The following is a 41,802-nucleotide window of genomic DNA, read 5'->3' on the forward strand; positions in this document are numbered from 1 at the left end:
CGCGCTCTTGGAAGAGATGGCCCATGCGGACCCGCGCGCCCATCGCGACCTGCTGCGCGAGCGATATGAGCGGCTGGACCAACTCAACCGCCGGCTCGACATGAGCCTGGAGGGAGAACAGGTCTACGCCTGAGGCCCGCTACAGGGCCCGGCCCGACTTCGCGTCGAAGCGCCGCGGCTTCGCCGCGTCATACCGCAGCCACACCGGAGCGCCCGTGGGCACACGGAAGTCTCCGGCGGCGCGCGCCACCATGCGCTCCCCGGCCACGTCCACTGTCACCCAGCTCTCCGCGCCCATGAGCTCCACCAGGTACACGCGGCCCTCCAGCGCGCCTGGGGGCGGCGTGCCCTGCCCCACTTCCAGGTGCTCGGGACGCAGCCCCAACACCACGTCCGCGTCCGGCAGGCCCAGCGTCCGGGGCTTCACCAGGTTGATGCGCGGCGCGCCGAAGAAGCCCGCCACGAACAGGTTCGCTGGCGCGTCGTACAGCTCGCGCGGCGGAGCCACCTGCTGCACCTCCCCCTGGTTCATCACCACCACGCGGTCCGACAGCGTCATCGCCTCCGACTGGTCGTGGGTGACGTAGACGAAGGTGGCCTTGAGCTGCTCATGCAGCTTCTTGATTTCCCCCCGCATCTGCGTGCGCAGCGCCGCGTCCAGGTTGGACAGCGGTTCGTCGAAGAGGAACACCTTGGGTCGCCGCACCAGCGCGCGCCCCAATGCCACGCGCTGCCGCTGGCCTCCCGACAGCTCCTTCGGCTTGCGCGACAGCAGGCCCTCCAGCCCCAGCAGCGAGGCCACCTCGCGCACGCGCGCGTCGATGTCCGCCTTCGCCATCCCCGCCACCTTCAGCGGAAATGCGAGGTTCCGCACCACGTCCAGGTGCGGATAGAGCGCGTAGCTCTGGAACACCATGGCGATGTCCCGCTCCCGCGGTGACATGTCATTCACCACCGCGCCATCGATGCGCAGCGTGCCGCCCGACATCTCCTCCAGCCCGGCGATGAGGTTCAGCGTCGTGGACTTGCCGCAGCCTGACGGGCCCACCAGCGAGATGAACTCGCCGTCCGCGATGTCCAGGCTCACGCCCTTCACCGCGACCACGCCGCCCCGGTACACCTTGCGCACGTCCTCCAGGGACACTGTCGCCAAACGCCTTGCCTCCCGGGCGCCCGGCCTCTGGACGCCCCATGTGTCATTCCGCCTCACCCACGGGCCTCGCAGCATCGCGCCCTCCGCGCCCAGGGCAAGCCTCATGGCGAGGGGCCGCCCCGCCTCTGACCGCCATTCCACACCGGGATGGAAGCCGGGCGGCCGGGCGCCCCTTCCCCGCGCCAGGCAGCCGCTTCCTGGAGGCGGAAGGCGGCGGACGCGCACTATGTTCGCGCGGCCATGAGTCCCTCGAGCCCACCGTCCTCCCGCAAGCTGGCCATCGAAGTGCGGGACCTCCACAAGTCCTTCGGAGACCAGCACGCGCTGCGGGGGGTGAACCTGGAAGTGCCAGAGGGCACCACCTGCGTGCTGATGGGCGTGTCCGGGTCGGGCAAGACGGTGCTGATGAAGCACATCATGGGCCTCTTGCAACCGGACCGGGGCACCGTCCTGGTGGATGGCGAGGACATCGCGCGGATGAACGAGGCCGCGCTCGACCAGATGCGCCGCAAGCAGGGCATCCTCTTCCAGGCGAACGCCCTCTTCGACTCGCTCACCGTGTTCGACAACGTGGCCTTCCCCCTGCGCGAGCGCACCCGCATGCCCGAGGCGGAAATCGCCGAGACGGTGAACAAGACGCTGGAGCGCGTGGGCCTGTCGCACGCGACGCAGCGCTTCCCTGGCGAGCTGTCCGGCGGCATGCAGAAGCGCGTGGGCTTCGCGCGCGCCACCATCCTCCAGCCGAAGATTCTCCTCTACGACGACCCCACCGCCGGGTTGGATCCGCTCACCACCGCGGCGGTGAATGAAATCATCACCACCGGCAAGCAGCAGCTCGGCGCCACCTCGCTGGTGATTACGCCGGACGTGGCCTCCGCCTTTGGCATGGCGGACCACCTGGCCCTGATGCACGAAGGCCGCATCGTGGAGTACGGCCCGCCAGACGCCTTCCGTGAGTCACAGCACCCCGCGGTGATGGCCTTCCTCCGCAACTGGCTCCGGCGCCGCGCCCAGAACAAGCGCGCGGCCCAGGCCTGAGGCGGCGCGCACCCGGAACGCGCGTTGCAAACAGTCCGGTCCACCGCGCGAGTGCGGCCCGACGACCACGATGCTTCCCCCATCCCCTTCGCCCCTCGTGGCACCCCGGACACGGCGCGGCCTGCTGGCCACCCTCGCCGTGCTCCTGTCGTGCAGCACGCCCACGCCGCCGCCGGAGCCTCCACGGGTGGTGCTCTGGGCCTGGGAGCGGCCGGAGGACCTCCGCTTCCTCGCGCGGACGGGGCGCCCGGTCAGCGTGGCCTTCCTGCGCGCCACGCTCGCGCTCACGGAGACGGAGGTGCGCGAACACCCGCGCCGGCAGCCGCTCCACGTTCCGCCCGGGACACCCCTGAGGGCCACGGTGCGGATGGAAGCCCATCCGGGCGCGTCGCTCGCGAAGTACCCGCCCGAGCGACTGCACGCGCTGGCGGACCGACTCGCCACGCTGGCGCGCCTTCCGGAGCTGACGGCGCTCCAGATTGACTTCGATGCCCGCGCGTCCGAATACGACGCCTACGTCGCGCTGCTCCAGGCGCTCCGTCAGAAGCTGCCCCCATCGATGGCGCTGTCCATCACCGGTCTCGCCTCATGGTGCACGCCCGGAAGCTGGCTGACGCACGCGCCCGTGGACGAAGTGGTGCCCCAGCTCTTCCGCATGGGCCCGGAGGCTCCCACGTGGCGCGCCCGCTTCGCGCGCGGACTGCCCGCCCCTTGCCGGGGCAGCGTGGGGCTGGCGCTCGATGAGTGGCAGTCCGTGCCCCCTGGCGTCTCCACCCTCTATGTCTTCAACCCCCGCCCCTGGACGCCCGAGGCGTTCACGCGCGCGGTCGCGGAGCTCCATCCATGAAGAAGCTGCTCATCACCGTCACCAGCGGCCTCGCGTTCCTGCTCACCCCCACCGAAGCGCGGGCGTGTGCCTACGACTCCGCCGGGGCCGTGTTCGTCACCAGCAGCCATCCCGACTGGCCGCTCTCCACCTTCGCGGCCGGGCGGCTGGGCGTGGTGCATGGCTCGATGCGCACCGCCTACCTCGCGTTCGCCTACCGGACGATGATGGGCATTCCCACCACGCCCGAGGAGCAACAGCCCCTGGTGACGCGCTGGGAGCTCATGCACCAGGCGTTGCCGGAGCACCTCTCCCTGACACCAGGCTTCCAGCGCTGGCTGGCGGTACGGAAGCAGGTGGCGCCTCAGCTCCCAGAAGCCTCGCCCGAGCATTCCCGGCAGGTGAGATACGCACAGGTCCCCCGCATCCAGGGTGACGCGTTCCAGCGCGCCGCGAACACCGCCACCGACCTGGCCCAGGCGTGGAAGAAGCACCCCGCGCTGGTGGAGGAGTGGGTGCGCAACCAGGACACCGTCTTCGGCCCGTGCGCCATCCTGCCGGAGCCCGACCCGCGGCTGGATGACGGCGTGAGCGCGCAGCACCAGGCCCGCCGGCGAGACGAGCGCGCCTACCAGGAGGCCGCCTCGCGCTTCTACTGCGACGACTATCCCGGCGCCCTGTCCTCGTTCCAGAAGCTCGCTGCGTCGCAGGAATCACCCTACCGGGCGCTCGCCGCCTACCTCGTGGCGCGCACCCATGTCCGGCAGGCGCTGATGGAGAAGAAAGGTGAGTATCACTTCGAGTCGCGGGAAGACGCCGTCTTCCTCTCGCGGCTGGGCGAGGCGGACCGGGTGCTCGATGGCGTGCTCGCCTCCCCGGAGCTGCGGAGCGTCCATGCGCCCGCGCGCGGCTTGCGGAGCCTGGTGCGCTACCGGCTGCGACCCAAGACCTGGCACTGTGAGCTGCTGTCGCACGTGCTCGAACCCGGGACGGGCACCGCCCTCGCCTCGGAGCTGGGCGACCTCGACCTGATGTTGCGAGAAGCGAGCACCTGCGAGGGCCTCCCCGCGCCCGCCGAGGCGCTCCAGGCGTGGCTCCACGCCATGAAGGACACGCCCTACAGCGCGGCGCCCGATGCGGAGCGCCGCGCGCAATACGACGGAGCCCTGGCCCGCTGGAAGAAGACGGCGCACATGCCGTGGCTCGTCGCCGCGCTGGCCAAGGCGACGCCGGACGCTCCGGGCGTGCCGGAGCTGCTCGCCGCCTCCGCGAAGGTCGCGCCCACGTCTCCCGCCGGCCTGACGGTGGCGTACCATGCCGCGCGGCTGCTGCATGGCCGAGGCGAGGTGGAGGCGGCGCGGGCGCGGCTCGCGACGGTGCCCGCCGAGCTGACCCGGGACCTGCCCTCCACGGACAACCTGCTGCGCGAGGAGCGGCTCGCGGTGGCCAGAGACCCGGACGAGGCCATGCGGGAAGCGGTCAACATCATCGCCGACTATGAAATGAGCAGCAGCTACTCCGAGCCCTACACCACGCCGCTGGCCGAACGGCCCCGGCTCTTCAGCCCGCGCGCCGTGGCCATGCTGGAGCCCCGGCTGACGGCGAAGCGCATGGGTGAGCTGGCGGCGGGGGACATCCTGCCTCCCGCCCTTCGACGGCAGCTCATGTGGACCGCCTTCGCGCGCGCCACCGTCGCGGGTGACGACGCGACGATTCAGGCCGTGGCGAAGCGCCTGGCGGCGACGGAGCCCAAGGCGAAGGCGGAGCTGCTGGCGCTCGCCGGCAAGCCCACGCCCGAGGAGCGTCAGTTCGAGGCCCAGCTGCTCCTCATGGGACTGCCCGCCGTCTCCGCTCGGCTCAACGCGGGCGAGGACCGGCTGGCGAACACCCATCCCAACCTCAGCCTCACCATGGATATGTCCTACCAGCGCAACTGGTGGTGCGGTCCGAAGCCGGACGCGAGCGTGCCCCCCGTGCACTTCGAGGACACGCCCGACGCACCGGACGCGGCGCGGGAGTGGAAGGCCCTCCAGGACGCGGGCAACTCGGTGCCCTACTTCGCCCGCGTCGCCATGGCCTGGGCCCAGGCCCACCCGGATGACCCGCGCTCGCCCATCGCCCTGTTCCGCGCGGTCCGCGCCAGCAAGCGCGGCTGCGGACAGGCCACGCGCGAGGCACGCGAGGCCTTCCGCTATCTCCACAAGCACTACGGCAAGACGAGCTGGGCGAAGCGCACGCCCTACGTGTACTGACGTCCCGCCTACAGCACGCGCTGGGTGGCGTGGCGGATGCGGTCGGGCTGAGAGGCTGTGCGTTTGCGCTCGAATGGCACGCGTGGTGTAGCCTCCCGGACAACGGGAGTACACGTGTCCATGCAATCACAAGGCAACAAGGTTCTTCGTACGGTGACGGTGGTCCTCGCGGTCGTCCTGCTGGGTTTCGTGGTGCTGACGGCGGCTGGAACCTTCTTCGGTGGGACCAAGATCCGCCCGCTGTTCGGCATGCCGGAGGGCGGCCTGCACGCCCTCGACGCCGGTGACGCGGCGCCCCCGGCCACGCCGTGATGAGCCTGGAGGTCCTAGGCGGGGGGGCCGCGATTTCCTTCGGGGTGCTCGCGTGTGTCTTCTGGCCGTTGGAGAAGGCCTGGGCCGCGCGGCCAGGACAGCCGCTGCTGCGCCCTGCCTTCCGCACCGACCTCGCCTACTTCGTGGCGCAATACCTGGTGCTCGCGCCGCTGGCGCTGCTGATGCTGAGCCACGTGCAGGCGCTCTTGCACCTGGACCTGCTGTCGGGGCTCCAGGCCGCCGTGGCACGCCAGCCCTGGTGGCTTCAGGCACTCGAAGCGGTGGTGCTCTGCGACCTGCTCGTCTACGGCTTCCACCGACTGTCACACCAGGTGGACTTCCTCTGGCGCTTCCACGCCGTCCACCACTCGGCCGAGCACCTCGACTGGCTCGCCGCGCACCGCGAGCACCCCGTGGACGGACTGCTCACGCAGTTGGTGGTGAACCTCCCCGCGATGCTGATGGGCTTTCCGCTCGAGACGCTGGCGATGCTCATCGCCTTCCGCGGGCTGTGGGCCATCTTCATCCACTCCAACGTCCGGCTGCCGCTGGGGCCGCTGGGCTTCCTCTTCGGCGCGCCCGAACTGCACCACTGGCACCACGCGCGCGAACGGCACACGCGGCACAACTTCGGCAACCTCGCGCCGTGGACGGATTGGCTCTTCGGCACCTACCACCGGCCCACCGGGCCCGAGCAGTATCCGCTCGGGCTCGTGGAGCCGTTTCCCCGGCGCTTCTGGGCCCAGCTCCTCTCGCCCGTGACGCGGGCGACTGACAGCAGGAATACGCCACGCTGAGCTGGGATTCGCGTTCCCGCTGGCGGCAATCCGTCACACCGCCCTGGAGGTCCGCGTCTCTGATTGCGCGTCCAGGAATGTCCCCAAGGTGGCATTGACGAGCGCGGGCTCCTCCACGGTGGAGGAGTGCCCTCCGCGCGGCAGGGTCACCAGGCGTGAGCCGGGGATGAGCCGGTGCAGGCGCTGCGCCTTGGCGGGGACGGTGGCCGTGTCCTCGGCGCCGACGACGACGAGCGTGGGCACGCGGATGTGTGGGATTTCGTGGGCCACGCCGCGCCGCTCGATGACGCCGTTGACGGCGCGCCAGATGTCGCGGCGGTTCTCCATGAGGCGCGTGCGCCAGCGGCTGCGCTCCTCGGCCCGGTTGGGGTCCGTCATGAAGCTGCGGCCGAACATGATGCGCATCACCGGGTCCGCCACCGGGCGCAGGCCCGCCAGGCGCGCGGTGAGGTTGAGCAGCGTGTAGCGCGGCACGTTGTGAAGGGGCTCCGGGTCGGCGGACGTCTCCATCAGCACCAGCGAGCGCAGCAGGTCCGGCCGCCGCGCGGCGATGCGCATGCCAACGAAGCCGCCCATGGACAGGCCCACGAAGTGACAGGGCCCCACGCCCAGCCGCTCGATGAGCGCCACCGCGTCCAGGTACACCGTCTCCATGTCGATGACGCGCGCCGGAGGCACGGCGCTCTGGCCCTGGCCCCGGTGGTCATAGGCGATGCAGCGGTAACGTCCGCACAGCGCTTCCACTTGCGGATCGAAGAGGCGACAGCTCCACAGCAAGCCGTGGCTGAAGACGATGGGCACGCCCGTGCCACCCGAGTCCTCGTAGTACAGCTCCGTTCTGTTGACGGTCAGCATCGGCATGCGCGGCACCCTCCCCGGCTGGCGAGGATAGGCGAGCGACACGCGCGGACGGGTACTCCTCTTCGTGGAGCCGTTGGCCGGCTGACGTCCCGCTGCCCTCGGGGCCCACGCGACTGGCTACCAGAGACCCTTGGCTTGAAGCAGCTCGCCCACGCGGCGGGGCTCGGCGCGCCAGGCGGTGAAGAAGTCCTCAGCGGCGTCGGGGGACAGGTTCTCCCAGACGAGGCGGCCGGTGTCCTCCTCGCGGCGGCAGCGCACGAAGGTGGAGCGCACCTGTTCGGGCGAGTCGAAGGAGAGGCTGTCGAGCAGCTCCGGGCTCTGGCTGGTGAGCAGGGCCTGCCGGGGTTCGAGCTGTTCGAGGATGGCGCGGACCTGCCGGGGGTGGAAGGCGTGCGCGATCTCATCCGCGATGACGACGGCGCGGGCGTGGGCCAGGTAGTGGAGGAAGGCCACCAGGCGCTTCTGGCCGTAGCCGAGCTGCCGGGCGGAGAGGCGCTGGCCGGCGGCGGTGACGAAGCAGAGGTCCAGGTTTCCCAGGGACAGCGTTTCGTATTTGCCCTGGGGTTGGGTCTCCAGCGGGGACAGGAGCGCCTCCGCGGACGCGAAGCCGAGGAGCCGGGCGGCGTCACGGAGGAAGGGGACGTTCTCCGAGGACAGCACGTAGCGGGAGGCGCCCCACTGCGCGGCGGCGACCTTGCGCAGGCCGTCGAGCAGGTCTTCCGAGGCCACGCCCGTGCCCGTCGCGAGCACGCCCTCCGTGCGGCGGGAGAGCCGCAGCTCGGCATGCCAGAGCTGGTCGAAGTGGGCGAGCCCCTCGTCGAAGCGGCGGAGGTCGGCCTGGGCGGAGACCTCGCGCGCCATGGCGAGCATCGGCTCCACGGCGGCGGTGCCCTCGCCCGTCTTCTCCACCCAGGCGATGCCGCCCGTCATCAAGACGAGCCAGAGCCGGCCACCGACTTCGGGAGCGATGCGCTCATGCACGACGTCGGTGGTGTCGTCCTCGCGGGAGACGCGGAGCTGCTGGCCTTCGCGGTGGATGACCAGCGGCCAGGCCATGTCGCGCGGGGCCACGGTGATGTCCATGGACAGGCCGCTCGTGCCTTCCGCGCCCGAGGGCACGTTGCGCACGCGCACGGTGATGCGTCCGGTGTCCGCGGCCAGCGCATATTCGAGGTCGAACGCCTCATGCCGCAGCGGCGTGAAGTCCGAGCTGACCACGGCGGCGGCGAGGTCCAACAGCGTGGACTTCCCGGTGCCGTTCTCCCCGAGCAGCACGTTGAGGGACGGGCTGAAGAGCAACCGCGTCCCGGGCTTCACGGAGCGGAACTGGTGGACCTGGAGCCACTGGAGCTTGAGCATCAACCGGAAGACTGGCTCCCTGGACGCTTCAGCGTCAACTCGCGCCGCACGGCGGCACGGCCCCCCGGGACTCCCAGATGGGCCGGCGCTTGTCCACCCACGCGAAGACCTTGTTGGACCAGAAGCTGGCCATCGTCAGCGTCACGCAGTCGCCCGTATCGACATGGACGATGTCCCACTGGTCCGCGTTATTCCGACTCCGGGTGTCGAAGCCCAGCCGGTGCTGGCCGTCGAACGTGGCGAAATGCACGAAGCCACCCACCGGAACCCACTGCGAACAGGGCAGGACGCTCAGCGCGGGCTCCCGCACGACGAGTCCATCATGCGCGCGCCAGAAGAGCTCGACCTGGAATGGAAGCGGTCCGCCGAGCCGCTCCGAGAGCGCCTGGAGTGCCTCGGTTGAAGCGGGTGGGTGGAAGACCACCTCCAGCCCACGAGAGGCGCTCCGCTTGTCGAGGGCACGGCGAAACTCTTCCACTCTCATTCCGACTCCATGGCAGCGGTGGAAGGGCGCAGGGATGCGCCATCCATGAGGGTGCTGTGATGCAGCGACACGGGGCGCCCAGTCTAGCGCCTTGGCATCTACACCGGCCCCGGTGGAGCCTGCATCTTCCCCTGCGACTGAGATGACTGCGGAGAACGGGCCGGACACCGACCTGTACAACCACGCGGGCGGGCGGCGGGCCTATCCTGGGCCCCTCGTTCGACATGACCGCCAACCTCGACTGCGAGCGCGTCAACGCGCGAGGCTTCGCGGGCGTGCTGACCCCAGCGCCACTTTCGGCCGGTGGCAGGACCACCCTCGCGCCCAGCCTCCCGGGAACGGACGCACGCCCCCTCACGGGGATGCTGCGCTTCGACGACGACTGGGACGCGGAGCGCTGAGCTGTTGTCCAAGCCCGCGCAGTCGCATCGCCCCCGGAGGCCGTGCATGACAGCAGCCCCGCCCCACGGGCTGCCTGTCCTGCCCTGCTTCATGCACTGACACGCAGCCCCGTCCCTTTTTCTGTCCACCAGACGCAAGGCAGCCCCACCAGCCGTGGTGGCTGGGCAACGCGCTTCCTACCTGTGCGCGCGCTCCCATGAATGCCCTGCTGCTCGCAGCCCTGCTGTCCCACGCCTCCAGCCTCCTGCTGGCCCAGGCGGGCCCCGGCACCGACGCGGGCGTGGAGCCCCCCGCGGCCCGCGCTCCCGCCCTCTCCCCGGAGACACCCGAACCACCGCGGTTCCCAGTGTCAGACCCACTGCTGAAGCCCATTCCCCCAGCCGACATGCAGGTGGCGACCTGGGAAGAGGCGCTGCAACTGCTGCGTCAACGCTCCACCCGCCTGTACACCGCGCTCGCCCAGGTGGAGGCCGCGGCGGGCGTGCAGCGAATCGCCCTGGCCGCGTTGCTGCCCACGCTCATCGGCACCGTCTCCGTCCAGTCCAACGTGCTCAATCCCGACGCGACGCCGCTCCTGGGTGGTGGCGGTGGTGGCGGCGGAGCGGGAGGCGGAATCGGCGGGGGCATTGGCGGCGACGTCGGAGGCGCCCAGTCCCCGGGCCTCACCCGCCCGCCTTTCCTGGGACTGCTGAACGCCACCCAGCCCCTGTTCAACCTCTCGTCCATCATCGCGCTGGGCACCGCCCGCGAGGCCCGACGCACCGCCAACCTATCGCTGGCGGAGACGCGGCGCCAGCTCACCAGCGCACTGGCCCAGTCACTGGTGCTCGTCGCCGCGCAGGAGCGGATGGCCGAGGTCAACCGCGTCAACCTGCGCACCGCCCTGGAGCGGCTGGCCCTCACGGAGCGCCGCTTCGAACTGGGCGCGGGCACGCGGCTGGACGTCGTGCGCGTGCAGCAGGACACGGAGACGGCGCGCAACCTCGTCGTCCTGGGTGACGAGACCCTGCGCAAGGCCCGTGAAACGCTGGGACTGGTGCTGGGCATTCCTCGAGGCGTGGGCCTGGCCCGGGGCGTCCAGTTGGAGACCCTGCTCCAGCAATCGCGGCGTGACTGCCAGCAACTGGAGTCGCTCGACCGGCGCGCGGACATCGCGGTGGCGCGCTCGCGGCGCACGCTGGCCGAGCGGCAGGTGTCGGAAGTGAAGGCGCGTTATGCCCCGACGCTCGCGCTGACCAGCACCACCCTGGCCCTCACCGTGGAAGAGGGCTTCGTGACGGTGCCGGTGTGGAACATCGGCGCCAGCCTGGTGCTGCCCTTCTGGGATGGCGGCGCACGAGAGGGCCAACTGCGGCAGACGCGCGCGGGCGTGGAGGTGGCGAAGCAGGGGCTGGTGGAGCTGGAGCGCACCGCTTCGGTGGAGGTGCTGCAGGCACGGCGCGCCGTACAGGTGGCGGAGGCGGCCACGCGCATCGCGGGCCGGGGACGCGCCCTGGCCGAGGAGAACGACCGGCTCACCCGGCGCAGCTTCGAGGTGGGAACGGGGACCAGCCTGGAGCTCATCCAGACAGCGTCGGACCTCCGCCAAGCGGAGCTGCTGCTGGTGGTGCGCGAGTTCGAGCTGGAGCAGGCGAGGGTCGCGGCGTTTCTCACGGAGGCGGCATGCGATTGGTGAGGACGTGGAGCACGGGACTCGCCGTTCTGCTCCTCGTGGGCTGCCGCTCGCAGGGCGACGCAGGGCCGCAAGGAGGCCAGGCGGCCACGAACCAGCCCATGCCGGTGGAGGTGGAGCGCCTGGTCCCCGCCGAGGTGCGCGAGTCCAACGAGTACCTGGGTGCGCTCATCTCCCGCAGCAGCATCACCGTCTATCCGCAGGTCGCTGGCTACGTGAAGTCGATTCCACTCAAGCCGGGAGCACGCGTCGAACAGGGTGAAGTGCTGCTCGTGGTGGATCCCCGACGAGAAAGCGCGGGCCTGCGCGCCACCCAGGCGCAGCAAGCCGCCGCCATGGCGCAGCGAGCGTACGCCCAACAGACGCGCAAGCGCAGTGAGCAGTTGCTGAAGGAGGGACTCCAGAGCCGCCAGGATTATGACCAGGCGGTGGCGCAGGCACTGCAAGCCGAGGCCAGCGCGCGCGCCATCGAAGCCCAGGTGCAGGCCCAGGAGGTCCAGCTCGGCTTCTACGAGGTGAGCGCGCCCTTCGCCGGCATCGTGGGCGACTACCCGGTGAACGTGGGCGACTTCGTGACGCAGCAGACGGCCCTCACCACGTTGGACCAGAGCAACACGTTGGAGCTGTCCGTCCAGATTCCCGTCGAGCGGGCAGGCACCGTCCGGGTGGGCACCACGCCAGTGGAGGTGTTGGACCCGGAGGGCCGGCTCGTGGTGTCCGCGCCGGTGTTCTTCGTAGCGCCCACGCCCAACGCCACCACGCAACTGGTGGAGATACGCAGCGTCTTCGAGAACACCGTGGGCCTGCGCGCGGGACAGTTCGTGCGCGCCCGGGTCGTCTATGCCACGCGGGAGGCCTTGCGCGTCCCGACCGCCGCCGTCACCCGCATCAGCAGTCAGTCCTTCGTCTTCGTGATGCGGGACTCCGACGCGGGCACCGTGGCGCAGCGGGCGCCGGTGAGCCTGGGACTCGTCTCTGGCAATGACTACGAGGTGACGGGCGGACTGGACGCGGGCACGCCCGTGGTGCTCAGCGGCATCCAGATGCTCCGCGATGGCCAGCCCATCCAACCCAAGGCCCCCTCGCGCAAGCCACCTCAGGGCGTAGGCGGCAGCGGGACCGACGGCGGCACCCCGCCGGAACAGTGAGGGGCCGCCATGTTCACCGACTTCTTCATCCGCCGTCCCGTCTTCGCCAGCGTGGTGTCCATCATCATCACCCTGGTGGGGGCCATCTCCATCCCCAACCTGCCCATCGAGCAGTACCCAGACCTGTCGTTGCCCGTGGTGCAGGTGACGGCGACGTACATCGGCGCCTCCGCGGAGACGGTGGAGAGCGCCGTCACCACCGTGCTGGAGCGGCAGCTCAACGGCGTGGAGGGCATGCGTTACATCTCCTCCACCAGCAGCAACACGGGCGTGAGCACCATCACCGTCACCTTCGACCCGGGACGGGACCTGGACATCGCCGCGGTGGACGTCCAGAACCGCGTGGCCACCGCGTCCGCGCAGCTTCCGGCCGCCGTCAACGCGCTGGGCGTCACCATCACCAAGGCCCAGACGCAGCTGCTCATGGCCTTCGGCTTGTTCGACGAGGAGAACCGTTACGAGACGGGCTTCCTCAGCAACTACGCGGACGTCTTCATCCGGGACGCGCTGCTGCGTGTGACGGGCGTGGGCGACGTGCGGATTTTCGGCGAGCGGCGCTTCGCCATGCGGCTGTGGCTGGACCCCTCGGAGCTGGCGCGGCGTGGGCTCGCCGCCACGGACGTGGTGAACGCCCTGCGTGCGCAGAACGTTCAAATCGGCGCGGGACAGGTGGGTCAGCAGCCAGCGCCGCCGGGACAGACGTACCAGTTCACGGTGCGCGTGCTGGGGCAGCTCACGTCCGCGGAGGAGTTCGGCAACATCGTGGTGCAGCAGGGGCCGGACGGCTCGCTGGTGCGGCTGAAGGACGTGGGCAGCGCGGAGCTGGGCGCGGAGAACTACGGGCAGCTTCTGCGCTTCAACGGCCGCGAGGCCGTGGGCCTGGGCATCTTCCAGCTCCCCGGCTCCAACGCGCTGGAGGTGCGCGACGGCGTCATCGCCGAGCTGGAGCGGCTGAAGGGCAACTTCCCGCCGGGCATGCGCTACCAGCGCGCCTTCGACACCACGGCGGCGGTGCAGGCCTCCATCGAGGAGGTGCTGGTGACGCTGGGCGAGGCCATCTTCCTGGTGGTGCTGGTCATCTTCATCTTCCTGCACGGCTGGCGCAGCGTGCTGGTGGTGGCCACCACGTTGCCCGTGTCGCTGGTAGGCACCTTCCTCTTCGTCAACGCGTTCGGCTTCTCCATCAACACGCTGACGCTCTTCGGCCTCACGCTGGCCACGGGCCTGGTGGTGGATGACGCCATCATCGTCATCGAGAACGTCGAGCGCACCATGGAGCAGGACAACGTGGGCCCTCGCGAAGCCACCCACCGGAGCATGAAGCAGGTGGCCGGCGCGCTGGTGGCCATTGCCCTGGTGCTGTCCGCGGTGTTCGTACCGGTGTCCTTCTTCCCCGGCACCACCGGCATCATCTACCGGCAGTTCGCCCTCACCCTGGCCTTCTCCATCAGCCTGTCCGCGCTGGTGGCGCTCACCCTGTCCCCCGCGCTGTGCGCCATCCTGCTGCGGCCCCACGAAGGCCAGAAGTGGAAGGTCTTCCGCATGTTCGACCGGGGGCTCGACGCGTTCCGCGACGCCTACGGCCGGATGTTGGCGAAGCTCATCGGACCGCTGCGCTGGCCGGTGGTCATCGCCTTCGTCGTGTGTCTGGCCGGCACCATCCTGGTGTACCGACTCACGCCCACGGGCTTCATCCCGGGCGAGGACCAGGGCTACCTCATCATCGCCGTGCAGGGACCGGAGGGCACGTCGCTGGACTACACGCGCAATGTGCTGCTCCAGGCGGAGGACGTGATGCGCCAGCAGCCGGAGGTCGCGGACATCTTCACCGTGGGCGGCTTCTCCCTGCTGGGCACGGGCGTCAACTACGGCACCCTCTTCGTCAACCTGCACCCGTGGGACGAGCGCAAGCGCACGGAGCAGAGCGTGGCGGGACTGGTGGAGCGCCTGCGACGCCCGCTGATGGCCCTTGGCGGCGCGCGCGTGTTGCCCTTCGAGCCCCCCGCCATCCGCGGCGTGGGCAGCGTGGGCGGCTTCGAGTTCGTGCTGGAGGACCAGCAAGGCGGCCGAACGCTCGCTCAGCTCGCGCAGACGACGGACATGTTGGTGGGCGCGGCCAGCCAGGCCCCAGGCCTGCGCGGCGTCTTCTCCTCCTACACCGCGAACACGCCGCTCCTGGACGTGCAGGTGGACCGGGAGAAGGCCCTGGCGATGGGCGTCCCGCTGGATGGCGTCTTCTCCACGCTGCAAGTCTACCTGGGCAGCCAGTACGTGAATGACTTCACCTTCGCCAGCCGCGTGTACCGCGTGTACGTGCAGGCCGCCGTGCCGTTCCGCAACGAGCCGCGCGACATCGACGCGCTCTACGTCCGCTCCGCGAAGGGTGAGATGGTGCCGCTGGAGTCGCTGGTGCAGGTGCGGCCCATCACCAGCGCGCAGAACATCCAGCACTACAACCTGTACCGCTCGGCGACCATCAACGGGCAGGCCGCGCCGGGCTCCAGCTCCGGGCAGGCCCTGGACACGATGGAGGCGGTGGCGCGCAAGACGTTGCCCGTGGGCTACACCTTCGAATGGACGGGCCTGTCCCAAGAGCAGAAGGAGGCGGGCCGCAGCGTGCTGGTCATCTTCGGGCTGGGCGTCGTCTTCGTCTTCCTGGTGCTGTCCGCGCAGTATGAGAGCTTCGCCCTGCCCCTCATCATCCTCCTGGGCGTCCCCGTGGCCATGCTGGGCGCGCTGGGGCTGCAGAACTTGCGCGGCCTCCAGAACGACGTGTTCTGCCAGGTCGGGCTCGTCATGCTGGTGGGGCTGGCCAGCAAGAACGCCATCCTCATCGTCGAGTTCGCCGAGCAGCTCCGCCACGAAGGCCGGAGCGTCGTGGACGCCGCTATTCACTCCGCCCAGACGCGCCTGCGGCCCATCCTGATGACGTCCTTCGCGTTCCTCATGGGCGTGGTGCCGCTGATGCTCGCCTCGGGGGCGGGGGCCTCCGCGCGCAAGTCCCTGGGCACCACCGTGTTCGGCGGCATGCTGCTGTCCACCTTCGTGAACCTCATCTTCATCCCCGTGCTGTACGTGGTGATGGAGGCCGCCAGGCTCCGCGTCCGCCGGCAGGGTGATGTCAACACGCCGCCGCCCACCATCCGCCCACCGGAGCCCCACGCACCCTGAGTGCTGGCCTGGGGCCTGGGGGCCCCCCGGATGCCCCGCCGGAGGGGCTTCGTTATTCTGCGGGGTGCCATGTCTCACTTCCCGTCACTCGATGACCGGCGGCGCCAGCGGCTGTATGCGCTCAAACGTGCGCCCGGGCTCCGGCACCATGGCAACACCGCGCTGCTCCAACTGCTGGGCAAGGGGCAGGACGTGTCCTGGGCTCGCGGCGAGGTGCTGTGCCGGGAAGGCGAGCCTCCCGAGGGCTTCGCCCTCCTCCTGGAGGGCGAGTTGGAGGTCATGCGTGGTGACGCGCTCCTGATGACGCTCCAGCCCGGCACGCCCCTGGGACTGGAGGCGCTGTCGAGCGGCAGCAATGCCTTCACCATCCGCGCGACGACGGACTCCGAGGGTCTCTTCTTTCCAAAGGACGCTGTCGCGAGCCTGCTGCACGCGCCCACCGGCGTGCAGGAGCGGCCCCATCCGCCAGCGGAGGTCATCGCCTTCGAGAGCGACGTGCGCGGCGCGCCCCTGTCCACCCTCATCGAGTTGGTGGCGAAGGTCATCCACCGTGACTTCGGCGACCGCGTGCTGCTGCTCCGGAGCGCACCGGGCGGGAATGACGCGCCCGTCACGAAGGGGGCGGATGGCGTCCTGCGCGCCACGCTGCCTCCCGCCGAAGCGGGCGGTCCCGGCCTGCTGACCCTAGCGGTGCTCCAGCGGCTCACGGCCGAGCACGGCCTCCACTACGTCCTGCTCGACGGCTGCGGCGTGGTGGACGTCGGGATGCTGGGCAAGACAGCGCGGCTGGTGACGACGCTGGACGCGCGGCAGACGTCGGCCCCTCGCGTGCTCCCCACCGTGGTGGTGGGTCCTCGCCGTGCGTCACGCGCATCAGCGCTGAGTGGCCAGTCCCTGCATCCCCAGTGGCTGCCGCCCTGCCCCTTACGGTTGAGCCTGGACAGGATGGCGCGGGTGCTCGTGGATGACCGTCCGCTGGACGCCACGGTGCTGAGCCCCGCCGAGCGGGACGCACTCTCCCGCTGGGCCCGGGCCCTCACCCACCGGCGCGTGGGCCTGGCGCTCAGTGGCGGTGGGGTGTGGGGCTTCTACCACGTCCACATCCTGCGCTGGCTGGTGAGCCAGGGCGTGCCCATCGACATCGTCAGCGGCGCCAGCATGGGCTCGCTGGTGGGCGCGTACTTCTGCGGCAGCGCGCTGGATGGGCACGACGGACTGGATGGACTGCGACGGCTGGAGGAGCGGGCCATGAACCGGCAGCTCACCCTGGCCGCCACGGCCGCCATCGTGACCACGTATTCGCTGGAGCGCTTCGTGGAGCAGGACCTGGGCCGGCTCTGTCTGGAGGAGCTGGCCATCCGCTTCCTGCCTGTCACGACGGACCTGACGAGCGGAGACTGCGTGGCGCTGGAGCAGGGGCCGGTGGCCCTGGGAGTGCGCGCCAGCGGCTCGGCGCCGGGTATCTGGGGCCCCACGGTGGTGCCTCCCGCGCGGTACGTGGACGGCGCCTTCACCAGCATGGTGCCCGCGCACGTGCTGTTGAACGCGGGCGCGGACGTCATCTTCTCCAGCAACATCTTCCCCTTCGGCGTCCGGCACGCGTCCCCCCGGCGGCAGTCCGGCCTGGGGCGCTTCCTGGCGGGGCTCAATCCGGTGGCCCGCGCGCTGGACCTGGCGGCCAGCGGCGTGCTGCTATTGCACCGCAGTGGTGACGTGGAGAGCCTGCTCGCGGACGTCCGCTACGACATCCAATCCGCGGAGGCACCGCTGCTGACCGCCATGGAGTTCACCAAGGCCCGGGACATCCTCGGACGGGCGGCGGCGGATGCATCGCTCGCGAAGCGGCTGGAGGAGATGAAGCAGCACTGGCTCCAGGTCAAAGCCCGGGGTGTCCGTGCCCACGCGCATCCAGGAGGACAGCAAGCCGCATGATTCCCGTTCGCATCCTGGGCACCGCCAGTGTCCTTCCCGGCCCCGCCGTGACGACCGCGGAGCTGTGCGCGCGCGTGGGACGTGACGCGGCGGAGGTGACACGGAAGACAGGCATCCTCACCCGCCACTTCGCGCCACCGGGGACGAAGGCGGCGGACGTGGCGGCGCAGGCGCTGCGGGGCGCGCTGGACGCGGCGGGACTGGAGGCCCGGGCCCTGCGCCGAATCCTCTGCGTCACCTCCATGGGCGGCGACGTCACCACGCCCGCCACCGCCAACCGCGTGGCAGCGGCGCTGGGCCTGTCGGGGAGCTGCGACGCGATGGACCTGAGCAACGCCTGCATGGGATTCCTGAGCGCCTTCGACCTGGCGGCGCGCTCGGTGGCCACCGGGCTGGGACCGGTGGGCATCGTGTCGGTGGAGCTGCTGTCGCGCACCACCACGCCCGAGGAGCCCCGCCCCTACCTGGTGCTGGGCGACGCCGCCGCGGCCGCAGTGATGGGCACGGGCCGTTCGGGAGAAGGCGTCCTGGGCGTGGCCCTGGGCAATGACGGCACGCTGCCCACGGACGTGGTGCTGGAGAACCCGACGGCCACCGGCAAGCTGGAGCAGATGCGCTTCCTGACGCCCAGCCAGGAGATGACCCGCGTCGCGTTGGACGCGCTGGTGCGGGCGGCGCGCGCGGCGTTGGACGAGGCGGGCGTGGCCCTGCGGGACGTCGAGTGGGTACTCACGCACCAGCCGAATGGAAGCATGCTGGAGGCCATCCTCCAGGCGCTGGAGGTGTCACCGGAACGGAGCGTGCGCGTGGTGGACACGGTGGGCAGCGTGGGCTCGGCCTCGCTGGGCACCAGTCTGGACCGGCTGCTGCGCACGCGTCCGGTGAAGCCAGGGCACCGCATCCTCCTGGTGGGCGTGGGCGCGGGCGTGGCTCACGGCGCGGTGCTGTACCAGGTGGGCGGATGAAACAGGCGGGCGGTTGGCCCCTGAGGGCCTGGCTGACCACGTTCCGGCTGCTGCGCCGGTATCACCGCTACGAGGTGGTGAACCTGGAGCCGCTGCTCCGTCCCGGCGCGAAGCTCATCGTCGGTTACCACGGGCGCCCCCTGGCCGTGGACCTGTGCATGCTGACGGTGACGCTCCACGAACGCCTGGGCTATCTGCCGCACGGCGTGGCGCACGGCGCGTTCGATTCGATTCCGGGCATGCGCGCGGTGGCGGACGGGCTGGGCTTCGTCACGGGGGATGACCCGCGGCTGGCGGAGGCGGTGGCACGCGGCGAGCATGTGTTGTTGCAGCCAGGAGGCACGCGCGAGGGCTGCCGTGGCTTCCGCCACCGCTACCGCGTCGACTGGGGTGAGCGCATGGGCTACCTGCGCCTGGCGGTGCGCTACCGGCTGCCGATTGTCCCCGTGGGCGGCAGCGGCATGGACGACGCGTACGTGGGCCTCAACGACGGGTACGCGCTGGGCCGGCGCGTGGGCATGCCCGCGCGGCTGCCGCTGTGGCTGGGCGTGGGTGCCACGGGCCTGTGGCCCTTGTCGCTTCCCTTCCCCGTGAAGATGACGCAGTGGGTGGGCGAGCCGCTGACGCGCCACCTGGAGCCAGGCTTCGACGCGGGCGACCGGGACGCGATGCGCGCGGTGCACCAGGACGTGGCGGATGCGGTGCAGGGGCTGCTCGACAGGGCTCGCGGCGTGGACAAGGGCAGCACCCGGAAGGCGGTGCAATGAGCGAAGGTGAAGGTTCCGAGGCGCGGGAGTGGGCGCTCATCCTGGGAGCTTCGTCTGGCACGGGCGCGGCCATCGCGGAGGCGGTGACTCGGAAGCCCGGGCTGAATGTCTTCGGTGTCCACCGGGGCCGGTACGCGGACGGCGCCACGCAGTTGGAGCAGCGGATTCGGGACGCCGGTGGACGCAGTGTGCTGTGGCAGGCGGATGCGTCTTCACCGGAGGCCGCGGAGGCGGGCGTGGCGGCGCTGCGGGAGGTCGCCGGGCCTCGGAGCGTGAAGCTCTTCGTGCATTCGATTGCGGGGGCCTCGGTGGGGCGGTTCCTGTCCGAGGGCGAGGACCGGCTGCACGCGCGGCGCATCCGCAGGACCTTCGACACGATGGCGCACTCGTTCGTCTTCTGGGTGCAGGCCCTGGTGAATGAAGACATGTTGGCGCCGGAGGCACGGCTCCTCGGTCTGCAGAACCCGCTGGATGAAACGCACCTGGGGAACACAGGGCTCATCAGCGCGTCGAAGGCGGCGCTGGAGATGTACGTGCGCTACCTGGCCATGGAGCTGGGACCGCGAGGACACCGCGTCAACCTGCTGAAGTTCGGCACGGTGATGACGCCCGCGCTGAAGCACGTGTACTCACCCGAAGCCCTGGCGCGCCTGGAGGCGGCCCACGCGAAGATGAATCCCGCGGGACGCATGGGCACCGTGGAGGACGTGGCCCGCTTCGTCACGGTGCTCGCCGGCGAGGAGGCGGGCTGGTTCAACGGAGCCACCATCGACTTCACTGGCGGGATGACACTGCGGCTGTTGGACCTGGTGCTGAATCCGTGAGGTCAGCCCTGTCCCATGGAGTCGCGGAGCAGCACCGCCGCTCGCTCCGCCCTGTCCGAAGAGCTCCACACCAGAATCGGGCCCTCGCAGTACTGCTTGTGCAGGCCACGCGCCGCGAGGCCCACCATGAGAGGGCCCTGCGCGGCGCCGACGTCGCCCATGTTCTCCGCGGGATGCACCATCCGAACCTCCTCCGCGAAGTATTGCCGGGTTCGCAGGGACGCCGTCCCCCACTCCATGGCGAAGTACCGCTCGCCCGTGAATCCCGCGTACACACACCGCACAGGTGGCGCGTCACGAGGCAGACCTTCGAAGAGCGTGCGGAACGCCTGGGTGAGCCCTTCGCCTCGGTGTGGTTCCCGACTGGAGAGGTGCCCAGGCTCATGCCCCATGCCCATGCTGGCAACGCACGCCAATGCCGGAGCGCTGCGCCGAGCGGCATGCCGCCGAACGGCAAGGGTCACGAATGCAGCTGCTTCTCCCGGATGAAGCGCATCTGAGGGCCCATGGCGCCGAGGCAAGCGCCTCTCGTCCTCCAGCCGCAGGAGCGTGACGGGGTCGGTCAAGCAATCGACCCCTCCCACCACCAACTCCGCGCAGTCGCCGGAGGACAACATCCGCGCGCCGTGCCGCATCGCAAGGAGTCCAGCGGAACGGCCTCCCGCGAAACACTGGCTCTTGCTCAAGTCCAGAGGGACCTCGGATGCCTGCGCAAGCGCCGAGAAGAATGATGCCCTGAAGCGCGGATCCGCATCATCGGGTAGCCCCAACAGCAGCGTCACGGGACGGCCACACCCTCCGGCGGCTTCCCGCAATGCAGGGATAGACAAGCGCAGGAGCCTGAGGAGTCGTCCGGGCAGCCCCGTGCCGTCGGGGGCGGGCGGCAGCACCTCCTCCGGCACGGCGGCCCCGCGATAAGGTCTGAAGTGCGTGTCTCGAATAGGAAGGTCCCGAATCCGGGAGATGCCTGCACGCACCGCGGCAGCGGTCGCACCAGCAGACGCGCCTACGGGCGTCATCATTCCCAACCGCACAACCTCAATAACTATCCCCATGACCCGAACCACATTAGCATGCCATTCCCACCCCCCCCGAGCACACAGACAAACACCACACACACGCCTCAAGAAGGCAACCAGCCATGACCGAAGGAAACGAGCAGTTCATTTCGGCGGACGCGCGGCAGCTTGCGGAATACAAAGAGCCCATTGGTGGCGGGAAACGCGACCGAAAGGCCTGCCGTGACGGCCTGCACGACTGGGAATGCAACACGACGGGCTGTGCGGATTGCTGGGTGCCTCCTTGCGAGCCCAATCGCAAGAAGGAGCAAGACGCTTACGATGTCCAACACCAGGCAACCAGCCGCTCTCCAGATGAACGCAAGCGCGCGTACCAGGAGGGTATTCAGCAACGACTCGACCGGGGTGAGGATCCCGTCGGGCTGCAATTCGAACGTGATGTACTCAACAGCCTCGATGCCAACGACGTGCTGTTCTACAGCTACAGCGCACATTGCAAGAAGTGCCACGTCCAGGCGGAACTCGACTTCGTCACACGGACTCACATCCTGGAGTGCAAGAACTCACCCAGTGGCTTCAAGCTGGACCAGATGAATGACCGCATCCTCCAGATTGCCGCCAAGTGCTTTCCCGGAAAGACCGTTGTCTGTGCCACCCGAGCTTCAAACCTGGAGAAATTGAACAACAAGATGAAGCAGTGGCGGAAGCAAACGAACTACGACTTCGGCAGACTTGGTGTCTGACCTGGATGCCCCATGAAACGCCCAGAAATGGTGGCCACCTTCGGACCCGTCGACCTCGGCATCGAAGCGCTCGCTCGTCGATGGCTCGACATCCTGCTCCAACAGGAAGGCTGCGCCCTGACGGCATATTTCGCGCGCCTGGAGCGCGATGAGGACGCTGGAGAGTACGACTTCGCCGACGAAACCCTGGACCTCTCAGGACGGGAAGATCTCGAAAGGAGAATCTCCAGACATGGCGGTGGGCTCTGGTCCTGTCGCGTTCCCCTGGGGTTCGCCAACGCGGATGTTTACTCCGCCATGTTCAGCCCTCCTGAACAGCCTCGACAGACGACGCTCCACCTGCAAATCGAGTCGAGCATCACCCGCTTCACCGAGGAACAACCAGAGACCCGAGAGCCCTTCACCGCGTTTCTCGTGAGGGTGGCGCACCAAATCGGCGCACCATGGTTCATTGCAGGGCTACACCTCCCCATGCGCCCGGTGACACGCGAGACCTTCCTCCAAGGAGGAGGACCGCACACGCAGCCCTATGTCGTGGGATGGAAGCCAGACATCCTGGACGCCCGCCCACTCCTGCAACAATGGGGAGTTCGCCCCGAGGAGGTCCAACATTCTGTTCTGGGCTACTCCGTCGTGACCCGCTTTCCTTCTCGATAGGAGCAACGCTCATGACCCACGTCATGATGGACGTCATCGAGGAACACCTCGGCGAGGCGGGCTGGCTGTGGGGCATGAGGGAACGGGCCGTCGTGGCTCCAGACTATGACCTGTCGGACACCTCGGAACTCGAGGAACGGCTCCTGGCCCATGTGGACGGACTCGTCGAAGGAGGCCCCTGCATCGCCGGCGGGATGCTACGCCCCGCCCTGGGGGAAGAAAACCTGGAGTTGGTGTGCGTCGCGGCCCTCGCGCTGCTCCAGACCGATATCGCTCCCGAAAACGTGCGTTCGCTTCTATGCGAAGTGGGCCCGGCGCAGCGCCCCTCGGTGCTGCGAGCGCTGGAGTTGTCGACTCGCACCGGACTGGACGACATCCTCCTTCCCCTGCTTCACCACGGAGCGGCAGACATCCAGGCCCTGGTGCTGGAGGCCTTGGTCTTCCGAGAGGAAGCCCCGTTCGAGGACCTGACTCGATACCTCACACACGAGAGCGCTCAGCTACGGCGAATCGCGCTGCGTGGGCTTTCCCACCCCACCTCCCCCACGAAGCACCACATGGGGCGCCAGACGCTCGCGGCGGCCTTGCCTGCAGACCCGCATGAAGCAGACATCGATGTGGGTCTGACGCTCGGCGACCGTCGTGCGTGGGCGAACTGCCAGAAGCGTCTACACGACAAGCTGGCGCCGCCCGGACGCGAAACGATGGTCCTTGCCGCAATAGGGGGAGGCGATGTGGAGACAGCAGCCATCGTGGACCTCCTTCATCCCCCGGAGACGCGCGCGGGCGCCCTCTGGGCCCTGGGCTTCAGTGGCAGGCCCTTGGCCGCGGATGCCTGCCTCCCCTGGCTGGGCGACAGCGCGGTGGCGAAGCTTGCGGGCGAAGCCTTCAGCAACATCACGGGCTTGAAGTTGGAGGGTCCCTACGTACTCCCTTCCACACAGCCTCGGCAGGAGCCCGTGCCACTGGAAGAGGAGGACCTGGATGCGGATATCGCGCCCAGGCCCGAAGACGACCTCCCCCTGCCTCATCCAGAGGCCATCGCATCCTGGTGGCACTCGGAGCGCCATCGGTTCACGGATGGGGTTCGTTACCTTCTGGGCCACCCATTCCAGGGAGAGGTGCTTTGGACTGCACTGGAGAGAGGGCCCATGCGCCGACGACACGAGTGGGCGCGAGAACTCGTCATCCGAAGCGGTGGAACCCTGAACATTCCGACTCGCGCACTGGCTCACCGGCAGCGAGCCGCACTACAGCAGACCCGAAGCCGAGTGGCGAACCTCCCAACCGGCCCCTTCTCCCGGCTCAACTTCGATTGAAAGCAAGGAGGAGCCTTGTTCGAAACGCGCAACGAGACGCCCTTCGCCTCCGCCATGTTCCTCTTCCCGGACGAGCAAGGCATCGAGACCGTCTATGCCGTATTGAAGGCCACCTTCGAAATTCACTCCCACGCGCTCTCCGTGGCCGAACTGCAGCGTCCCGTCACCTTGATGGACGAATACTGGACCGAGCCCGGAACGTCGAGCCTGCGGTATCCCGGCGAAGCACATGTGTCGAAACCAGGCACTGACGTGCTGCTCGTCGGGGATGCCCATGCTCCTCGAGGACGCCCGACTGGCGCCTGCCTTGTCCGAATGAAGGTCGGTCCCATTCACAAAGACATCCACGTTTTCGGCAACCGGACGTGGAGAGGGGGTCTTTTGTCGCCGGGCCCCACACCTCCCGAACCCTTCACCCTCATGCCGTTGACCTGGGAAAGAGCCTTCGGAGGAACGCATGACCTGGGAAATGGTCGAATCCTGGCCGAGCCACGCAATCCCGTGGGACAGAGCTTTCGAGGCAAGCGCAGCGGCCGGGAAATGCTCGGACGAGCGCTACCCAATATCGAAGACCCACGAGCGCCAATCGGGTCCATCTCCGACGCTCCAGCTCCCGTGGGCATTGCGCCCATCGCTCCCGCCTGGGAGCCTCGTAGGAGCCGTGCTGGCACCTACGACGAGGTCTGGCAGACGCAGAGGGCCCCTCACCTTCCACAGGACTTCAACCCTGAGTTTCTTTGCACGGCCCCCTCGGGCCAATGGGTCCAACCAGGACTGAAGGGAGGTGAGCCCGTGGAGCTTCACAATCTATCCCCCCGGGGCCCGCAGCGCTTCGCACTGCCAACGTGCAAGGTCGAGGTCGAAGTACGCATTGATGGACATCCCAGGCGGCCACGCATGCACCTGGAAACAGTCCTCCTGTCCCCCGGGGAGCAAAAGCTCTGTCTCACCTGGCGTGGCGCCGTGAACTGCGACAAGCAAGCATTGAGGGTGGAGCGTATCCGCTTCTCTCTTCAGTCGATGACGAACGTCCAGGGATGAACCCGGCGGGGCGACACACCTTGCGACAGGAAAGAGGCTCCGTCAGAGTCACGGATGAAGGAGCCGCTGAACATGGGAACAATCCCTTTTGCCAATGGACGAGGCATTGCCACCGAAGATAGCGGGGGGCAGAGCATCGTCTTCCCCGATGTCTGCAAGACGCCCAGTCCTGGTGGGCCTGTCCCCATCCCCTATCCCAACATCGGCAAGTCCTCGGACGCCTCGAAAGGTCCCAAGAAGGTCACGGTGAATGGGAAGATGCCCATGGTGAAAGGGGCGCAGTACAAGCAAACCGCTGGAGATGAAGCCGGGACAGCGGGCGGCGGAGTCATGAGCGGCTCCACCCGAGGTGTCGCGGAATTCATGCTCTATTCATTCGACGTGAAGTTCGAGGGCAGGAACGTGTGCCGCCTGGGCGACCCGCTCTTCCACAACAAGAAGAACACCATGGGCTGAAGCGGACGCGCGTCGTCTGTCAGACCTGCGCCTCCGCCTCCGGCATCCGGAACGACAGGCAGTAATAAAACGGGGCCACCTGCTCCTCGGTGACGTCGAACGCGCCGGGAGGCAGCAGTTCCCGGGGGCAGTGTGGATCCCACGAGTAGAACGTCATCGCGCGGAACGCGGCGCGCTGGAACAGCGAGGGCCGGAAGGCCGGGTCCATCTGCTCGTCCACGACCACCAGCGGCGTGCCCCGCTTCGCCACGCGCGCCATCTCCGCCAGGGCCCGCTCGGGTGCCCGGTAGCCGCCAATGCCTCCCACGTGAAACACCCGGTCGAACGACGCATCCGGGAACGGCAGCGCGTGCGCATCCGCCATCATCAGCCGCACGCCCGCATGACCTCCAGACCGCAGCCGCCGCTTGCAGTGCCTGAGCATGCCATCGCTCAGGTCCACGCCCCACACGTCCACGTCGAGCCCCGGCGGCAAGCCGTCACGCAGGAGCGGCAGGTTCGCCCCCGAGCCCACGCCCACCTCCAGCACCCGCACCGGGCTTCCGTCCTCGTGCGACGTCAGCGAGCCGAGCGCCACACGGCGCATGTACCCCGCGCGCATCCGCGCTTCGGAGACCGATTGAAACAGCGGTGTCAGCAGCGTCGTCAGCGGGTCATGCAACACCGGCAGCCCGTCGTAGATGACGCGCATCAGCCGGTCCGTACCGCGCACCGCGTCCTCGCGATACAGCCGCGCCATGCCGCGCGCCACGCTCCACGCCTCGCCGCAGCCACCGCAGCGCAACCACCCGTCGCGGATGCAGCCCTCCGCCTCGAGCCCGTGAAACACCAGCGCCCCACCACAAGCAGGACATGCCAGCAACGTCACGTCCCCGACGCGCACACCGTTCATGAACGCGCGAGCGCCTCCGTGCGAGCCTGCGCATCCCACATGCCCAGCCGGGAGAACAACTCCACCGCGCGCTGCTGATGGGCACACCGCGCCGGGTCCTCCGATGGCAAGTGCCTGGCCAGCGCCAGACGCGCGTGGGCCTCCTCGAAGGATTGTCCCTTCCTCGATGCGACAGCGATGCACCGGCGCCACGCCTCGAAGGCCCGCGTGGCGTCGCCATCCAGCCAGGCCTCTCGCCCACGCCACAAGCGCGCCGCGGCCTCACCGAAGGGGAACACCTTGGCGAAGACCTCTGCCTCCCGGCGCGCGGCCTTGGCGCTCGTCACCAGCGAGGCATCCGCGCCCTGCTCCCACAGCGTCAGGAACACCTCCGCCACTGTCATCACGCCGAAGTAGACGAAGTGCGCCACCGGCTTGCCAGACGACATCCTCGCCAGCGCCTGCTCCGCCGCGGCCCGGGCCCCTTCCGCGTCACCTTCACGCAGCCGCAGCAGCGCCAGCGCCCCCTCCACGATGATGCGGTCCGTCTGCCCTCCCTGCGCCTCCGTCCACGCCAGCGTCTGCTCCAGCGCGGCGCGAGCCTTCGCGTAGTCGCCCAGCCGCAAATGGATGTGCGCCTGGTAGTGCAGCGCCCAGTGCTCCGTCTGGAGCGCCCCGCGCCGCCGCGCCGAGTGCTCCAGCCACGCCATCAGCGGCAGCCCCCGCGCGAACTTCCCCTGGTAGCACGACACCACCGTCAGCAGCGCGCGGCACTCCTCCGCCAACCGCACGTCGCCCACCGAGTCGACGATGCCCATGGCCCGCTCCAGCCACGCCTCGGCCTCCGCCCACCGCGCCACGTACGCGCCATACACGGCGTTGCGGCACAGCACGAAGGCCAGGTCCGCGGGGTTGCCCACGCGCTCGGCCACCTCCAACGCGCGGCGGGACCACGTCTCCGCCACCGACCGGATGGGCAGCGTGCCCGCCACCACCGCCATGCTCGTGTAGCCCCGCGCCAGCTCCGGCGACGCGCCCGCCGGCTCGCACAGGTTCAACGCGCGCAGCCCGGACCAGAGAACGGGCAGCGCCTGGTGCGCATAGATGAACGCATCGAGCAGCCGCATCAACAGCCGCCCCGCAACGCGCCGCACCCGCCGCTGCTCCTCCGTCTCCTCGTCGTAGTCCTCCGGCCGGGAGCTCTGCGCCAGCCGCAGCAGGCCCTGCCCCAGCGTCCCCAGCGCCCAGCCCATGCGGCTGGACGGCACGGGCCAGCCGAAGTGCCGCAGCGCGCGCTCCGCATGCTCACGGAAGGACTGGAGCTCCCCCAACTGGAAGCGCGTCTCCGCCAGGAGTGCCTCCAGGTGCCCCAACGTCATGGCATCGCCGCCCACTTCGGTCACCCGTGTCAGCGCCCGGGTGAGGAAAGGCAGCGCTTCGCGGCAGGCGCCCACGCGAAGGGCATCCTCGCCCGCGCGCAGCGCATAGCGAGCCTCACGCAGCGCGTCCCCGGCCATGCCCCAGTGGTAGGTGAGCGCCGCCGTCCACTCCGCCCGCTGCCCATGCGCCGCCTCCATCGCCAGCGCGGCGCGCCGGTGCAACGCGGGCCGCGCGTCCACGGGCAAATCATCCAGCACGCCTTCGCGCAGCTTGTCGTGCGCGAAGCGCCAGCGCCCATCCGCCACGTCCAGCACCGCCGCCGCCGCGCAGTCCGTCAGCCAGTGCTCCACGTCCACCTCCGGCGCGGCCTGCTGGAGCAGCGGCACGTCCACCTGCCGCCCGACGATGGCGGCCACCTGCAGCAACTCCCGCGAAGGAACCGGCACCTTCTCCAGCCGCCGCTGCACCAGCCTGCGCACGCCGCCAGCGAAGACGCGCTCCGGCAGCGCCATGTCGCCAAGCCGGTCCAGCCCTCCTGCCTCCTCCGCCAGCGCCCGCACCACCTCCACGAGGAAGAAGGGATTGCCCTCCGTCTCGCGCAGCAACAGGTCCACCAGGTGGGGCCGGGCTCCGGGTGCCCCCATCATGGACTCACTGAGGATGGAGACCTCCCGAGCGTCCAGCCGAGGCAGCCGCAGCAGTGACAGGCCCGGCAGCGCCGAGGGAAGCGAGGGCGCCTCGTCGTCACGGAAACTGCCGATGAGCAACAGCCGCAGCTGCGCCGCCCGCGTGGCGAGCCTCGAGAGCAGGTGCAGCGACTCATCGCCCGCCCAGTGCAGGTCCTCCAGCACCACGACGAGGGGCTGGGTCAGCCGCGCGAACACGTCCTCCACCACCTGGAGCAGCCGCGCCTGCACCATGTCCGCGCCCACTTCGGCGGGGTCCGCGACGGGGTGCCCCAACAGCGCCTCGATGTCCGGCACCAGCGGCTTGAGGATGCTGGCCTCGCGCTCACTCAGCGTGGTGAGGATGGCCAGCCAGCGCAGCACCGGACGCCATTCCTGGTACGGGCTGCCACCCGCCGCCACGCCCTGGCCGCGCAGCACCACCGCGCCCTTCACCAGCGCCAGCGCGCGCAGCTCCTCCAGGAGCCGCGACTTGCCCACGCCGCTCTCCCCACCCACCAGCCACGCGCCGCCGCGGCCCACCATCGCCGACTCGAGCACGGTGGACAGCCGCGCCTGCTCCTCCACCCGGCCCACGTAGCGCGCGGCCTGGAGGAAGCTCTCGCGCGTGGCGGCGGACTCGGGCGGTACCGGCTCACCGGTGGCGGCGCAGAGCTCGGCAATCACCGCGTCCGCGCTGCGGGGCCGCAGCTTCGGGTCCGGCGACACCAGCCGCTCCAGCACGGCCTTCAGCGCGGGTGGGAAGTCCGGTGGCGAGGGCACCTGTCCGGCATGCGGCAGCCGGCCGAACATCATCTGGCTGGCCATGGCGCCCACGCTGAAGAGGTCCGTCACCTCCGAGGGCGGCTGGTCCTCGAACAGCTCCGGCGCGAGGTAGCCCGGCGTGCCGCCCGGCTGCGCGCGGTGGACGTGCTCGCGCCCCACCGCCAGGCCGAAGTCCAGCACCTTCACCTGCCCGTGGGCCACCAGCACGTTGGCGGGCTTGAGGTCGCGGTGGATGATGCCGCGCCGGTGCAGGTACGCCAGCGCCATCAGCGTCTGCACCAGCAGCCCCACCTGCACACGCAATGGCTGCCCCGTGCCCGCCTGCACCAGGTGCCGAGCGTCCTCCAGCAGGTCCATGGCCAGATAGGGCCGGTGGTCGGCGTCGAAGCCGTAGTCCAGCACGCTGATGACATGCGGATGGCGCAGCGAGGCGAGCGTCTGGAACTCGTGCGCCAGCGACAGCGCCAGCTCATGCCGGGCGATGGAAGACGGCGTGTACTCGCCTTCGGGCAGCCGAGGCAGCCGCGCCAGGTCCTCCAGCGTCTGGTGCAGCCGCTTCACCGCGACGGGGCCCGCCAGCAGGTCCTGCGCGCGCCACACCGTGCCCGCACCGCCCCGGCCCAGGAAGCCGAGGATGCGGTAGCGCCCGCCCACGACCTCGCCTTCCGCGTCGCGACGCGTCGCATCCTCCGGCCGGTGCCGGGTTTCATGAGGAAATTGCCGCATCAGAGGGGGGCCGCCCGCCCCCGATGATAACGGGAACCCCTGGCGGCGGTAGGACTGATTCCAGACGCACCGTAATCCCCGGCTCACCGGGCAAATAAGGCGAGCCTGGGCGGCAGGTCAGCCACTACCCAGGCGCGGGCTCAGCCCCCGCCGAAGACACTGGCCAGGCTGCGGCCCCCCTGCACGGCGCCGTAGATGATGACGGTGAAGTAGGTGAGCGACCCCACCGTCATCCCATGCCCCATGAGGATGAAGTAGCCGTCGCGCTGCAGGATGCCGATGGCGAAGAAGAGCGCGGCCAGCGCGGGCAACGTGTTGCTGAAGGGAATCAGGCCGAACGGCATCATCAGCAGCACGCCCGCGAAGAAGAGCATGAAGCCGTTGAAGCGGTTGGTGCTGGAGCCGTGCGTGAGCGCCAACAGCCGCGGCTTGCTCATCTTGTCCACGTACTTGGTGAAGACGTCCGCGCCCTTGTCCAGCGCCGGGGCCAGGTTGGTGCGCAGCAGCGGCTTGTCCAGCAGCTTCCGGGGCAGCCAGGGCGTCCGGTTGAACGTCACGCCCACGCCGATGAGGACGATGAGCAGGCCGAACACCGTGGACACGCCCGGAATCGACACGGGCAGCAGGAAGGGGAAGGTCAGGATGCAGCAGAAGAGCAGCAGGCCCTGCTCACCACACGCCTGCATCAGCTCCCGCACCGTCAGGGATTCGGGCAACCGCGCGGACAGCGCGCGGAGGGTGGCGGAGAGCTGGGCATGGGTGTCCGAGAAACCCGTGGACGAAGAGGGGGTGGGCGAAGGCGTCGACATTTCAGGCCGTCACTAGCACGGCCTCCCCGTCAATGCTCAGCTCCAAGCGATGTCGTACACCGCCTCCTCGCCCTCCCTCCGGACAATCTGGACCGAGGGGTGCTTGGCCCCGCTGGCCTCCAGCCCCGCCAGGAAGAGCCCCACGTAGAAGCCCGCCACCACCACGGGCCGGCACGTCAGCTCATACCGGGTGGGCCCCCGCTGCTCCATGTGCGTTTCCAGATAGTTGGTGCCCGTGCGCAGGTTGCGCGTCATCCGCGCCAGCATGCGCTGCGGCCCCAGGAGCCGCACGGTGCCTAGCAGCGCGCTGCCGATGAGCGTGGAGCTGAAGCCCTCCACGAAGCGCCGCCCCACCACCGCGGCGGCCTCGTCCAAGGGCGCCTCCGGTGCCAGCGTGGCCGCGGCGACCTTCAGCGCGGCCACCCAGACTTTCAAGGGATAGGCCAGGGCCAGCGAGCCTCGCGCATCGAGGCCCGCCTCACGCAGACGGCCCACGCACGCGTCATCCAGGTCATCACCCAAGGCGCGAAGCAGTCCCTGGAAGCTCTGCTGGAATACAAGGGGTTCGGGATTTTCCAAGGCGCGGCAATGTATCGCCTGGAGGACAGGGCCTCAACCCATCGGGTGACTGTCTATCGATGGCTATTCAACACCCGGCTTGGGGCGCGGCGTGTGCCTCTTTCGACACGGAGCGCAACGCCGCGCTGGGCTCCCGCGACGCAGTGTGGTGAAGAGCCGACAGCCCGCGTCATCGCTCGGGCCCACGCGACGCGCTGCCCATCTCCACCGGAGTCCGCCCCCATGAACACGCCCTCTCGTCATCTCTTCGTCGCTGGTGCCACGGGTGCCACGGGCCGCACGCTGATGCGACAGGCGCTGTCTCGCGGTGCGCCGCCTGTCCTCGCGCATGTGCGCCCCAAGAGCGCGGACAGTGACCTGGTCCGCCCCTGGCCCCACAAGGCCGTGGTGGAGCTGTCTGACGGTGAGACGCTGGTGGAGATGATGCGCGGCTGCACCACGGTGCTCCAGTTGATTGGCACCATGCGCAAGCGCTTCGGGTCGGGCGACACGTATGAGACGAGCGACATCGGCACCACGCGGCAGTTGGTGGAGGCCGCGAAGCGCGCGGGGGTAGACCACCTGGTGCTGCTCAGCTCCGTGGGCGCGGGCCGGCCGGTGGGCGCGTACCTCAAGGCCAAGGCGGAGGCGGAGCGGCTGGTGCGCGACAGCGGAATCCCCTGGACCGTGGTGCGCCCGCCCGCCTTCGAGGGCGAGTACCACCACATCAACCCCGTGCTGCGCGCCCTCACCCGCCTGCCACCGCTGAGGAACATGCGGCCCATCCACCTGGACCAGCTCGCCGCCGTGCTGCTGCGCGTCTCCGAGCAGCGCGCGCCGCTGAACCAGGTACTGGAGGGCGACACGCTCTGGGCCGAGGTCGCTGCCGCGGGCGCCTGAGCCGTACTCCAGCGCAGGGCCTGTGGAGTACGTGTTTCAGCGCAGCGAGCCCCAGTTGTACATGGGGGTTGGAGCCACCGGTGAGCACGTGCCAGCCAAGCATGATGCCCCACAGGTGCCGGTACTGGGAGGGGTCCTGGCTGGACCACCAAAACAGTGGCGCGTTGGGGCGCTTGTTCATCTCGTGCCCGCCACGTGGTTCCGCTTGCGTCAACGACCGACTCAGGCAAGACAGGAAGAGCCAAACATTCGCATCCGGCATCATTTTTCGATGCAAACGTTGATTGCGGAGGGCAGCGCGGCGAAAGGAGTACCACCAGGACTCACTGCGGACGATTGGCCCGCTACTACTTGCTCTCGCGGTGGGGGCGACTGCAGTGGTCGTAGAGCGTGAATGGGAAGGATTCAATCTCGTTCGCGCAGTGCTTCTGGATAGCCTCCTTGAGCGAGGCGGAGACACTCAACATGCTCCGCTCATTGCCAATCAGGGCCAACAGCTTGATGCCCGGGTGCTTCGGGCCCATCGGGATGCGAGCATCCTTCGGATAGAAGGGGCTCAACCGCTCGCCGAGGTTGGTAGAATAGGACTTCCTCTCGCCCCCCTCGCGGAATCGCATCATTCAGTCGGCCCCTTGGGAGGGGAGGTGCCATGGCTCAGGAAGGTGGGACATCCATCATGCGAGTGCCGTCCCGCATACATTCCACCCTCCGGCAGCCGCTTCGAGCAGCCACCCACTGATGAACGGATAATTCCTGGCGAACTGAAGCGCTGTCCTCGTGCGTGGGGTCCGGCATGAGGGATGTCGGGCTCAAATGCTAATGCCACTCCTCAGGTCCCTTTTCGCGGGCGGACGACTCGGAGGACACAATGAACTTACATTGGGGGCGCATCTTGCTGGTCGGATGGCTCATGATGGGCTGCGCGACGCCGCGGATCGTGCGCCTGGACACGGGAGCAGGCGCACCCATTGTCTACACTCCGCCGAAGCGCGTGGAGCCCATCGTCGTGGACTCAGGGGCATTCCAGAAGGCGATGACCCGACTCGTGCTGGAGATGCGCTTCTCTCTACAATCCGAGGAGGAGGTCCACCCACGTGTACATCTCGCTTCGTGGGGCTCGGAGTCGCGTCCCCAAGGGAGAGATTATGGAGCGTGGTGCTCCCAACAAGACAATCCGGGCGAGTGCCTCTCCTTGCTGGAGGATGGCTTCACCTTCCTGGACGCCAAGATGCGGCGGAAGATGGCCCTGTCCTTTGCTTGGGACGGCGTGTGGGAGGGAGTGGAGGAGGCGGTGAAGGAAGTCGTCAACCCACTGGTCCTCAAGGCGATGATTACCTCGGCAATGGCCGCCTACATGGTCCTCGTCGTTGCCCCCGAGCCTGTCACCAAGCTCGTGGCCATTGCCCTGACAACATACGTCATCGCGTACATCGGCCTGGACGCATTCTTAAACCTCGTGAAGGGCTGGCAACGACTTTCATCAGACACGGAGCGCGCCGTCTCCTTTGAGCAACTAGAGGACGCCGGACACCACTTCGGAAGAGTCATGGGCGCCAATGGTGCGCGAGTCCTCATCCTGGCGCTGACGGCTGCGTTGGGCGGAGGGGCCGCGAACATGGCCTCGAAGGGTCCGATGCTTCCGGGCTTCGCGCGTGCCGCCCTGGCAACGGAGACGAACACGGGCATCCAACTGTCAGCAGCGATGTCGGGCGGCGTTCGCTCGATCTCCCTGGCAGAAGGCATTCTCACCGTGGGAGTCGTCCCCAATGCAGTGGCCGCCACAGCGCTGAATCCGACAGGAAGCATTCCGAGAGAAACTCGTATTGAAGAACTGGCCAGCGACCCGGCGCAGGGAGGGAAGGTCACTCCCAAGACACGTCGTGAGGCGGAAGTGGGCCTTCAACTTGAGGAGCGGAGACGACTCCCAGCCCCCATCAAACGGGATCCAACGGGGCAGTCAGAGTTCGTTGACTCCCAAGGTATCAAGTGGGATATCAAGGCATTTGACTCTCGATTCCCGCCCAGGAAGGGTGGCTTCTCGCTTGAACGAGACCTTGACAAGATCAAAGCCGAACTGGCTCGAGGGGAAAACGTCATTCTCAATACCGAGAACATGAGCGCGCAGCACATTCAAGCGCTTCGAAATGCGATAGACACCTTGGGTCCTTCAGTTTCGTCCAGGATCTTGTGGTTTCCCTAGAACGAATACGGACGAGCGCATGAACACCATGAAGGCGGAGTTCATCAAGGCATTGGATTGGCATACGGAATGGCTGCGTTCCGGGGGACAGAACGGCAAGCGCCTCCATCTGGAGGACGCTGACTTGTCCTTACTCAACCTGTCGTCGAGAGATCTATCGGAGGCAGCGCTTCCTGGGGCGCGCTTGGATGGATGCATCCTGGACAGGACGAAGCTTGCCCACGCCAACCTTGCGTCCGCATCTTTCATCGGCGCCAGCCTCTCCAGGGCGCAGCTGTCAAAGGCCAACCTGGACTATGCGCTCCTTCGAGGGGCCATTCTGACGCAGGTGAACGCGCTCCGAGCCAGCTTCAGCGAAGCAGACCTTCAAGACGCGGACCTTCAAGGCGCGGACCTTCAAGGCGCCTACCTGGTCAGTGCCAACCTCGCGTCCGCGAATCTCCGAGATGCTCATCTGGAAGGCGCGGTCCTTCATGGAGCGAGGCTTTCTGGGGCAGATCTCCGCGGCGCCTCCGGATTACAGGCGACCCAGGCCTCCTGGATTGATCTGGGTCACGAGAACGCTCCCGTCCGGGTTGAAGGCGAGGCGCTGCGTTCATGGCTGGCCCAGGCCACAATGAAGATCTTCTGACAGGGTAGTCAACGCCGTTCGGCATCACGGCAAGCGGGACCAAGCTCTCCCTCAATGAGTGGTTCATGCTTGAGCAGTGCTCAACGCCATTCGGCATCACGGCGAACGGGACCACTGGGGCGTCGCGACAGCGGGAAAAACACCGTCGCGGAGTGCTCAACGCCTTTCGGCATCACGGCGAGCGGGACACTACCTGCGCTATCCTTTCAAGAGCGCCGATTCCACAAGTGCTCAACGCCTTTCGGCATCACGGCGAGCGGGACTTGCTCCGCGAAGGCCATCTGCCCGACAGGGGTGCTCACGTGCTCAACGCCTTTCGGCATCACGGCGAGTGGGACCCCACGCGGGGCACCTGGTGCGAGAGGACGCCCCACCTTCGTGCTCAACGCCTTTCGGCATCACGGCGAGCGGGACGAAGCCGAGATTGAAGTCCTGGGTGGACTGCTTCTCGTGCTCAACGCCTTTCGGCATCACGGCGAGCGGGACCCGTCTTGGGCGGCGTCACGCGCACCAACGGCGTGTGCTCAACGCCTTTCGCATCACGGCGAGCGGGACCTGACGCTGCGCAAGGCGAACCCCCGGCATGAATTCTCGTGCTCAACGCCTTTCGGCATCACGGCGAGCGGGACTTGCCGTCCTCTGGGATGGCAATGGCGCCCGTATCCGTCAACACGGGGCGACCGCGCTTGGTGCACCTGACCGGGTAATACTATACAAGAGTCGTAGAATCCTGGATGACTTCGACCAGCCTCCCGAATTCACGCTCATCTCGTGCCGCCAACTCGGCGGACAGTCCCCCTCCCTGTGAAGAACGGTCGACGTAGAAGGCTGCATCACCGCGCTCGTAGAGCGGAGTCAGTGGGCTGGTATAGGGCAGCTTCTGGAAGCCGAGCTGGAGAAGCGTCTCGTCGATGGCTCCCACCAAGGAGGGAGCCACGATTCGGACATTCCCCGTTCCGCTGCTCACGAGTGAAGGGAGGAACCGTCGCCGATGCTCCAGAAGGGCCATCCGCTTCCTGCTGAAGGCCATCAGGAAGAGCATGTCCTTCAAGGAACCATACAGGGGAACGATATGGTCCTCGTTCTTGAACGGCTCTTCTGGGTCCGCCTGGACAACAGGACAGTCAGCCTGCTCCGTGGCCTCCCCGCAGTCGAGCAAGAACCTTCCGTAGGTGTCCACGAGCTGGGCGCCAATGAAGATGTACCTCCGAGGGGGACGCCGCTTGCTCGTTTCGTAGAACTTCAGGATCCGGCCGATGGCGAAGTCGGCATCTTCCTCGCGGAGGCTTCCCATGCTTCGTCCCATGCTGAGGAGGAAGTCCTTGTAGTGGGAGGGAAGAGGCCGCTTGAGCAGGCTCTCGAGCCGGGAGACCTCCACTGCCGACGCTCCCTGGGCCTGATCGGAAAATGCGGGTTCGAATCCATTGATGTACTTGAGCAGTTCTTTCATGGCGTAGGGCATCAAACGGGAGCGAGAGAGTTCAGCATGACTTCTTGTTGATGTCGCAGAGCATCTCCGTCAACACCACCTTGCAGGTGTCGCACGAGGGAACGCTCTCGCGGTGTCGGAAGTCCCTCTTGGCGTACTCTCCGTTCCGGAGATGTTCGACTGTGACCGTCACGCCAGGCCGCTTGAAGCGCTTCAGGATTCGTGGACGGAACCAGAGCTCGGACATGGAAGAGGGGATATGTCCCTCCCGCAGCGCCTTCTGGACGAGCTGTGGTCCCGCGCAGACACCGGGCAGGTTCTTGCCAATCTTCTTTTGGCGGAACGAACTCAGGGGGATTTCGTCGCCTCTGGGATTGGTTATCAGCGCACCCTTGGCGAGTGGTTGGCAGAGGCTCCATCTCCCATCTTGGGTTTGCAGCCGGTTGACGGCCTCACCAAATCCATCGAGATAGTAAGAGCCGGACATTGCGGCATAGATCTTATGATTGAGCCTGCAAATGAGTACGCCAATCATGTACCCCCTGAAGACTTCCGAACCATCCTCGTCGATGTCTGCCTTGAGGGTCGAAAGCTTCTTCTCTCGGGTCACTTTCAGCAGCTCCCGGAGAAGCTTCCTGGCTTGTGTCAGCGAAAGGTGGGTTTCTGGCAGGCGATGCTCGGCCTTGTCTTCATTGCAGTTGGGGCACCGGATGTTCCCGTCGACGGGGTCGTCACCATAGACCAGGCCGGTGCCCCCTGCGGAAATGAAGCTCGTGTTGAAGGTGTTCCCATTGTGCAGCGTCGGGTCGAGGAATCGCACCACGCCCTTGCCCTCCACCTTCACATCCATGCTGCCGCTGCCCCAGGTCATCTTTCCTTTGAACTTGGAAGAGATGAGTCCACCGGCCGTGCCCGGTTCGTCGCCGGAGCTGGTGCTCAGCTCGGAACTCGTCAAGGCGACGGGGTTGCCCTCAATCGTCGTCTTCTTGCTCCCCTTCGCGAGCATTGAGTCCTGGGCAGAGTTGACGAATGGCGTAGGCACCGGCCCTGCCGGTGTCGGGACCTTGCAGACATCCGGCGCCGCCGAAACATGCGTGTTGCCTGCCCCCTTATGCAGAATCGAGCGCCCATTGGCGAAGACCTTGGTCATGGCTCCTCCTCAGTTCCTCGGAATCAGCTCCACGATGCACGCTCCGATGCGACCTCCATCGGAACTTCCGTAGATGAGCGTCCTGCGGTCACCGCGCTGCTTCCACCGCGCCCGGTGCAGCGCCACACCCAGCATGACGGGGCCCGTGCCCGCTCCTGCGTCCCCGAGTCCCTCTCCCGCCACTTCCACGCACAGGGGCTCGGGCATCAGGGCTGTGTTGCGTAGGTACGCTCGGGAAAATTCGGTACCCCAGAAGGATTCTCCCGGCTGACAAGCCAGGACCCCATCCACCCGCCGTGCCCCAGCCTCCCTGTTCTGCCGCAACTGCCGCAGCACATTGGTCAGGCCCTCCGCCATGCTGGGAGCCTGTTGGGTGAACGGGGTTGGCTCCACGGCCAGCGCCGTGCCGAGCAGCACGCCCAGGGGCTCCAGTCCCAGTGACGTCGTCGCGCCCGGGCGTGCCAGGGCGACGAATCCTGCGGCCTCGCCCGGAATCCTCCCGTCCCGGTTGACTGGGCCCAGCGTCAGCCGCGCCGAGACCAGGTCCTCCAGCGATGTGGGGTCGCCCAGCGAGTCCACTGCCCCCACCAATGCAAGCGCCCCTGCCTTCCCGGAGCGCAGGTCCGCCTGAGCCGCGGTGAGGGCCTCGAAGAATGCAGCCCGCCCCGCCGCGTACGTCTTCACCACCCGTAGGCGTCCTCCCGTGTCCGCCAGCAAATCCGCCAGCATCGACTCCTGCTGTACCTCCGCTCCCATGCCGACTTCGGGCAATCCGAGATACAGCGGCAGGGGCCCACCGGGCAGGCCCGTCACCAATGGGAGGAGCTCCGAGAGCGCCTGCCGTCCCAGGGCTGCCATGCGCCGTGTCCTCGAAAGTGACGGTGTGAGCAGGCTCAGTCGCGAAGCGCGTACGGGCTCGCCCAGAGCGTCCTTGACCGATGTCTCGGCGAAGCGCACGAGTCCCGCGCGCAGGGATGCGAGCGTCATTCGCGTCGAAGTACCCACGGGCGTACACATGCCGAGGCCCACCACCAGCTCGCCGCTCACGAGACGTTCTCCCAGGGCTCCAGCAACCGCACGGAGCTGACCTCGTGCGTGGCCAACTCTCGGTGAGCAGGGAAGGTCGCGCGCCAGGTGAGCACGACCCGGCGCTCCTCCGGCTCCAGCAACACCGTGTCTAGCATCATGCGCCGACGCTCACGGCGCCGGACAAAGGTGCAGCGCGCCAGCAGACGGAACGAGGGAAGGGTGAATGCGACGGGGCCGTCCGGTGAGACGCCATCCAGCGCCACGAGTTCCCCGCCGCGGAGGTGAGGCGAAGCCTGCAACGCCTGGGGTGCCGTCTGGAGGAAGCGCTCGTCGAAGTCCTCTGGCCAGAGCGGCGCCCGCTGCTCCACCCACGCCCCGTTGTACGTCCCCGCCCACCCGAGGCGAGGCTGCCAGTGTCGCGCCACCGGGCCAAAGCCACACGGCGGCGGCCGGTCCGTCCATTTGTGGATGGGATGCAGGGGCTCCTCGATGGCGGGGAGAGGCTTGTCGATGGCCTCCTTCGCGCTCTCGTAGCAGCCCCGGCCCACGGGGTTTCGCGCCTCGCGCCAGGCCGCGGAGGTACCGCCGAAGCTGTACTCGTACTGAAGCGGCACGGACTCGAAGGGCAGCGGGTCCGACGCGCTCAGACCCACGAGGCTCCGGTACCAGACGCGTGCGCCCGAAATGAGGGCCTGCTTCTCCAGTGCGCCCACCCGCACCGTCACCAGCGTTCGTGTCACCTTGCGGCCTCGGGGTGCCCACGCACGGCCGTGTAGCAGCACATCGGTCGCCATCCGGGTGTATGCGGCTTGGGACTCGTAGCGAAGGCTCGAATTTTCGGGCTCGCCCCAATACGCGTCGGCCTTCGGTGGAGGGACCTGCTCGTCGCACGGGGACAACGGCGTGGTGGCAAGCCGCCCGGGCGGGGGGAGGGTGAAGCTGCCCGCGACGACGAGGACGAGGCACTCCTCGCCCTGCTTCGTCAGGGAAAGGAAGTCCGTGGCCGCGAACGGGGTGAAGTTCTTGAGGGCGGGCATTGCGTATCGCTCCTGGCCTCAACGCAGGGTATGGATGAGTGGCACGTCCCGCATGTGCGCGCAGTCCGTTCGGGCATTCACAAGGGCCACGCGCTGGCGGCGGGAGAAGGCGCGCGTCGGGATGACGTGCTTGCCGCGAGTGCGAATGGCCAGCTCGCGCGCTAGAACGTGCCGGCGCCGCATGGGGCTGGATTCCAGCGCGTCCATCAGGACGGAGCCGCTGAAGGGTTGTCCCAGCAAATAACGCGCTCCCTTGTCGAAGCGCTTGCGTGCCTCACTCCACCACGCGGTGATGGCGGCCACGTGAGGCCAGGGCAAGTCATCCTCAGGTTTGGGCTCAAGGCTTGCGTCCGGGTCATCCGATGGCTCGGGATGCGACCTTGGCGGCAGTGCATATGCGCCCTCCAGCAGCAAGCCCGTCATGGAGGAGAAGGCCTCGCCGGCCAGGCGCGCCACCGAGGGCTCCGCAAGGTATTCCAGGCAGGCTTCCACGGCCCGCACGCGTCCACTGAATCCCAGTGCCCATAGGACATCTGGACGCAGATCTGGTGACTGCAGCAGTTCCACCAACAGGGCAGTGTCCGCATCTGCGCCGCCAATCGCGAGGAGCGTGAGAGCCTCGGGCATGCCCGGCTCGCGGCGCTGCACCGCCTTGCGACACGCGTCCCAGGCCAGCCGCACGCCAGATGCCAAGCCCGCTTCCATCGCGGCCGCACGGATGCCAGGGTGGGCGGAGTCCAGCAGCGCCGGCAACAACCTGCTCACGGCATCCTCGGGAAGGGGCATTGCCGCACGTAGGGCCGTCATTCGCGCTCGGGGCTCATCGTGCGTGAAGAAGCGTGCCAGTATTTCCCGTGGCACCTCCTGGCGGAAGACCAACGCTTCCAGGACGTGGGCCTGCGCGTCCAAGTCGTTTCTCTTCAGCACCTCCCTCAGCTGTGCGCCGAGGCCGGGAGCCTCGCTCAATTCCAAGGCGCGGCGGATTCCGGCGCGAGCCTCCGTCGACGCCCCCAGGAATCGAGCAAGCGATTCATCCAGCCCGCCCAGGGACAACAATGCGTACGTCGCCGCGCTCTGGCGTGAAAGTTCCTCGGAGTCGAAGGCTGGGCGCAACACCAGGGGGAGTGCGGCGGCATCCCCCAGTCCTTCGAGGTGGGCCAGCAGGCGCTCCTCGCGCTCCGCAGTCTCCGTCAGCGTGAAGTCGGGAGCCACCAGGGCTCGCTCCCACTGCTCCCAGTGAAAGGAGGCTTCGTCAAGATGCTCTTCCCATACGTCCACCAGCACCATATTCCCCCCTTGGACTGCTGCCGTGATTCTAGTTCCAATGGCTGACTCGCAGGAAGGTAGGGAGCCGTCATACCCAGACATAAGGAATGAAGGACGACACCTGGCTTCCGCTGAAGACTCTGCGGGCTAGCAAGGGGCGTTCATGACGCCCCTCTTGTCTGACTACGGCCGCCTCCCGATGCCCCATGAGAGTGATAGGGGCCCCGTGGAGGGGAGGAAGCAGAGGGTCCGAGGAGAGGCGCTGACAAAGCCGCCCGAGGGATGCTTCAGGCCGGTGGACAGGCCGCGCAGCCCGCGCTGGCCCCCTCCACACCTGCTTGGGGTACCAGAAATGGCCGCAGTTCATCGCCTGGAGCGAAGAGGCCATGGAACCTCGTGAGGTTTGCCCGAGGAGGAGGCACCAGGCGCCTCTCGGCATCACGGCGAGCGGGACTCCCGTGGGCCCCGTGGCGGTCAACCCGTTGTCGGGTGCTCAACGCCTCTCGGCATCACGGAGAGCGGGACATCCTGCGGCCCCGAAGGATGCGGCGGGAGCTGCGGGTGCTCAACGCCTCTCGGCATCACGGCGAGCGGGACCCCGGGCCCGTCCCAGATGCGCAAGGTGGAGCTGGAGTGCTCAACGCCTCTCGGCATCACGGCGAGCGGGACGCTGAATCCGCGTTCCGCCACCATCACGAACAGGTGCTCAACGCCTCTCGGCATCACGGCGAGCGGGACCCCGGGCCCGTCCCAGATGCGCAAGGTGGAGCTGGAGTGCTCAACGCCTCTCGGCATCACGGCGAGCGGGACGCTGAATCCGCGTTCCGCCACCATCACGAACAGGTGCTCAACGCCTCTCGGCATCACGGCGAGCGGGACCGTTACCGTGCCCCTCATTATCAACTACGCCAATGCGTGCTCAACGCCTCTCGGCATCACGGCGAGCGGGACTCCTGGGCTCCTTCTACGCCAGTCCGCGCCAGTTGCGTGCTCAACGCCTTTCGGCACCACGGCGAGCGGGACGTATCAAGCAAGAGATCATCCCCCTCGGTGCTGCGTGCTCAACGCCTTTCGGCATCACGGCGAGCGGGACCAGGGGGGTTCGAGGGCTCCCACCCCAGAAGTGATTGTGCTCAACGCCTTTCGGCATCACGGCGAGCGGGACGT

At 68.2% G+C, this 41,802-nt stretch carries 37 protein-coding genes and 1 CRISPR repeat array (1 of these 38 cut by a window edge); of the genes, 22 read left to right on the forward strand and 15 right to left on the reverse strand.

Annotated features, from left to right (window positions below; translation table 11 throughout):
• On the forward strand, positions 1-133 hold the 3' portion of the coding sequence (locus BLU09_RS30980; protein ID WP_090493897.1) for a hypothetical protein. Its footprint begins 65 nt before the window's first position; only the last 133 of its 198 coding nucleotides appear in the window; its start codon lies beyond the left edge, outside the window; the stop codon is at positions 131-133.
• Between the two features lie 6 nt (positions 134-139).
• Here BLU09_RS30980 and BLU09_RS30985 read toward each other — a convergent pair whose 3' ends face one another.
• Positions 140-1,153 carry an ABC transporter ATP-binding protein gene (locus tag BLU09_RS30985; protein ID WP_090493899.1) on the reverse strand — a complete coding sequence of 338 codons (1,014 nt, stop codon included), beginning with the start codon at positions 1,151-1,153 and terminating at the stop codon, positions 140-142.
• Positions 1,154-1,393: 240 nt separating this feature from the next.
• Here BLU09_RS30985 and BLU09_RS30990 point away from each other — a divergent pair, with 240 nt between their 5' ends.
• The 5 genes from BLU09_RS30990 (at position 1,394) to BLU09_RS31010 (ending at position 6,378) form a co-directional block, all read left to right on the forward strand.
• Positions 1,394-2,191 carry an ABC transporter ATP-binding protein gene (locus tag BLU09_RS30990; RefSeq protein WP_090493901.1) on the forward strand — a complete coding sequence of 266 codons (798 nt, stop codon included), beginning with the start codon at positions 1,394-1,396 and terminating at the stop codon, positions 2,189-2,191.
• Positions 2,192-2,261: 70 nt separating this feature from the next.
• Positions 2,262-3,038 (forward strand): DUF3142 domain-containing protein, encoded by a 777-nt coding sequence (locus BLU09_RS30995; RefSeq protein WP_090493903.1) that lies wholly within the window; start codon positions 2,262-2,264, stop codon positions 3,036-3,038.
• Positions 3,035-5,269 (forward strand): hypothetical protein, encoded by a 2,235-nt coding sequence (locus BLU09_RS31000; RefSeq protein WP_090493905.1) that lies wholly within the window; start codon positions 3,035-3,037, stop codon positions 5,267-5,269. The genes BLU09_RS30995 and BLU09_RS31000 overlap by 4 nt, the downstream gene beginning before the upstream one ends.
• 120 nt (positions 5,270-5,389) lie before the next feature.
• Positions 5,390-5,581, forward strand: a complete 192-nt coding sequence (locus BLU09_RS31005) for a hypothetical protein (protein ID WP_090493976.1) — start codon at positions 5,390-5,392, stop codon at positions 5,579-5,581.
• The gene (locus BLU09_RS31010) at positions 5,581-6,378 is read left to right on the forward strand and encodes a sterol desaturase family protein (protein WP_244172170.1); all 798 of its coding nucleotides are present in this window, start codon (positions 5,581-5,583) and stop codon (positions 6,376-6,378) included. The genes BLU09_RS31005 and BLU09_RS31010 overlap by 1 nt, the downstream gene beginning before the upstream one ends.
• Positions 6,379-6,411: 33 nt before the next feature.
• Here the strand turns inward: BLU09_RS31010 and BLU09_RS31015 are convergent, their stop codons facing one another.
• The 3 genes from BLU09_RS31015 to BLU09_RS39590 all read right to left on the reverse strand — a co-directional run bounded on the left by BLU09_RS31015 (position 6,412) and on the right by BLU09_RS39590 (position 9,082).
• Complete coding sequence (locus BLU09_RS31015; protein ID WP_090493910.1) at positions 6,412-7,239, reverse strand: alpha/beta fold hydrolase; 828 nt, start codon at positions 7,237-7,239, stop codon at positions 6,412-6,414.
• A gap of 117 nt (positions 7,240-7,356) precedes the next feature.
• Positions 7,357-8,598, reverse strand: a complete 1,242-nt coding sequence (locus tag BLU09_RS31020) for an AAA family ATPase (protein WP_090493912.1) — start codon at positions 8,596-8,598, stop codon at positions 7,357-7,359.
• A 34-nt stretch (positions 8,599-8,632) separates the two neighbouring features.
• Positions 8,633-9,082 (reverse strand): SMI1/KNR4 family protein, encoded by a 450-nt coding sequence (locus tag BLU09_RS39590; protein WP_244172171.1) that lies wholly within the window; start codon positions 9,080-9,082, stop codon positions 8,633-8,635.
• 224 nt (positions 9,083-9,306) lie between these two features.
• On the opposite strand from BLU09_RS39590, the gene BLU09_RS38940 reads away from it, so the two are divergent.
• From BLU09_RS38940 to BLU09_RS31060, 8 genes are all read left to right on the forward strand, one after another.
• Positions 9,307-9,483, forward strand: a complete 177-nt coding sequence (locus BLU09_RS38940; RefSeq protein WP_167371192.1) for a hypothetical protein — start codon at positions 9,307-9,309, stop codon at positions 9,481-9,483.
• A gap of 197 nt (positions 9,484-9,680) precedes the next feature.
• Entirely contained in the window at positions 9,681-11,159 is a 1,479-nt protein-coding gene (locus BLU09_RS31030) for a TolC family protein (protein ID WP_090493914.1), read from the forward strand.
• On the forward strand, positions 11,147-12,304 hold the full coding sequence (locus tag BLU09_RS31035) for an efflux RND transporter periplasmic adaptor subunit (RefSeq protein ID WP_090493916.1): 1,158 nt from the start codon (positions 11,147-11,149) through the stop codon (positions 12,302-12,304). The genes BLU09_RS31030 and BLU09_RS31035 overlap by 13 nt, the downstream gene beginning before the upstream one ends.
• Positions 12,305-12,313: 9 nt before the next feature.
• Positions 12,314-15,475 (forward strand): efflux RND transporter permease subunit, encoded by a 3,162-nt coding sequence (locus tag BLU09_RS31040; protein ID WP_090493918.1) that lies wholly within the window; start codon positions 12,314-12,316, stop codon positions 15,473-15,475.
• 69 nt (positions 15,476-15,544) lie between these two features.
• The gene (locus tag BLU09_RS31045) at positions 15,545-17,407 is read left to right on the forward strand and encodes a patatin-like phospholipase family protein (protein ID WP_244172172.1); all 1,863 of its coding nucleotides are present in this window, start codon (positions 15,545-15,547) and stop codon (positions 17,405-17,407) included.
• Positions 17,404-18,372 carry a 3-oxoacyl-ACP synthase III family protein gene (locus BLU09_RS31050; protein ID WP_090493922.1) on the forward strand — a complete coding sequence of 323 codons (969 nt, stop codon included), beginning with the start codon at positions 17,404-17,406 and terminating at the stop codon, positions 18,370-18,372. Before BLU09_RS31045 ends, BLU09_RS31050 begins: the two co-directional genes overlap by 4 nt.
• Positions 18,369-19,139, forward strand: coding sequence for a lysophospholipid acyltransferase family protein (locus BLU09_RS31055; protein ID WP_090493924.1), 771 nt, complete (start codon positions 18,369-18,371; stop codon positions 19,137-19,139). Before BLU09_RS31050 ends, BLU09_RS31055 begins: the two co-directional genes overlap by 4 nt.
• Positions 19,136-19,963, forward strand: coding sequence for an SDR family NAD(P)-dependent oxidoreductase (locus BLU09_RS31060; protein WP_090493926.1), 828 nt, complete (start codon positions 19,136-19,138; stop codon positions 19,961-19,963). Before BLU09_RS31055 ends, BLU09_RS31060 begins: the two co-directional genes overlap by 4 nt.
• Before the next feature lie 2 nt (positions 19,964-19,965).
• On the opposite strand, the gene BLU09_RS39595 is transcribed toward BLU09_RS31060, so the two are convergent.
• Positions 19,966-20,361: a hypothetical protein gene (locus BLU09_RS39595; RefSeq protein WP_244172173.1), complete on the reverse strand. Its 396-nt coding sequence runs from the start codon at positions 20,359-20,361 to the stop codon at positions 19,966-19,968.
• 743 nt (positions 20,362-21,104) lie between these two features.
• On the opposite strand from BLU09_RS39595, the gene BLU09_RS31070 reads away from it, so the two are divergent.
• From BLU09_RS31070 to BLU09_RS31085, 5 genes are all read left to right on the forward strand, one after another.
• Positions 21,105-21,725: a hypothetical protein gene (locus BLU09_RS31070; protein WP_090493928.1), complete on the forward strand. Its 621-nt coding sequence runs from the start codon at positions 21,105-21,107 to the stop codon at positions 21,723-21,725.
• Between the two features lie 12 nt (positions 21,726-21,737).
• Positions 21,738-22,382 carry a hypothetical protein gene (locus tag BLU09_RS38945; protein WP_167371197.1) on the forward strand — a complete coding sequence of 215 codons (645 nt, stop codon included), beginning with the start codon at positions 21,738-21,740 and terminating at the stop codon, positions 22,380-22,382.
• Between the two features lie 11 nt (positions 22,383-22,393).
• Positions 22,394-23,701 (forward strand): TIGR02270 family protein, encoded by a 1,308-nt coding sequence (locus BLU09_RS31075; RefSeq protein ID WP_167371198.1) that lies wholly within the window; start codon positions 22,394-22,396, stop codon positions 23,699-23,701.
• Between the two features lie 15 nt (positions 23,702-23,716).
• Positions 23,717-24,742 carry a DUF2169 family type VI secretion system accessory protein gene (locus BLU09_RS31080; protein ID WP_090493933.1) on the forward strand — a complete coding sequence of 342 codons (1,026 nt, stop codon included), beginning with the start codon at positions 23,717-23,719 and terminating at the stop codon, positions 24,740-24,742.
• A gap of 72 nt (positions 24,743-24,814) precedes the next feature.
• Positions 24,815-25,198, forward strand: a complete 384-nt coding sequence (locus tag BLU09_RS31085; protein WP_090493980.1) for a DUF4150 domain-containing protein — start codon at positions 24,815-24,817, stop codon at positions 25,196-25,198.
• Between the two features lie 19 nt (positions 25,199-25,217).
• Here the strand turns inward: BLU09_RS31085 and BLU09_RS31090 are convergent, their stop codons facing one another.
• Genes BLU09_RS31090 through BLU09_RS31105 form a run of 4 tightly spaced genes read right to left on the reverse strand, consistent with a single transcriptional unit; the run spans position 25,218 to position 31,014 of the window.
• Positions 25,218-26,090 (reverse strand): class I SAM-dependent methyltransferase, encoded by an 873-nt coding sequence (locus tag BLU09_RS31090; protein ID WP_090493936.1) that lies wholly within the window; start codon positions 26,088-26,090, stop codon positions 25,218-25,220.
• Entirely contained in the window at positions 26,087-29,713 is a 3,627-nt protein-coding gene (locus tag BLU09_RS31095; protein ID WP_090493937.1) for a serine/threonine-protein kinase, read from the reverse strand. Before BLU09_RS31095 ends, BLU09_RS31090 begins: the two co-directional genes overlap by 4 nt.
• Positions 29,714-29,766: 53 nt before the next feature.
• Positions 29,767-30,435, reverse strand: a complete 669-nt coding sequence (locus tag BLU09_RS31100; RefSeq protein WP_090493938.1) for an exopolysaccharide biosynthesis protein — start codon at positions 30,433-30,435, stop codon at positions 29,767-29,769.
• 36 nt (positions 30,436-30,471) lie between these two features.
• A complete protein-coding gene (locus BLU09_RS31105) occupies positions 30,472-31,014 on the reverse strand; it encodes a DUF2378 family protein (protein ID WP_090493940.1) in 543 nt (180 codons plus the stop codon).
• A gap of 222 nt (positions 31,015-31,236) precedes the next feature.
• On the opposite strand from BLU09_RS31105, the gene BLU09_RS31110 reads away from it, so the two are divergent.
• Positions 31,237-31,893 carry an SDR family oxidoreductase gene (locus BLU09_RS31110; RefSeq protein ID WP_090493942.1) on the forward strand — a complete coding sequence of 219 codons (657 nt, stop codon included), beginning with the start codon at positions 31,237-31,239 and terminating at the stop codon, positions 31,891-31,893.
• A gap of 347 nt (positions 31,894-32,240) precedes the next feature.
• Here the strand turns inward: BLU09_RS31110 and BLU09_RS31115 are convergent, their stop codons facing one another.
• On the reverse strand, positions 32,241-32,513 hold the full coding sequence (locus BLU09_RS31115) for a hypothetical protein (RefSeq protein WP_244172175.1): 273 nt from the start codon (positions 32,511-32,513) through the stop codon (positions 32,241-32,243).
• 248 nt (positions 32,514-32,761) lie between these two features.
• Here BLU09_RS31115 and sitA5 point away from each other — a divergent pair, with 248 nt between their 5' ends.
• Both sitA5 and BLU09_RS31125 read left to right on the forward strand, forming a co-directional pair.
• Positions 32,762-34,093: a SitA5 family polymorphic toxin gene (gene sitA5, locus BLU09_RS31120; RefSeq protein WP_090493944.1), complete on the forward strand. Its 1,332-nt coding sequence runs from the start codon at positions 32,762-32,764 to the stop codon at positions 34,091-34,093.
• 19 nt (positions 34,094-34,112) lie between these two features.
• A complete protein-coding gene (locus tag BLU09_RS31125) occupies positions 34,113-34,724 on the forward strand; it encodes a pentapeptide repeat-containing protein (RefSeq protein ID WP_090493946.1) in 612 nt (203 codons plus the stop codon).
• Positions 34,725-35,433: 709 nt separating this feature from the next.
• Here the strand turns inward: BLU09_RS31125 and BLU09_RS31130 are convergent.
• The 5 genes from BLU09_RS31130 to BLU09_RS31150 form a co-directional block, all read right to left on the reverse strand.
• Positions 35,434-36,174, reverse strand: coding sequence for an SMI1/KNR4 family protein (locus tag BLU09_RS31130; RefSeq protein ID WP_244172176.1), 741 nt, complete (start codon positions 36,172-36,174; stop codon positions 35,434-35,436).
• Positions 36,175-36,205: 31 nt separating this feature from the next.
• Complete coding sequence (locus tag BLU09_RS31135; RefSeq protein ID WP_090493950.1) at positions 36,206-37,303, reverse strand: DUF4150 domain-containing protein; 1,098 nt, start codon at positions 37,301-37,303, stop codon at positions 36,206-36,208.
• A 9-nt stretch (positions 37,304-37,312) separates the two neighbouring features.
• Complete coding sequence (locus tag BLU09_RS31140) at positions 37,313-38,161, reverse strand: 3-oxoacyl-ACP synthase (protein WP_244172177.1); 849 nt, start codon at positions 38,159-38,161, stop codon at positions 37,313-37,315.
• 185 nt (positions 38,162-38,346) lie between these two features.
• A complete protein-coding gene (locus tag BLU09_RS31145; protein ID WP_090493954.1) occupies positions 38,347-39,369 on the reverse strand; it encodes a DUF2169 family type VI secretion system accessory protein in 1,023 nt (340 codons plus the stop codon).
• Between the two features lie 18 nt (positions 39,370-39,387).
• A complete protein-coding gene (locus tag BLU09_RS31150; RefSeq protein WP_244172178.1) occupies positions 39,388-40,737 on the reverse strand; it encodes a TIGR02270 family protein in 1,350 nt (449 codons plus the stop codon).
• Positions 40,738-41,053: 316 nt separating this feature from the next.
• Positions 41,054-41,800: a CRISPR direct-repeat array (repeat unit 36 nt; unit sequence GTGCTCAACGCCTCTCGGCATCACGGCGAGCGGGAC).
• The last annotated feature ends 2 nt before the right edge of the window (positions 41,801-41,802 follow it).

Source organism: Myxococcus virescens (genome assembly GCF_900101905.1).
Taxonomy (GTDB): domain Bacteria; phylum Myxococcota; class Myxococcia; order Myxococcales; family Myxococcaceae; genus Myxococcus; species Myxococcus virescens.

Excerpts from the sequence above, each read along its gene's own strand:
- BLU09_RS30990 (WP_090493901.1), top strand. The coding sequence starts at position 1,394 with ATGAGTCCCTCGAGCCCACCGTCCTCCCGCAAGCTGGCCATCGAAGTG.
- BLU09_RS30995 (WP_090493903.1), top strand. The coding sequence starts at position 2,262 with ATGCTTCCCCCATCCCCTTCGCCCCTCGTGGCACCCCGGACACGGCGC.
- BLU09_RS31000 (WP_090493905.1), top strand. The coding sequence starts at position 3,035 with ATGAAGAAGCTGCTCATCACCGTCACCAGCGGCCTCGCGTTCCTGCTC.
- BLU09_RS31005 (WP_090493976.1), top strand. The coding sequence starts at position 5,390 with ATGCAATCACAAGGCAACAAGGTTCTTCGTACGGTGACGGTGGTCCTC.
- BLU09_RS31010 (WP_244172170.1), top strand. The coding sequence starts at position 5,581 with ATGAGCCTGGAGGTCCTAGGCGGGGGGGCCGCGATTTCCTTCGGGGTG.
- BLU09_RS31015 (WP_090493910.1), bottom strand. The coding sequence starts at position 7,239 with ATGCCGATGCTGACCGTCAACAGAACGGAGCTGTACTACGAGGACTCG.
- BLU09_RS31020 (WP_090493912.1), bottom strand. The coding sequence starts at position 8,598 with ATGCTCAAGCTCCAGTGGCTCCAGGTCCACCAGTTCCGCTCCGTGAAG.
- BLU09_RS39590 (WP_244172171.1), bottom strand. The coding sequence starts at position 9,082 with ATGAGAGTGGAAGAGTTTCGCCGTGCCCTCGACAAGCGGAGCGCCTCT.
- BLU09_RS38940 (WP_167371192.1), top strand. The coding sequence starts at position 9,307 with ATGACCGCCAACCTCGACTGCGAGCGCGTCAACGCGCGAGGCTTCGCG.
- BLU09_RS31030 (WP_090493914.1), top strand. The coding sequence starts at position 9,681 with ATGAATGCCCTGCTGCTCGCAGCCCTGCTGTCCCACGCCTCCAGCCTC.
- BLU09_RS31035 (WP_090493916.1), top strand. The coding sequence starts at position 11,147 with ATGCGATTGGTGAGGACGTGGAGCACGGGACTCGCCGTTCTGCTCCTC.
- BLU09_RS31040 (WP_090493918.1), top strand. The coding sequence starts at position 12,314 with ATGTTCACCGACTTCTTCATCCGCCGTCCCGTCTTCGCCAGCGTGGTG.
- BLU09_RS31045 (WP_244172172.1), top strand. The coding sequence starts at position 15,545 with ATGTCTCACTTCCCGTCACTCGATGACCGGCGGCGCCAGCGGCTGTAT.
- BLU09_RS31050 (WP_090493922.1), top strand. The coding sequence starts at position 17,404 with ATGATTCCCGTTCGCATCCTGGGCACCGCCAGTGTCCTTCCCGGCCCC.
- BLU09_RS31055 (WP_090493924.1), top strand. The coding sequence starts at position 18,369 with ATGAAACAGGCGGGCGGTTGGCCCCTGAGGGCCTGGCTGACCACGTTC.
- BLU09_RS31060 (WP_090493926.1), top strand. The coding sequence starts at position 19,136 with ATGAGCGAAGGTGAAGGTTCCGAGGCGCGGGAGTGGGCGCTCATCCTG.
- BLU09_RS39595 (WP_244172173.1), bottom strand. The coding sequence starts at position 20,361 with ATGGGCATGGGGCATGAGCCTGGGCACCTCTCCAGTCGGGAACCACAC.
- BLU09_RS31070 (WP_090493928.1), top strand. The coding sequence starts at position 21,105 with ATGACCGAAGGAAACGAGCAGTTCATTTCGGCGGACGCGCGGCAGCTT.
- BLU09_RS38945 (WP_167371197.1), top strand. The coding sequence starts at position 21,738 with ATGAAACGCCCAGAAATGGTGGCCACCTTCGGACCCGTCGACCTCGGC.
- BLU09_RS31075 (WP_167371198.1), top strand. The coding sequence starts at position 22,394 with ATGACCCACGTCATGATGGACGTCATCGAGGAACACCTCGGCGAGGCG.
- BLU09_RS31085 (WP_090493980.1), top strand. The coding sequence starts at position 24,815 with ATGGGAACAATCCCTTTTGCCAATGGACGAGGCATTGCCACCGAAGAT.
- BLU09_RS31090 (WP_090493936.1), bottom strand. The coding sequence starts at position 26,090 with ATGAACGGTGTGCGCGTCGGGGACGTGACGTTGCTGGCATGTCCTGCT.
- BLU09_RS31100 (WP_090493938.1), bottom strand. The coding sequence starts at position 30,435 with ATGTCGACGCCTTCGCCCACCCCCTCTTCGTCCACGGGTTTCTCGGAC.
- BLU09_RS31110 (WP_090493942.1), top strand. The coding sequence starts at position 31,237 with ATGAACACGCCCTCTCGTCATCTCTTCGTCGCTGGTGCCACGGGTGCC.
- BLU09_RS31115 (WP_244172175.1), bottom strand. The coding sequence starts at position 32,513 with ATGATGCGATTCCGCGAGGGGGGCGAGAGGAAGTCCTATTCTACCAAC.
- sitA5 (WP_090493944.1), top strand. The coding sequence starts at position 32,762 with ATGAACTTACATTGGGGGCGCATCTTGCTGGTCGGATGGCTCATGATG.
- BLU09_RS31125 (WP_090493946.1), top strand. The coding sequence starts at position 34,113 with ATGAACACCATGAAGGCGGAGTTCATCAAGGCATTGGATTGGCATACG.
- BLU09_RS31130 (WP_244172176.1), bottom strand. The coding sequence starts at position 36,174 with ATGAAAGAACTGCTCAAGTACATCAATGGATTCGAACCCGCATTTTCC.
- BLU09_RS31135 (WP_090493950.1), bottom strand. The coding sequence starts at position 37,303 with ATGACCAAGGTCTTCGCCAATGGGCGCTCGATTCTGCATAAGGGGGCA.
- BLU09_RS31140 (WP_244172177.1), bottom strand. The coding sequence starts at position 38,161 with ATGGCAGCCCTGGGACGGCAGGCGCTCTCGGAGCTCCTCCCATTGGTG.
- BLU09_RS31145 (WP_090493954.1), bottom strand. The coding sequence starts at position 39,369 with ATGCCCGCCCTCAAGAACTTCACCCCGTTCGCGGCCACGGACTTCCTT.
- BLU09_RS31150 (WP_244172178.1), bottom strand. The coding sequence starts at position 40,737 with ATGTCTGGGTATGACGGCTCCCTACCTTCCTGCGAGTCAGCCATTGGA.